Consider the following 56,977-nt stretch of genomic DNA (forward strand, 5'->3'; position numbering starts at 1 on the left):
GGTTTGGGCTCAGGAAGAACCTGAAAATATGGGTGCATGGTCTTATATCTTAAGAAATTTCAGAGATACGGGAATTCAGGTTGTAGCTCCGGTTCCAAGCGGTGCTCCGGCTCCGGGAAGTCACAAAATGTTTGAGAAAAACCAGAATGCAGTAATCAACAGAGTATTCGACAGAAATGATGCTCCGGTAAAAAGACCCGTAACCGCTTAAATTTGGTAGAATTTAGAAAAAGTCTTTTTGTCTTTTATCTATTTTCTTAAAGTCTAAAAAATAAATAATTAAAAAAATAAAAAATACGATATGTCAGTTTTAGAAATGAAAGTTCCTTCACCGGGCGAATCAATTACAGAAGTTGAAATTGCAACCTGGCTTGTTAAAGATGGCGATTATGTAGAAAAAGATCAGCCTATCGCCGAGGTAGATTCAGACAAAGCAACGCTGGAATTGCCTGCTGAACAAAGCGGTGTAATTACTTTAAAAGCTGAGGAAGGTGATGTTGTACAGGTAGGACAAGTGGTTTGCTTGATTGATATGGATGCTGTAAAGCCATCCGGAAGCGCTGCTCCTGCTGCTGAAGCTCCAAAACAGGAAGAAGCTCCAAAAGCTGCTGAACCTGCAAAACAGGAAGCTCCGGCTCCACAGCCTGCGGCCCAACCAGCAGCAGCTGCAACACAAACTTATGCAACAGGCGCTCCATCTCCTGCAGCTAAAAAAATTCTTGATGAAAAAGGAATGGATGCTGCACAGGTTTCAGGAAGCGGAAGAGATGGCAGAATCACAAAATCAGATGCTGAATTAGCTGCTGTTCCTGCATTGGGAGGAAACCCGGTAACCGCTACAGGTTCAAGATCTACTACAACCACAAAACTTTCAGTTCTTAGAAGAAAAATTGCTCAGAGATTGGTTTCTGTAAAGAATGAAACGGCGATGTTGACCACCTTCAATGAAGTTGACATGTCTGAAATCTTCAGACTGAGAAAATTATATAAAGAAGAATTTGCCCAGAGACACGGTGTAGGACTTGGTTTCATGTCTTTCTTCACAAAAGCCGTTACAAGAGCTTTACAGATGTATCCTGATGTAAATGCATCGATCGACGGAGATTTCAAAGTAAACTACGATTTCTGCGATATTTCAATTGCCGTTTCTGGTCCTAAAGGATTGATGGTTCCGGTATTGAGAAATGCTGAAAATATGTCTTTTGCAAGTGTTGAAGCCAATATTAAAGATCTTGCCACTAAAGTAAGAGATGGAAAAATCACGGTAGACGAAATGACAGGAGGTACATTTACCATTACCAACGGTGGTACATTCGGTTCTATGATGTCTACACCAATTATTAACCCTCCGCAATCTGCTATCTTGGGAATGCACAATATCATCCAGAGGCCGGTAGCGGTTGACGGACAGGTGGTGATTCGCCCAATGATGTACGTAGCGATGTCTTATGACCACAGAATTATCGACGGAAAAGAGTCTGTTGGATTCCTGGTTGCAGTAAAAGAAGCCATCGACAATCCGGTAGGAATTTTAATGAATGGAGATGAAAGAAAAGGCTTAGGCTTATAATTTCAAAAAAAGAATTATACCATAAATTTAATCTCGCTCTAAAAAGGGCGAGATTTTTGTATATTTTAAGGAAATACCAAGATGATGTTCTCGAAAATGACTTCCAATATCAAAGTTTCAGTAATACCTGAATATGATAGCAAAAACAGTTATCCATCTGAAAACAGATATGTTTTCAAGTATAATATAACGATCGAAAATGACGGTAATTTTCCGATTAAAATCCTCAAAAGAAAATGGTTGATTTTTGATGTAGGATTCGGCTATACGGAGATTATCGGAGACGGCGTTATAGGACTGACACCAGAAATTTCCAGCAATGAAAATTTCGCCTATTTTTCCAATGTAATGCTTCGTTCCGGAGTAGGAAATATGAGTGGAAAATACCTTGTCAGAAATATGGAAACCCAGGAAAATTTTGAAATTGATATTCCGAAATTTAACCTCTTGTCAGAAGTTTTAAGCAACTGATAATTCTGCAATCCGGAATTAATTCTATAATTTGGAATTTATCCTTTATGTTTTAGTTTGAAACAGAAATAAATTAAAGTTTTTTTATCTTTAATTTCATCAGTTCATGTACTTCTTCATTGCTTGTTAGAAACAGCTTTTCAAAAGCCAGTAAAGATATTTTTGCGCACACTTCTGCATCATCGCCCGCTCTGTGGTGGTTGAAGTTTAGCTGGTGGTATTCCGCCAGATGTTTCAGCCCGTACCGGGGAAGATAATTCCAGGATTTTTTGGCTAGCTGAATACTGCATAAGTAATTTAATTTAGGAGTGAACATCCCGTAATGATTCTCAGGCATCCGCGTAAAACACCGGCATCAAATCCTGCATTGTGGGCAATCATTAGAGTTCCGTACATCATTTCCTCTACTTCATACCAGATTTCGTCAAACGTAGGAGCATCTTTTACATGATCAGGTAAAATTCCGTGAACATCTACATTAAAAGGACTGAAGTAAGGAAAGCTAGGCGGTTTAATCAGCCAGGTCTTGGTTTCTACAATTTTAGAATCCTGCACAATACACACTCCCAGTTCACAAGCAGAATTTCTCTCATGGGTTGCGGTTTCAAAATCTATTGCACAAAAATCCATACTTATTATGTTGTTATTTTAAAAAACAAAGTGCTTTTATTGGTGGAAACCTTTGTAATATCGCTTATTTCACGGCTGAACTTTTCTTTTAAGGTATTTGCAGTAACATCGTCATTATCACTGATGGTAATAATAAAACCTGTAATTACATTTTTACGTTCAGGAGTGTTAATAGTTTCTTTCAGAATACTTCCGTGGATTATTTTTTCAGAAAGAAATTTATTAAGATTATCTACCGCTTTTTTATTAGCATTTTTATTTATTGTGATACGGAATCTTCCGCCATGTATACCATCCTGAAGCCTTACCAGATAAACGGAACCTTTTTTAAAATTCACTTTACCCTTTCTGTCAACTTTGTCCCGGATATCTTTAAAAGAAACCGCTTTTTCAGATACGGATTTTTCCTTTTCAGGATCCATATTATCTACGAGATCTCTGAACGAGAAGATGGTAACCTTTACAGGATCTTCGTCTTTTACCTTTTCCGTGCCTTTGTCAGATATTGTCCTGATACTGTAGCTTTTGTCAATGGCAGACCAGGCGTTTTTTTGTGAAAATCCGAGCTGGAATAAAACCAAAAATAATAATAATGAAGTTGTTTTCATTTCAAATAATGTTTTAAAATCAACCATTTTGATTGATAAAATTGATGTTTCTGATGCTTCTGGCGTCTTTTCCATGTCCCCGGAATATGGGTGTAAAAAGCAAAATGTGCTTTTCCTACCGCCCAGAAATGGGAGATTCCATATTTATAGCCAAAATATATTGCTGCAAGCCCGTCAAGACAAAGTCTCGAAAACAGCACAAAAATTAGCTGTGGAAAAGGTAAATTTTTCAACAGCATTGAAAGATTATTCCTCATATTAAGGAATGTTTTTTTTGCGCTTTGCTTATTCAGTGTTCCTCCTCCTACATGATATACTTCAGATTTACCGGTATAAAAAACCTTTTTCCCCGAATTAATCAGTCTCCAGCAAAGGTCAATTTCTTCCTGATGGGCAAAGAATCTCTCATCAAAACCATTTTGTTCCCAAAAATCTTTGGAACGGATGAATAAACAACATCCTGAAGCCCAGAAAATTTCCGTTTCATCATTGTATTGTCCGTGATCATCTTCAATATCATCAAAAATTCTTCCCCTGCAGTACGGATAACCCAGATTGTCAATCAAACCTCCCGCAGCACCCGCAAATTCAAAGTAATTTTTTCTTTCATAGGAAAGGATCTTAGGCTGTGCCGCCGCAATTACCGGATCTTTTTCAAATAGCTGCAGTACCGGCTCCGCCCAGTTTTCAGTAACTTCTACATCCGAATTTAGAAGACAGTATATTTCGTTGTCAATATGTTTTAATCCTTCATTATAACCGCCCGCAAAACCGTAATTTTTATCATTTTTGATAATCTTTACTTCCGGGAAATAATGCTGTAAAAAATCAACGGAATCATCAGTAGAAAAATTGTCAACTACATAAATATCAGATTGTGGAGAAAAACGCACTACACTTGGAAGAAATTTTTCAAGCCATGATTTTCCGTTCCAGTTTAAGATGACAACAGCTAACTTTTTTGACATTCGGTTTTTACTTTTTTTCTGAATCAAAATTTTTAATAGAATCCTGATATTTCCATTTTCTGTGTGACCAGAGATAATTGTCGGGACGTTTATTAATAGTGTTTTCCAATAATTTATGGAATTTTTTTACGACCTCATGTTCCACAAACTTTTCCCCGTCCGGATAGATCCTGTGATAGTTTACCTGATAAAATCCACGCTTCACCTTTTTCATTTCACAGTAAATGAATGCAAGATCCATTTTCGTTGCCAGTCTGTCATAGCCCGTAAAAACAGGGGTTCTCTGATTAAGGAACTCCAGCCCGTAGGTAATGTGTGCAAAATGTGGAGTCTGATCGGCCACAAACATGTAGGCAGAGCTTCCGTCATTTTTTGATCTTACAATGTTAAGAATTACTTCTTTTGCTTCAAGAGCTTCATTCCCGAATTTATTTCGGACATTCTTCATCTGGTTTTCCCAGAAGTCACTGTTGACCTTTCGGTATACGGGGTGACAATGATTCTGGGGAATTATTGTTGCCAATGCATTGATCCACTCCCAATTGAAAACATGTCCGGCAAGAAGGATGATATTTTTACCCTCTTCTTTCGCTTCGTGAAAAAGTTCCTGGTTAATATGCTGCATCCTTACCCTCGATTCTGTTTCCGAAATGCTGAAGGATTTAATGGTTTCCACGAGGTAATCTGAAAAATTACGGTAAAAGTTTTTCCTTATTTCTTCTATTTCTTGGTCAGATTTTTCTGGAAATGAATTTTTGAGATTTTTGGTTATAACATTCTTGCGGTAGCCAACTAAATAGTAATTCAGAAAGAACATGATATCCGAAAATACATATAATATTTTCAGAGGCATCTTAGAAATGAAGTACAATATCTTGATTAAAAAATTCATAAAACAGGCAAATTTACGGATAATAAAATTATGGTTGTATTTTTGCATGCAAATAGTCATATTTTTTTAATTTTACCATATGAAAAAGTTATCATTAATAGTTTTTTTGGGGATTAGCTTTTTTGCTTTCTCCCAGAATGTAAAACAGCAGGCGGACGAAAGAAAGAATGATGAAAAGGCGCTGTTGATAAAGACCGATCATTCTGAACTGGATGCTAAAAAGAAAGCTGCGGAAGAGAAGGCAAAATTACCAAAGCCTTATGATCCGAAAGCTGATGCCGGGAAAGATATTCAGAATCTTATTGCCAAAGCCAAAAAAGAGAAAAAAAATATCATGATCCAGGCAGGAGGCAACTGGTGTATCTGGTGTCTGAGATTCAATCAGTTTGTTCAGACCACACCGGAACTGAAGACAATAGTTGATAAAAACTACGAATATTATCACCTGAATTATTCTCCGGATAACAAGAATGAAAAAGTTTTTGCCGAATACGGAAACCCAGGTGAGAAATTCGGATATCCGGTTTTCATTATTCTTGATATGAACGGAAAAATGATCCATGTTCAGCAGAGTGATGTTCTGGAACAAGGGAAAGGATACAGCCTTGAAAAGGTAAAAGAGTTTTTCAATAAATGGACTCCAAAGAAATCATAAAAACCGGGAATTTCCCGGTTTTTTTCTTTTAAAGCATCTCTCAGAAATTAATAATCTTTCGGATCCACCCCAGTTTCTTTTCAGAGTAGGGTGGATATTTTATATCGGGTTCGCCCCAGGTTACTTTTTCCAGAATAGCTTTTTGGTGAGAAAAAGTCTCAAAGCCGAATTTTCCGTGGTAATTTCCTATTCCCGAGTTTCCTACACCGCCGAAAGGAAGATTTTCATTACCCAGATGCATCATGACATCATTGATACAGCCTCCTCCGAAAGAGAGTTTATTTTTAAAGATTTCTTTCTCTTCAGGATTATTGGTAAACAGATAGGCTGCAAGAGGCTTTTCAAGCTCACAAATACGGTTGATGATGATATTGTAGTTCGTAAAAGAAATAACAGGCAGAAGAGGCCCGAAAATCTCTTCCTGCATGATCTTGTCAGTCCAGCTGATGTTCGATAGGACAGTGGGTTCTATAAATAATTTTTCACGTACATAATTTCCACCGGAATAAATTTTATCGGCATCTATAAGAGCGGCAAGACGGTCAAAGTTTTTAAGATTGATAATTTTGGTGTAATGCTCGGAGTCCGCCTGGTAATTGAAGTCCTTGATATATTTTGTAAGCGTTTCAAGAAACTGTTCTTTTACCGTTTCTTCAATCAGCAAATAATCCGGAGCAACACAGGTTTGGCCGGCATTCAGAAATTTCCCCCAGACAATTCTTTTAGCTGCAACTTCAAGATTGGCATCTTTGGTAACAATGGCCGGAGATTTACCGCCAAGTTCCAGGGTTACGGGAGTCAGGTTTTTTGAGGCGGCTTCATATACTATTTTCCCTACTTTAGTACTTCCGGTAAAAAATATTTTATCGAATCTGAACTTCAGCAGCTCTGTGGTTTCTTCTACACCGCCCTCGTAAGAGTACAAATATTCAGGTGGAAAATTTTCATTGATCAGTAGGGTGATTGCCTTCATTGTATTTTCTGCAATCTCACTGGGCTTTACAATACAGCAGTTTCCTGCGGCAAGTGCTGCAACGACAGGGGAGAGCGAGAGCTGATAAGGGTAGTTCCATGCTCCGATAACCAGTACATTTCCCAGCGGTTCCGGAAAAATGATGCTTTTTCCAATTTGGTTGATAAGATTGGTGCTTACTTTTTTAGGCCTGGAAAGTAATTTCAGATTTTTCAGGTAATAATTGATATCGTTAATAATGAATGAAATTTCCGTAGTGAACGTATCAAATTCTGATTTGCCGAAATCTTTTTTAATAGCTTCATACAGGAGCTTTTCATTGCTGATGAGAAGTGCTTTAAGCTTCTCAAGGTACATTTTCCGGAATCTGATATTTTTCGTCTGATGGGTGCTGAAAAATTCTTTTTGCTTTGAAACAATTTCACTGATTTCCATAAAAATAATTTCCGGAACTAAAGCAAATTTTCTGCCTAAATGCTTTTTAACGGTTATGGAATCCCATAGCTAAGAATCTATATTTACAATAATTGTACAGGAATGGTATATAAAAAAGAAAAACCACTTCAATTTGAAGTGGTTTTGTATGGTAAAAAGTCTTATCGATTAAGCCTCTTCAGATTTAGCTTCTTCCTTTTTAGCAGGAGCAGCTTCTACCGGTGCATCAGATACGATATCGAATTCGAAATTGTATTCTACATTTCTGTGTAGTCTGATGTTAGCAGTTACTTTACCCGTTCTTTTGATAGTGTTTCCTGGGATTTTGATGTATTTCTTCTCTACAGATACTCCTGCTTTTCCAAGAGCTGCAGAAAGATCTGCATTGTTGATAGATCCGAATAATTTATCACCAGAACCTACTTTTGCAGGAATAGTAATAGAAGTTTTTTTCAATTGCTCAACTACAGCGTTTGCAGCAGCGATTAATTTAGCTTCTTCTTCTTTTCTCGCTTCCAAAGTAGCTTCAAGAGCTGCTTTGTTTTTAGGAGTTGCCAAAAGTGCGTATCCCTGAGGAATTAAGAAGTTTCTAGCATAACCTGGCTTTACGCTTACTGTGTCGAATTCAAGACCTAAATTTTCTACGTCTTTTTTTAGGATAATGTCCATTGTTGTTGTCCGTTTTTTAGTTTTAGAGAAAAGAACAAAGAAAAAAGAAAAAAGACGGGTGTCTTAGAAATTATTTCTTTTCTTTAATCTAAAAATCGTTAGAATTAATGATGTATTCAGCAACAAAAAGCCAAAAGCTAATGGCTAATTGCAATTTTTTTATTTCAATAAGTCAGCTACGTATGGTAGTAACGCAAGGTGTCTTGCTCTTTTGATTGCAGCAGAAACTTTTCTCTGGTATTTCAAAGAAGTTCCGGTGTATCTTCTTGGTAAGATTTTACCTTGTTCGTTTACGAACTGTAATAAGAAATCAGCATCTTTGTAATCAACGTGCTTAATTCCGTATTTTTTGAATCTACAATATTTCTTTTCAGATTTTGTATTGATATCAAGCGGAGTAAGGAATTTTACTTCAGATTCTCCTCCAGCTGAGGCTTGTTTAGCCATTTCGTCTATTGCCATGTCTTGTAATTTTAAAAAATAGGGTTAATAATTAAGCTTTAGCTGCTTTTACTTTTGCTCTTCTAGTTACAGCGTAGTCAACAGCGTGTTTGTCTAGTTTTGTAGTAAGGTAACGGATCACTCTCTCATCACGCTTGAATGCCAATTCTAAATCAGCAACTACAGAACCTTCACCTTTAAATTCAATTAAAGTGTAAAATCCGTTCTTTTTCAATTGGATCGGGTAAGCTAATTTTTTTAATCCCCAGTTTTCTTTAGCAACGATTTCGCAGTTCTTTTCTTTGATAAGATCTACATACTTGTTCACTGCTTCCTCCACCTGAGCTTCAGATAGAACGGGAGTTAAAATGAAAACAGTTTCGTAATTGTTCATAATGTTAAAAAATTTGTTAATTATTTCGAGGTGCAAAAGTAGGGAATATATTTGTAATATACAATAAAGTCGAAGAATTTGTTAAATATTGATATGCTTAGCCATAAGGGTTGCCTGGAAAAATATATTTCTTTGTAAAAGGAGCTTTTTCCCGCTCTCACTACTCGCTTTTCCCTTGGTTCCGCGGCGGCTTTGCCGCCGCCGGAACCAAGGGAAAGAGCTCAGACATGCCGTTCGATCGGGGCTAGGAAATGACAGCGTCAACATCACGGCAAGATTTCTTCAAATTTTAACGCTCCTTAATAGATTTCATTCCTGATGCTTTAACACCATTAAATTAAATCAGAATAACAATTAATCTTTCTCTTTCCGTATCTCTTCCAGGAAACCAACTTTGATCAGATCATACAGAGAATGCCTGCTGACAAGAATTGAGGCAATGGAAGAAACCATCCCCGCAAGCATCAGATGAAATATTAATGAATGCCTATCGGTCATTTCCAGAACAATAATGGCTGATGTAAACGGAGCTCGTGTAATACCGGTTAAAAAAGCAACCATACCTCCAAGAACTACGACGTTGGTTTCATTCGGGCTCAGATCAATAAATCCTGAAATTACGGAACCTACGGTGGCGCCTGCCGTTAAAGCCGGTGCAAAAATACCTCCCGCACCTCCGGAAGTAAAGGATAGCGCAGGTCCTAACATTCTTAAAACAGGAACATACCAGTCTTCGTGTTTTTCATCAGTGTAAAGAATACGCTCCATGATTTCTTTTCCCGATCCCAAAATTTCAGTGTTGACAAAGTATGCGAGAGAAGCAATAATTAATGCGGAAATAATAAGAAAAGCAATATTGGCCCTGTCTGTTTTCAGTTTTTTCTTTTTCCAGGCCGTAATTCTTAACATGATTACGGAAAGCTGACTGGCAAGAATTCCTGCAACTCCGGCAACAAGCATGATCGGGAACATGACCATTAATGAAACATCATTGGTCTTCGGATAACCTAAATATAAATAAGATCCGGCCAGTGTCTGGGCAGTAAGACCGGCAATAATAACAGCCGTAAATAAGGCGGTTTTAAAATAGTTGATATGAGTCTTCGAAAGTTCCTCCACAGCAAAAACAATTCCGCCGAGAGGGGTGTTGAATGCTGCGGCAAGCCCGGCTGCAGCACCTGTCATGATCATATTTTTCTTGGAAATCTTAGGCCACCATTCCGGAAGGTATTCATTTACCTTTCTGAAAACGGAACCGGCCACCTGGATCGTAGGACCTTCCCGGCCAACCGCACCGCCTCCGATAACCAAAATGACGGATGAAAGTATTTTGAAAACTATAATTTTTAGGCTTAATAAGTTTCGTATTTTTTTATGCTCTTTCGGATTGGCAAGCTCTACCGCGGCCATCACCTGTGGAATGCCGCTGCCTTTAGCATATGGAGCAAATTCTTTCACCAGCCACCACGATAATACAAAACCGATGGGAGCAATAATGAAAATCATCCACAAATGCCAGTTCAGGATATAATTCAGAAGATGTTCTCCCCAAGCGAAGATTTTAGCGTACATCACCGCTACAAAACCTGTAATTATAGAACCGATCCAAAAAGGAATCGCCTGCAGCAGATTATGCTTCAGCTGTTCGTTGTGGATATTGTCGAAGGACTTTTTTAATGATCTTCGGATCAGAATTAGAAATTTCAGCATTCTGTAGATTTGGATGGTCAGTATAAAAATACAGAAATTATATTTGGTTTAAAAATTCTGCAACAATTATGCTGTTTTCAACAGAAAGATTTTTAGGAAGCCCGAAACATAAAATATTGTTTTTAATTTCCAGCTTAAAATCTTCATCAGGAAAAGATTTTATTATTTCCTTTCTTTTGGCGTCCAAAAAAGCCATGGCTTTATATTTATCACTTCCTAAAACATAAAAATCACTGAATGAATTATCTTTAAAATTGATATTAAAGCTGCTGAATATTCCCGCGATTCTGTCTGCCCACTTCTTTTTGTTGACTGAAATATAACCAAATTCACCTTCCAGTGTTTTCATGCCCCAAATTTGTAAATATTCTGTCTGAGCAGGTAAACGACGGCCTTGTATTGATTTCTCGATTTTGTTAACAATGAAAAGATAAAAAGAATGCTCTTTATTTTTATCCGTAATAAAGTAGCATATTCTGGGTATGAAAATTGATATTTCCTTACCGGAATCAAATTCATGAAATGGTGAGTCTTTGATATCAATAACAGCAATATCATAGATCCCGAAAAGTTCATCATATACCTGAAAAATCAGGTTCTCTTCTTCTTTTGAAAAATCAAAAAGTTTTTTGACATCAAGTTTTCTGAAATCAAGTTCCATTGCAATGAATTTCTTTTAAAGATATAATTTATTCAAGATCGTAAAAAACCTCCGGAAAATTCCGAAGGTTTGTATGGTAAAAATATTTCGACAAGCTCAACATGATAATTACATCATTTAATTTAATTGATATTAAGTTTAATTGCTCATTACTAATTACTATATTTCTGTGTTCAGATCCCAGTTTTCAAGGTAATCATGAACATGTTTAAGCATCATTCCTCCCAAAGAACCGTCTACAACTCTGTGGTCGTATGAGTGAGACATGAACATTAAGTTTCTGATCGCAATTACATCTCCGTCCGGAGTTTCAAGAACGGCTGGCTTTTTAACGATCGCCCCGATTGCCAGGATAGCAACCTGAGGTTGAGGAATAATAGGAGTTCCCATTAAATTTCCGAAGCTTCCTACGTTAGAAATCGTATACGTCGCACCTTGAGTATCTTCAGGTCTTAATTTTTTGTTTCTTGCTCTGTAAGCTAAATCGTTGATTGCTTTTGCCAATCCTGAAAGTGATAGCTGATCTGCATTTTTAATGACAGGAACAATAAGGTTTCCGTCCGGTAAAGCCGTTGCCATACCGATATTGATGTTTTTCTTTTTAATGATATTTTCACCGTTAATAGAAACGTTGATCATTGGGAAATCCTGAATGGCTTTTACTACTGCTCTCACGAAAATCGGCATGAAAGTAAGCTTCTCACCTTCACGTTTTTCAAAGAGAGATTTATTTTTATTTCTCCATTTAACGACGTTGGTTACGTCTGTTTCGATGAAAGAAGTTACGTGTGGAGCAATTTGTTTTGCTTTCACCATATTTTCGGCAATGATCTTTCTCATTCTGTCCATTGGAATGATCTCATCACCTGCAGCAGCTGTAATGGTAGCAGCCGGAGCTGATGTTGCAACAGGTTGTGAAGCCGGAGCTGCCTGTTGTGCCGGAGCAGCTTGTGGAGCAGGCTGATTTCCTCTGTTTTTAACGTATGCTAAAATATCTTCTTTGGTAATTCTTCCTTCCAGACCGCTTCCTTTGATGGACTTCAGTTCGGTTTCGGAAATATTTTCCTGTTGTGCAATTGATTTTACAAGTGGAGAAAGATAAAGATCTCCCGAAAATTCTGTGGAAGCAGATACTTTTAACGGTTCTTCGATCGTTTTTAAGATTTCGGCATCCGGAGCGGAAGCAGGAGTTTCCGTAACGGTTTCTTCTGAAGCTGTGTTTCCTCCTTCTCCTTCAATCTCTAAAATAGCAATAGCTTCGCCTACTTTTGCAACCTCGTCTTTCTCTTTTAAAATCTTTACGATTTTCCCCGAAACTGGTGTCGGAACGTCTGAATCTACTTTGTCAGTTGCAATCTCCACTACGGAATCATCTTCTTTCACATTATCTCCTTCGTTGAATAACCAGGTGATAATTGTCGCTTCCATAACACCTTCTCCCATGGAAGGAAGCAATAATTTGTACTCTGCCATTTTTAATTTTTAGATTTTGACAAATATATAAAAAAAATCGATTTTTTTATGAAATATTAAATTTTAGAAAAATTCGATGTAAATATTCTCTCCCACGTTCAGTCCAAACAGGGACTTGGCGCCGTTTTTTTTGCTTCCTTTATAGATGGTTAACTCTAAAAGCTGGCTATCATTGAAAATTGCAGCAGATTGCCCATGATATTCCGTCTCTCTTTCCCAATCGGAAACCACTTCCGTGTGACTGAAAAATATTCTTGAAAGACTTAAATTTCTGAATTTTATCGTAAAATTTTCATATCCTTTACCGGAACTTTCAAAAAAATCTTTGCTGATATTTGATATTATATTTCCGAAATTATCAATATAAGTAACCTCGCCGATAATCATTTTTTCAGAGTCATTAAAAACCGGTTTTGGGAACAGCAGCTGTTTGGCAGAATCAATCTTCCTCCCGATGACTTCAGGAAGTCCACCATTAGCAAGATGTACCGCTGCGGGAACAAAAACATCGGTTGATGTAAAGTTAACAATATCATCAAATCTGTTGTTTAAAGTGATTTCATAAATTGCTTCGGGTTTAATGTCGAAAAAGACCAGGCTCAGAAGCCCGTTATCGGCAGCAATAAAATAATGTCCGTCTGCTTTATACAGGATATTTTTTCTTGATTTGTTGTGAAAACTGTCCACAGAAAGGATATGAACCGTGTTTTTCGGAAAGTGTTTGTAGGCATTTCTCACGATGTATGATGTCTGTACAAGGTTAAAAGCCTGAATATCGTGGGTAATATCAATAATGTTAACTTTCTGATTCAGAGAAAGTATACTGCCTTTTACAGCGGCAACTCTGTAATCCAAATTTCCGAAATCTGAAGTAAGGGTAATAATTGACATTGATTGTTTATAGAATGGTAGAAATGCAAATTTATTTAAAATAAAAAGAATGCCCGAATGATTATGGAAAAGAATTTGATATAAATTTCCAAAAAAAGCTTTACATTTAAAATCTAAAATTAATAAAGATACTGCATGTTTGAGTTAACATATGATTTGGAGGATATCGATGCGAAAATCTTCTATGGAGTAAATAACCAATATTTCAACTTAATAAAATCTACTTTTCCGACTCTTAAAATTACGGGCAGAGATCATTTTATCTTCGCGATGGGAAATCAGGAAGCCCTTGATATTTTTAAGCAGAAACTGGATGATATCGTAAATTATATCTCAAAAAATAATTCAATTGACCTAAAAGATGTTGAAAACATCCTCAATATAAAAGACGAAAATGAAAAGCAGCTTGTTTTCGATCAGGATATTATTGTAAAAGGGGTGAACGGAAAGATCATCAAAGCCAAAACTACCAATCTTAAAAAGCTGGTTAAAGAAACAGAGAAAAAAGATATGGTTTTTGCGATCGGACCGGCAGGGACAGGTAAAACGTACACCAGTGTAGCTTTGGCGGCAAAGGCGTTACGGGATAAGGCTGTGAAAAGAATCGTTCTTACAAGGCCTGCTGTAGAAGCGGGGGAGAGCCTGGGATTTTTGCCGGGTGACCTTAAAGAAAAACTTGATCCCTATTTGCAGCCATTGTATGATGCTCTTCGTGATATGATTCCGCATGAGAAGCTGGAAGGTTTTATTGAGAAAAAAGTAATTGAAGTAGCGCCGCTGGCTTTCATGAGAGGGCGGACACTGGATGATGCCTTCGTTATTCTGGATGAAGCTCAGAATACGACTCATTCTCAAATGAAAATGTTTTTAACCAGGATGGGTATGAATGCCAAATTTATCATCACTGGAGATCCAAGCCAGGTCGATCTTCCGCCAAAGCAGCAGTCGGGACTTAAAGAGGCAATGCGCATTCTGAAAGGTGTAAAGGAAATTGGGTTTGTGCATCTTACAGAAGAAGATGTTGTAAGGCATCCTGTTGTTAAAAAGATTATCCTGGCATATAATGAAGAGGAAAAGAAACAAAGAAACGACTAATTATTTCATATATTAGTGATAAAATCAGGATAGGCTCTATCCTGATTTTTTTTATTGTAAAATTATCAATTTTAGGTTTTGATATTTGAAAAAAAACATTATTTTTGCCATCGATTAATTAAAAACTATTAACAAAATGAAGAAAATTTTACTTCTAGCAGCAGTAGCTGTTATCGGGATGAGCGCTAAGGCTCAGGAATTCAGGTTTGGTCCTAAAGCTGGTTATTCTTTATCAATGCTTAATGCAAAAGGTGATGGTGAGTCATATAAATTTGATTCAAAATCTACTTTCTATGCAGGTATCATGGCTGAATATAAAATCAGCGATAAATTTGCTGTTCAGGGGGAGGTTTTATATTCTCCGCTTGGAGGTAAGCAGGAAGAATCTGTATCTTACAATCAAATGGGTGTAAATGTTACAGGTACTGAAAAAACCGATTGGAAATTAGGAACTGTGCAGATTCCGATTAGTGCTAAATATTATGCAACAGAAAATTTAGCTTTCGGATTAGGTCTTAATGTAGGCATTATAACTTCAGCAAAAGTTGAAGCAACAGCTTCTCTTACAGGATCTGGTCTTGGACAATCTTTTTCAGAAACTACAAGTTCAACTGAAGATGTAAAAGATGATGTAAACACTTTGAATCTGGCTCCTTTCATCGGTGCGGAATATACTCTTGAGAATGGATTATTCTTCGATGCAAGATATAACCTTGGTGTATCTAATCTTATTAAAAACCCAGAAGGAAATGAAAAGTTAACCAACAGCTTTTTCCAGATCGGTGTAGGATTTAAATTCGGAGGAAACTAAGAATTATTTACATTAAAAACGTAAAGCGGTACAAAATTTGTTCCGCTTTTTTTTTGTGGTTTTCAGATACCATATTTTTGTGTTGAAACAACCATTCAATAATTAAATACTTAAACTTATTAAAAAATGAAAAAACTATTATTACTGGGTGCTTTTGCACTTTTAGGTGGTGTTGCGCAGGCGCAGGAAGGTTTCAGACTTGGGGGGCATATCGGTGCTCCGCTAGGTGATGCGGCAGATGCGGCAAGTGTAACGATCGGTATTGACGCGGCTTACATGTGGAATATTACAAAAGGACTGGATATCGGTGCTACTACAGGATATTCTCATTTCTTCGGGAAAGATAATGTTGATGATTTCGGTTTTATTCCGATTGCAGCTTCAGGAAAATATACTTTTAATAAAGTTCCGCTTTTTGTCGGCTTGGATCTGGGAGCAGCGATTTCTACAAGAGATTACATCAACAGTGGGCTATATGTAGCTCCAAGAGTAGGCTATCAGATGAAGAATACTGAGCTTTATCTTGGGTTCCAGAATATCGGAAGCAAATATAAAGACCCGTATTGGAGGGGTAACGACAGATTCAACTTCGGTGCGATTAATTTCGGGGCCAACTTTTTTCTTAGATAAATTTTTTTAAAATCAATCATATTTAACTCCAATTGCAAAATTGGAGTTTTTTTATTCATATAATTGTGAAAAGCTCAAACCTCTTTCTTTTATACGATTTATACCCGTAAAATGCCAAAAAAAAGTAATGATATTAATCACGTTAACAAATTTTAATATCCGGTGGCACCTCTGTAAATTTGCCGCCAGAAAGTATTAAATTTTTAAAAAAATGAAAAAAGTATTATTAGCAGGTGCTATTGCACTTTTCGGTTTATCTAATGCTCAGATTGCTAAAGGAACTGCATATTTATCAGGACAGGTAGGCTATTCTTCAACTCAGAATAACAATACAGATTCTAAAGTTGAAGATTTCACCATTGTACCTACTGTTGGATATTTCGTAGCAAATAACTTAGCTGTTGGTTTAGGTGTAGGTTATGCAAACAGCTCTACAACTACAACGAATGCTTTAACGAATGTTGAAACTAAACTTTCAACTGATGCATTTGTAGTAGCTCCGTTCGTAAGAAAGTATTGGACTGTAGGTGAGAAATTATACATCTTCGGACAGTTAGAAGTTCCAATGGCGTTCGGTAAAGATAAAGCTGAATACAGTGGTGCAGCATCTCAGTTCAATACTGAATCTAAATTCACTTCAATCGGAGTAAACGTAAAACCAGGTTTAGATTATTTCTTAAACAAAAACTGGTCTATCGAAGCGACTATCGGAGAATTCGGATACAACAACTTCAAGTACAAAGATCTTGACAAAAGCACTGATAACTTTAACTTCGGATTGAATTTATCTTCAGTTACTTTCGGTGTTAAATATGTTTTTGCTAAATAATAAACAAAACATATAAATCTAAAGTCCTAAGTTTTTTGCTTAGGGCTTTTTCTCATAATTATCATACTATAACCATGAAAAAATTACTTTTAGCCGGAGCTGTTGCGTTTATCGGGCTTTCCAATGCCCAAATAAAAACAGGTACGCTTTATCTGTCTGGTCAGGCAGGATATTCTCAGGAAAAAAATAATAATACGGACGACAAACTTCAGAATTTCAGCATTATTCCAACCTTTGGAGTTTTCATTGCTCCTAATTTGGCTGTCGGTACGGGCATCGGTTATATTGGAAGCAGAGCAGAAAATACAAATATTAATAATTTAGGATTTGGTGTTGAAACCCTGCAATCTAAGGTGAAAGCAGATGCTTTTACAGCAAGACCGTTCATCAGAAAATACTGGACGCTTTCGGATAAGTTATATATTTTCGGACAGCTTGAAGTTCCTATTGAGATTGGAAAACGTACGGCAGATTTACAATTTGATTATATTAATATGTATGGATATATCTATTCTCAAAGTATAAATATGGAACAGAAATATACTTCTTTTGGTGTGAACGTGAAGCCAGGATTAGATTATTTCATCAATAAAAACTGGACTATCGAAGCTACAATTGGTGAGTTTGGCTACAAAAATATGAAGATTAAAGATCAGGAAAAAGGAACTGATGACTTTAATTTTGGCTTAAACTTATCTTCGGTTACTTTCGGGGTAAAATATGTTTTTGCTAAATAATTAATAAACTAAACATAAACTTTTAAATTTTAAAAATCATGAAAAAACTATTACTAGCAGGTGCTGTTGCACTTTTCGGATTATCAAATGCCCAAATGACTAAAGGAGACTGGGTTGTAAGCGGAAACACAGGTTTCGGATTCAACAACGTAACCACTACTGTAAAAGCAGGTGGCGAGTCTGCAGACGGACCAAAAGTAAGCACATTTTCCATCACTCCTTCTGTAGGATACTTTGTTATTGATAAATTGGCTGTAGGAATCGATTTGGGACTTACAAGCGCTACTACCAAGTATGAAGGTACAAAGGCTACTACTACAAGTTTCTCAGTAATGCCAACTGCTACTTATTATTTCGCTAACGACAGCAAATTTGTTCCTTTCCTTGGAGCTGGTATCGGATATGCTTCAGTGAAAAACAAAGGCGAAATGAATGTGTTAGGAGTTTCTGCTTCTGATGAAACCACAACCGATGGTCTTGCATGGAAAGTAAAAGGAGGGGTTACCTATATGGCTACACAGTCTTTAGGGATCAATCTTGGTGTATCTTATGATCAGTTCTCCAACAAGCAGACGATCATGAATACAGATGTTAAAACAAACGTAAAAACTTTCGGGGTAAACGTTGGTTTCTCTTATTTCATCAAGTCTAAAGCTCAGAAATCTGATAAATAAAAACTTTTACAAAGATTAACTTTGTAAGTGTTGTAAAAATAAACCCGGCTCAAATTTATTTGAGCCGGGTTTTATATTGTTTAAAAATTTAAAACCATTCTTTCTGGTTCTGAACGTAAGTTCTGTCAAATTCCTCATCGGATTTGGTAAGGTAAATAATACCTTCAATCAGACCAATAAGTCCACCAACGGTACCGCAGGTTACAAGACTGAGAATAAGTTGAATAATTCCTGTCTTGGTATATCCCAGATAGAACTTATGAATAGCCAGTCCGCCCAAAAGGATAGCAAGAATACCGGCAGCTACTTTTTTTTCTGATCTGTAAGGCTGGTTGTAATTACCTCCTTGTTTTTCGTAAACTTCCATAGAATATTTTTAAGTGATTTGATTTGATGTTTGTTTATTTACCGAACATTCCGCCCATTCCAGGCATATTCGGCATTTTGCTCATCATCTGCATCATCTGTTTTCCCTGAGGTCCCTGCATCATCTTCATCATTTTACCCATCTGGTCAAACTGCTTCATTAACTGGTTTACATCCTCAATTTTTCTTCCGGCACCTTTGGCAATCCTGTTTTTTCTCTGCGTATTGATGATGGATGGCTTTCTTCTTTCTTCAGGTGTCATAGAGTAGATGATCGCTTCAATATGCTTGAATGCGTCATCACTGATCTCCACATCTTTGATCGCTTTTCCAACACCCGGAATCATGCCCATCAAATCCTTCATATTCCCCATCTTTTTGATCTGATTGATCTGCTTTAAGAAATCATCAAAACCAAATTCATTTTTGGCAATTTTTTTATGAAGTTTTTTCGCTTCTTCTTCGTCAAATTGTTCCTGTGCTCTTTCTACAAGGGAAACAACGTCCCCCATTCCCAGGATTCTGTCTGCCATCCTTTCCGGGTAGAAAAGATCCAGAGCCTCCATTTTTTCACCGGTAGAAATGAATTTAATTGGCTTTTCAACAACAGAACGGATCGTTAAAGCAGCTCCACCACGGGTATCACCGTCTAATTTCGTTAAAACAACGCCGTCAAAATTCAAAGTATCGTTGAATGCTTTTGCCGTATTCACCGCATCCTGACCCGTCATGGAATCTACAACGAATAGAGTTTCATTTGGTTGAATAGTAGAGTGTACGGTTTTGATCTCCTTCATCATCTGCTCGTCAATTGCTAGACGGCCTGCGGTATCTACAATCACAACATCATGGCCGTTGGATTTAGCAAAATTAATAGCGTTTTGAGAGATGCTGGAAGGATCCATAGAACCTTCTTCCGTGAAGACAGGAACCCCGATCTGTCCGCCCAAAACTTTAAGCTGATCGATAGCAGCCGGACGGTACACGTCACAGGCCACCAAAAGAGGTTTCTTATTTCTTTTTGTTTTTAAATAATTAGCCAGTTTTCCGGAGAATGTTGTTTTACCGGAACCCTGAAGTCCTGCAATAAGAATCACAGAGGGTTTTCCCGAAAGGTTGATTCCTTCCTGAGAACCTCCCATAAGATCTACAAGCTCATCATGAACGATTTTCGTCATTAGCTGTCCAGGGGTAAGGGAAGTAAGGACATCCTGCCCCAGGGCTTTATCCTGAACTCTTTTCGTTAGATCTTTTGCAACTTTATAATTAACATCGGCATCCACCAATGCTCTGCGAATTTCTTTTACGGTTTCCGCTACATTGATTTCCGTGATTTTTCCACGTCCTGAAATATTATGCAGCGCCTTGTCTAATTTATCCTGTAAACTATTAAACATATGTATTGTAAATTATAGGTTTGCAAAAATAAGGATTTTTTTAGTATATCTAAAGACTTCTGTACGTAATATTATATATATGAGTTGAATTAACATATTTGAGTTTTTTCACAACTTTTTTAAATCTGTGGAATTGTATTTTTAATTATTTTTTAAGAGCGATTTGATTACATCCAAAGCAGGGTTATTTTTTATAAGAAGCTTTTCCGGCTTTCCGCACTCGCTATTTTATGTTTCGGCGCGGCGGCGAAGCCGCCGCGCCGAAACATAAAATGAGCTCAGACAATTGCTGCAATCCGGGCTAGGATAAAGTTTGAGACTATGAGAAGTGATATTATTACCCTTGAGAATTTATCCCAATATACTAGCCGAATAATATATTTTTTAATTTAATATTTCTAACTGACATATGATAAAAATCAAAATATATTGAAATACGATAGAAAAAGTCTATTTTTGTGACCAGTTAAATCAGCCTAATGAGTGTTAGGTAAAAATGAAGTAAATGAAAATCAATCCCAATCTTCTGGTTACTGTATTATTTTTTCTGACATTTCTGATCCATTTGTCATTATGGAAATTTGTTTTTCATTTGGATGAAGTAGTAATCGTAAAATTTTATCTTTTTCTGAGTATTATGTTCATGATGATGATTACGCTTATTATTTTAATTAATAGAGTAGCTCCTGAATTTTTAGGTTTATCAGTGATTGGTTTGATCTTATTAAAGTTCGCTTTAATGTATTTAATCAGGAAAAAATTAAATTTTGAAGCCATTCCGGGCTACAAATTTCATTTTATTATACCTTATTTTGTCCTGACCACGCTGCTTACATACTATGCGATTAAGCTTATTAATCATGACAAAAAACAGTAAAAATATTTATTGTAAACCAGAAAATTTATTATATTTTTGCACAACGAAAAAAACCTATCAATGTTTAAGAAATTCGCAGTTTTATTCTACAGTATTTTTGTATTAAACTTAGTGTCTGCACAGCACGGAGAACCTACTGCTGAGGCAGGTTCTGCTACTACAGAGCTTTCAGAGAAAGACAAAGTAAGTAAAGAAAACAAAGAGTTCATCGATCATCACTTGTTGGATGCGCATGACTTTACATTGATGGTAGATAAAGACGGCCATCATATTGGTTTTCCTCTTCCTGTTATTTTTTATGATAACGGATTTCATGCTTTTATGAGCAACAGCAAAGAAGGATTTATGCATGGAGAAGCTACTGAGGTTGATGGTAATTTCTACAAATTGCACCACGAAAAAATTTATAAGACCGACGCGAACGGAACATTGGCCGAAGATAAAGAAGGTCATGTTACATCAGAAAAAGTTTTAGATCTTTCAATTACAAAAAGTGTTCTGATCATTATTTTAGTTTCAATTTTCATGTTGGTATTGTTTACGGGAATGGCAAGATCTTACAAGAAATCTCAGGTTCCTACAGGTGCTGCAAGGTTTTTGGAGCCATTGGTGATTTTCGTAAGAGATGAAATTGCAATCCCGAACATCGGTCACAAATACAAAAGATTTATTGGTTATTTATTAACGGTATTCTTCTTTATTTTATTTTTAAACGTTTTAGGATTGATGCCTTTCGGAATCAATGTTACAGGTAATATTACCATGACATTCTTCCTGGCAATTCTTACTTATTTAATCACAACATTCTCCGGTAATAAAGACTATTGGAAGCATATCTTCTGGATGCCGGGAGTTCCTGTTCCAATGAAACTGATCATGTTGCCAATTGAATTGTTAGGAACAATTACTAAACCTTTCGCTTTGATGATCCGACTTTTTGCGAACATGACTGCAGGGCACATTGTAGTAATGAGTTTAATTGGGTTGATCTATGTATTCAAGAACGTTGCTGCAGGTGTTGCATTCCCGTTCCTTACATTGGTAATTTATTTATTGGAAGTATTGGTAGCATTCCTTCAGGCTTATATCTTTACAATGCTTTCTGCTTTGTTTATCGGTATGGCAGTACAGGATCATGAGCATGAACACCATGCGGCTCACTAATAATTGAAAGTTAAATATAATAAGAAACAAATTTTTTAAAATTATATATTATGGAAATCCCTAAAATTGTAGGTGCTGGTATCGTAGTACTAGGTGTAGGTATCGGTCTTGGTAAAATCGGAGCTGCTGCTCTTGAAGCTATCGCTAGACAACCTGAGCAATCTGGAAAAATCCAAACAGCTATGCTTATCGCAGCTGCACTTGTAGAAGGTGTTGCGTTTGCTGCTCTATTTGCAGTAAACTAATTAATCTAAACCACTATCTGCAACGGTTGGTTACAGATAGTGGTTATTTAAGAAAAAAAGTAATAATTATTTATACATTAATATAATGGAATTAATTCACCAGTTTTCATCAGGATTATTTATTATCCAATCTGTTATTTTTCTAGCATTGTTATTTTTGTTAGGTAAATTCGCTTGGAAACCTATTTTAAAGTCGATCAACGAAAGAGAAACTTCTATCGTTGATGCTCTAAATCAAGCTACTTTAGCAAGAAAAGAAATGGAAACTTTAAAAGAGGATAACGAAAGAATCATTCGTGAGGCGAAAATAGAAAGAGACGCTATCCTTAAAGAAGCAAGAGAAATTAAAGATAGAATCGTAGGTGAGGCCAAAGATGCTGCTAAAGCGGAAGGAGATAAAATGATCGAAGCTGCTAAACAGACCATCAATGCTGAGAAAAATGCTGCTATGGCAGACATTAAGACACAGATCGGTACTTTATCAGTAAATATCGCAGAGTCTATTCTTAAGCAAAAGCTTGATAACAGCGAAGCTCAAAACGAATTAGTTCAAAATTATCTAAACAAATCAAACCTTAACTAAGAATGCTTACATCTAAAGTAGCTAAAAGATACGCACAAGGTTTACTTGATTTCACCAACGAATCAGGGCAAACGGCTACTGTATTTTCTGAAATGAAAGATGTAGTGAAGATCATGACTGAATCTCAGGATTTAAAAAAGTTCTTCCTTACCCCATACATCGATTCTAAAAAGAAAGTAGAAGTAGCAGGCGAAATTTTTAAAGGTTTATCTTCTTCTTCCAGAAATCTTATTACATTAGTGATCAGACACGGAAGAGAGAACCAGCTGAAAAATATTGCTCAGGAGTTTATCAACAAAGTTGAAGACATCAACGGAGTACAAAGAGTAACGCTTACTGCGGCAACTCAGCTTTCTAAAGAGAATATAGACCAGATTTTAGGATCTACCAACCTGGTAAGTGCTAATTCCAACTTTGACCTGATCGTAAATGTAAAACCTGAAATTTTAGGAGGATACATTTTAAGAGTGGGAGATCAGCAGGTAGATGCATCTGTAAGATCGAAACTTAACCAAGTGAAAAAAGATTTTAGTTTAAATTAAAAGAAAAACAACCATACAATGGCAGAAATAAATCCGGCAGAAGTATCTGCGATCTTAAAACAGCAATTGGCCAACTTCGATACTCAATCAAATGTTGAGGAAGTAGGTACAGTTTTAACCATCGGTGATGGTATTGCTCGTGTATACGGGTTAGAAAACGTACAATACGGAGAGTTGGTGAAATTTTCTAGTGATGTAGAAGGTATTGTACTTAACCTTGAAGAAGACAACGTAGGTGTTGCACTACTAGGTGAAAGTAAATTGGTAAAAGAAGGAGACACTGTAAGAAGAACAAACAGAATCTCTTCTATTAAAGTAGGAGAAGGTATGTTAGGAAGAGTAGTAGATACTCTTGGTAACCCTATCGATGGTAAAGGTCCTATCACCGGGGATTTATACGAAATGCCATTGGAAAGAAAAGCTCCCGGAGTTATCTTCAGACAGCCGGTAACTGAGCCTTTACAGTCAGGTATTGTTGCGATCGACTCAATGATCCCTGTAGGAAGAGGACAAAGAGAGCTTATCATCGGTGACAGACAGACCGGTAAAACGACTGTTGCGATCGATACGATCATCAACCAAAAAGAATTTTTTGAAGCAGGGAAGCCTGTATATTGTATATATGTTGCGATCGGACAAAAAGCTTCTACCGTAGCACAAATTGTAAAAACACTTTCTGATAAAGGGGCTTTGGCATATACGGTAATCGTTGCTGCTAATGCTTCAGATCCGGTTCCAATGCAGGTATACTCTGCAATGGCGGGAGCTGCGATCGGAGAGTTCTTCAGAGACACTGGTAGACCTGCTTTGATCGTTTATGATGATTTATCTAAACAAGCGGTTGCTTACCGTGAGCTTTCTCTTCTATTGAGAAGACCTCCGGGCCGTGAAGCTTATCCTGGAGACGTTTTCTATCTTCACTCAAGACTATTGGAAAGAGCTGCAAAAGTAATCGCTGATGACAATATTGCAAGCCAGATGAACGATTTGCCTGAATCTCTAAGACCAATCGTAAAAGGTGGCGGCTCATTAACGGCACTTCCAATTATCGAAACTCAGGCGGGTGACGTTTCTGCGTACATTCCAACAAACGTAATCTCTATTACGGACGGGCAGATCTTCCTTGAGTCTGATCTATTCAACTCAGGGGTACGTCCTGCAATCAACGTGGGGATCTCTGTATCAAGAGTAGGAGGTAACGCTCAGATCAAATCAATGAAAAAAGTATCTGGTACGTTAAAATTAGACCAGGCTCAATATAAAGAATTAGAAGCGTTTGCTAAGTTCGGTTCCGACCTTGATGCTGCTACATTGGCAGTAATCTCTAAAGGAGAAAGAAACGTGGAAATCCTTAAGCAGCCGGTAAACTCTCCGCTCCCTGTAGACAGCCAGGTTGCTATGATCTACGCAGGAACAGAGAACTTATTAAGAAACGTTCCTATCAGAAAAGTTAAAGAATTCCAAATCGAGTATATCGCATTCCTGAGATCTAAGCATCCTGAAACAATGGCTGCTATCAAAGCTGGAAAAATCGATGACTCAATCACGAGTGTTCTTAAGCAGGCGGCTAACGATTTAGCTTCTAAGTATAACTAAAAAATTCAATGTTTAAGGTTTAAAAATAACGTTTAAACCTTAAACTTAGACCTTAAACCTTGAACCAAAATAATGGCAAACTTAAAAGAAATACGAGGCAGAATTACGTCAATTTCATCTACGATGCAGATTACCCGTGCTATGAAAATGGTTTCCGCAGCGAAACTGAAAAAGGCACAGGACGCTATCGTAATGTTGAGACCATATTCTGAAAAACTGCAGGAGCTTATCCAGAATGTAAATTCCAGCTCAGATCCTGATCAGATTTCTGTGTATGCTCAGAAAAGAGAGGTGAAAAGAGTGCTTTTCATCGCTGTTACTTCAAACAGAGGTCTTGCCGGAGCTTTTAACTCATCGATTGTTAAAGAGCTTAATGCACAGTTTCAGAACAATTCTCAATATGAAATTGAAGTTCTTCCTGTAGGTAAAAAAGCTTTTGATGCTGTAAGAAGAAACCGTACGGTGTATTCTAATGCAAGTTCTGTGTATGACAACCTTAACTTCGATACAGTAGCTCATGTTACGGAAGCAGTAATGACCAGCTTTAAGGAAGGTAAATTTGACGAAGTTTATTTAATTTATAATAAATTTGTCAATGCTGCTACCCAAGAGGTTACTACAGAACAGCTTCTTCCGATCTCAATGCCGGAAAATAACGAATCTCAGGTTGATACAGATTATATCTTTGAACCAAACAGAACGGAGATCTTAGACAACCTTATTCCAAAATCTATCAAGACTCAGGTTTTCAAGGCTATCCTTGATTCAGTAGCTTCTGAACACGGTGCGAGAATGACGGCAATGCACAAAGCTACGGATAATGCCCAGGCTTTGAAAAATGATCTGGTAATTTTCTATAACAAAGCAAGACAGGCTGCAATTACCAATGAAATTTTGGAAATTGTTTCCGGAGCAGAAGCGTTGAAAAACTCATAAAAGATATTTCATACAATATTTTATTAAAGCATCGTATACCACGATGCTTTTTTTGTTATTTTTATTTTGTATATATTTGTATCATAAATTATATACAACTTCTAAATGGATTCGGACATAGTCAGGCTTTTGCTGGCCTTATTACTTGTTTTACTAAATGGCTTCTTCGTAGCCGCAGAATTTTCAATTGTTAAAGTTCGTTACTCTCAAATTCAGTTAAAAGCCGCAGAGGGAAACTCTATGGCAAAACAGGCGGAGCACATCATCAAGCACCTTGACGAATATCTTTCCGCAACACAGCTCGGTATTACTTTGGCTTCCCTTGCCCTCGGTTGGGTGGGAGAAAGCGCATTGCACCATATTGTTGAAAATATTTTCAGCTCACTCAATATTGATCTCACCGAAACAACGGTTACCTCAATTTCCGTAATCACCAGTTTCGTTCTTATTACCATTATGCATATTGTTTTTGGAGAGCTTATTCCAAAATCCATTGCGATCCGTAAGTCAGAGTCTACGACGATGGCAACGGCTATTCCGTTACGGGTATTTTATACTGTTTTCAAACCATTTATCTGGTTGATGAATTTAATGTCCAACACCTTTTTAAGATTGGTGAAAATTCACCCTGCTTCAGAGCATGAAATACACTCCACCGAAGAGCTTCAGCTTTTGGTAAAACAAAGTGCAGACAGCGGGGAAATTGAAGAGGAAAACTATGAAATCATCAAGAATGCTTTTGATTTTACAGATCACTCTGCCAAGCAGATCATGGTTCCGCGTCAGAATATTACATCCATTGATTTCGAAGAAGATGTTAATGAAATCATCAATAAAATCATGGAGAGCGGATATTCCAGGATTCCGGTGTATGTAGATTCTATTGACAACGTAATTGGTATTCTCTATACGAAAGAAATTATTAGAGAGTTTGTTAAGAGAAAAGGGGAGCTCAACCATGAAGATCTTAAAGAGCTGATGCGTGATGCATTTTTTGTAGTAGGAAGTAAAAAGATTTCAGACCTTCTGAAAATATTCCAGCAGAAAAAACAACACCTTGCCATTGTAATAGATGAATTCGGAGGTACCGAAGGAATCATCACTCTGGAAGATATTCTGGAAGAACTGGTAGGTGAAATTCAGGATGAAGAAGATGATGAAGAGAAAATCGTTGATAAAATCGGGGAGAATACCTATTGGGTACAGGCCACCCAGCCTTTGGACGAAATCAATGAATTTATCCCTAAAAAACTACCTCTTTCGGAAGAAAGCGAGTACAATACCCTTGCAGGATTTATTCTTCATGCCTTGGAAGATATTCCGGAAGAAAACCAGGAATTCGAACTTGAAAATTATCATTTTAAAATTTTAAAAATGAATAATAAAAGTGTGGAATTGGTAGAGCTGGTATATGAAGAACCTAATAACATACATGATCTGGCAGAAAAAATAGGCGAGGTCTGATATAATTTTAAATAAATTGTAATGATTTTTTATAACAGTATCAAAGATTACGAAGATCCGAAACGAAAGTATGAAGAAGATGTTCTTGTGCTGGATGATACGGATGAAGTATATAAACTGGTTTTACATAATGATGATGTACATACCTTTGATTATGTAATTGACAGTTTGATTGAAATTTGCAAACATACACTGGAGCAAGCCGAACAATGCACGATACTTGTTCATTTTAAAGGAAAATGTACGGTAAAGACAGGTTCTATGGATGTACTCAAACCTATGCATGAAAAACTGCTGTCCAGGGAACTGACCAGTGAAATCGTATAAACAGCTCCGGCCTTGGCCGGAGCTGTTTTTTTTACATATACCTGTGGTTTTATCAAATCCGTAAAAATTTACTAAAAAATTGTATCTTGCGTCAATAATTTTAAAAAAGTGTAAATGAAATTACAAATCAACTCTTTAGTTGTTGGCTGCTTACTTTCCTGTACGGCTTTATCCGGTCAGCAATCATCATTAGAAAGCCCGGCGAGAAACTGGATCACTCAGAATTCGAGAAGTATAGGACTTCAGGATTTCAGTACCTTGAAATTAAGCTATGTGAGAAAAGGAAATTCAGGAGAAACGCTTCGTTTTCAGCAAATGATAAGCAACGTGCCTGTATTTCAGTCAGAAATTGTAATGCATTTCAATAAGAACGGTCAGATCAGCTATACTGCTACTGAAAGTTTTAAGAAAAATGTTCAGCAGATCAATACCGATCCTGCTGTTTCATCGGTTGATGCTTTAAAAAAGGCACATATTGCTTCACATTCAAAAGGAGATATTACCTTTGAAGAAGCTAAGCTTTACGTGTACGTTACAGAACAGGGTGAAACAAAGCTGGTATATCGTGTTGTGACGAATTCTTACGAGAATCCCGGCAGCTGGGAAACTATTGTTGACGCAAAAACAGGGGAAATCATCAGCGTGAAAGATATATCTTTCCGCCATAAAGAAAAAGAAACTCCTGAGAAAAATAAAAAACATACACAGGTTAAAAAAAATGTACTCGTAACGGGTTCCGCATATATTTTTAACCCTGATCCGCTTTCCAAAATGCAGGTTGCCTACGGCGGACAGTATGTGGATGGAAATGACGCCACTAATGCGAGCCTGGATGCGGCAAGAACTTTGGTTACCATTCCCGAACTGGAGCTGACAGCAGGCGTATATAAGCTAAAGGGAACCTATGCTGAAATAAAAGAACTGGAAGCACCTAATAAAGGGCTTTTCACGCAGACGAGCAATCAGTTTCTGTTTAACAGAAATCAGGACGGATTTGAGGCCGCTAACGCATACTGGCATATTGATAACAATCTTCGTTATATTAATTTAACTCTGGGAATCCCTTGTATTCCAAGTATGAATAATGGCGTTCTTGCATTTGATCCTCACGGAGAAAACGGAGCAGATAATTCTCATTATGATCCCAACAGCCAGATTCTTGTTTTCGGGGAAGGTGGCGTAGACGATGCCGAAGATGCAGATGTGGTACTACACGAGCTGGGACACGGTATTCACGACTGGCTTACCAACGGAAGCCTTTCACAAGTTAACGGGCTGAGCGAAGGTTGCGGAGATTACTGGGCACAGTCATATAGCAGAAGTTTAAATCAGTGGCAGCCAACTGACGCAGCGTACCAATGGATGTTCAGTTGGGATGGCCACAATTCTTTCTGGAATGGAAGAATAACAGATTATACAGCAATTTATCCAGGAGGATTAACCGGCTCCATTCATACGGACGGACAAATCTGGGCTTCTGCACTCATGAGAATTTATGATGCTATCGGAAAACAAAAGACCGATCGCGCATTTCTTGAAGGATTAAGTTTAACCACCTTCAATACCAATCAGCAGAATGCAGCAATTGCCGTAAGACAGGCTGCTATTGATATGTTGGGGACATTTGGGTTTACCTGTAACGATATCAACCAGATTACAACAGAATTTACCGCTGCAGGCTACACTTTACCGGCTTATTCTTGCCTGCTGAGTGTAGATGATCTTTCTAAAAAAGAAATCATTGCCATTTATCCGAATCCGGTTTCAGAGATCTTGCATATTTCCATGAAAATCAGCAAAGAAGAAAAAGTTGAAATTTTCAATATGGAAGGAAGAAAAGTATTAGAAACAACCATTGCCAACGGAAGAAATACAATCAATGTCTCTCAATTGGCAGTCGGAGATTATATTCTGAGGATAAAAGGCCTGGAATTATCAACAAAATTCATCAAAAAATAAAAATTTAAATCCGGTGTTTTAGCATCGGATTTTTGTTTTAAATAATTTCAGGCGGCATTATTTTATTTGCATTCAACTAAAATAGTATATTTGTAAAAACTATAAAGAAACAAAACAGAATGCTTGTAATAGGAATTGCAGGAGGCACCGGATCCGGCAAAACTACGGTTGTTGACAAAATTATCCAGCAGCTTGATATCGAAGGAATGAACATCCTATCCCAGGATAATTATTATCATGATAATCATAATCTTACTTTAGTAGAAAGAGAAGCTTTAAATTACGATCACCCGAAGTCCATTGACTTTGATTTATTGATAAAACATGTAAAAGCGTTAAAAAATAACGAGCCTATAGAACAGCCGATTTACAGTTTCGTAACACACTCCAGAACCGGAGACCATGTTACTGTAGAACCTAAAAATGTATTAGTGGTAGAAGGAATTCTTGTTCTTACCAATAAAGAACTGTTGAAAGAATTTGATCTGAAAGTATTTGTGCATGCAGATTCGGACGAAAGACTGATCAGAAGGATAAAAAGAGATACACAGGAAAGGGGAAGAGACCTGAATGAAGTACTGCACCGCTACCAGACTACGCTGAAACCGATGCATCAGGAATTCATTGAGCCTTCAAAAAATGAAGCGGATCTTATTATTCCCAATATGAGGCAAAATTCAGTAGCCATTGATTTTTTAACCACCGTGATCAAAAATTCTTTGAGAAAACATTAAATACAATGAAAGGAACCAAACTTATCAAAGACATTCAGCCGAAATCGGAAACATTTAAATTCATTCAGAAATATATTCTGAATAAATACACCATTACGATCTGCCTGTTTTTGGTATGGATGATTTTTTTCGATAAAACTTCGTTTTTGGTAATCAATGAGCTTAACGGTGAGATCAACAAATACGAAGAACAGCTTCAGTATTATAAAACCGAGTATGAAAAAAATGACGCGTTTTATAAAAAGCTGATGAATAATAAATCTGAAAAAGAAAAGTACGCCAGAGAAAACTACTTTATGAAAAAACCTAATGAAGAGATCTTTATTCTCGTGGTAGACAGTACCAATATTGCTAAAAAATAACTTAAAATCAATAAGTGAATTGTCAATTCGCTTTGCTGGCAATTTTTAAAAAATCACTTGCGAGCAAAATTCACTGTTGATCATTCACAATAATCCAATTCATTATCCATGTCAAACACAGCTTGGGAAAATTTAGTCAAAAAGCAACTCAAAACCGAAGATATCAATGCTATTCTCACTAAGGAAAACTTAGAGGGAATCACCGTAAAGCCTTTTTACGATGAAGTTCAGCAACAATTGGTCAATCTTCCGAAAGTAGAAGAAAATACCCATCTTGTGGCCAGGTATCACGAAAGCCTTGAAGAAGATGTTTATGCATTTCTCCTGGATCATAATGTGGAAAACCTCGTGCAGAAGACCATTTTTATTGACGATATTGATCTTGCGGGACATATCAGCCCGAAAGAAGAAGATCAATATTTTTCTTTAATTGATGTTTTTGATGAAAAAGAAACATCGATTAATGATCAATTGGTTAAAGAATTACTGGCAAAACAGTTCCGAAGAAACATCTGTATTGATATTTCCCTTCATCAGAATGCAGGGGCGGCCATCTATCAGCAACTGGGAATTGCGTTGGCAAAAACCAAGGAACTCATCGAAATGTATGGTCAGGAAATTTTACATAAGCTCATATTCAGAATTGCGATTGGAGCAAATTATTTCTTCGAAATGGCTAAGATAAGAGCCTTTAAGCTTGTTTTTAATCAGCTTTCAAAAGAATATAATGCTGATGAAATTCCATATATTTTCGCTGAAACCTCATTAAGAAATAAAGCGGTTTCTGATAACGAAAACAACCTGATCCGTTCCACTCTTGAACTCGCTTCCGGGATGATTGGCGGTGCAGACGCAGTTTTCAGCAACAATTATTTGGTAGACAGATCAACTGAAAATTCAGAGGAAATTTCCTTCAAGCAGCAAATTGTACTTGCTTATGAAAGTATCATCAATGTTTTTGAAGATGCTTCCAATGGAAGTTACTTTGTTGAAGATATTACCCGCCAAATCGCAGAAAAAGCATGGGCTTATTTTGTTGAGATTGAAGAAGCAGGCGGTTATCTGGAACTCATGAAAAAAGGAATTATCCAGAAGCAGATTTATCAGCAGGCCATGGAAGAGCAGAAATGGGTGGAAGAAGGAAAAATTAAGCTCATTGGGGTAAATTTATATCCAAAATCAGAGGTTAAAAAGTCCGCTGAAGACCTTTATGACAAGAATGAAATTAAGCCTGTTCGCTGGGCTCAAATGTTTGAATAATGAAAGAAAAACTTATTGATTTATTTGAATATACTTTTCATTTCAACAAAGAAATAATTAAAGTCATTGCTGAAAATCTCGGAAAAGTTGACGAAAAGACAATCAGTTTAATTAATCATACCCTGAATGCTCAGCAGATCTGGAACTCAAGAATTTCAGGACAGGAAGCATTTGAAGTATGGCAGATTAATCCTTTTGAAACACTGGAAGAAATAAATCAACGGAACTTTGATAAAAGTATTGAAATCATCAATAATTTTGATCCCGATCAAAAGATTAATTATCAGAATTCCAGAGGTGCAGATTTTGAAAATACCGTTTTTGAAATGCTTTTTCAGGCCATCAACCATTCTACCTATCACCGCGGACAAATTAACTCTTTATTAAAGCAAAACGGAATAGATCCAATCTTAACGGATTATATTTTTTATAAAAGATGAATTAGTGCAGGTTAACTGTTAAATCTTAGTTTTTTTGACGACCACAGATTTTCTCAGATTTGCACAGATTATATAGCATAAAACACATTTGATAATGAAAGAAAACGAAATTAGTTTTTATATCAGAAAATGTATTTTTTCTGTGTATAATGAATTGGGGCCGGGTTTGCTGGAAAAAGTTTATGAGAATGTTTTAGTTCAGGAACTTCAAACAACGGTTTAACCGTAGAATCACAGGTTCCCATGAAAATAAAATATAAGGATACATTTCTAGATTCGGGTTTTATTGCTGATATTATTGTTGAAAATAAAGTAATAATTGAAGTAAAAGCCATAACGGAAATTAAAAATATTCATCATCAGCAATTATTAACTTATTTAAAGTTAACTGACTTAAAATTAGGTATTTTAGTGAATTTTTATACAGATTATATTGCAAAAAGCATATTCAGGAAAATAAATGGAAATTTAGACACTAAAATATATTACAAATCTGTGCAAATCTGAGAAATCTGTGGTTAAAATATTAGATCAGAACATACAGGACTATATCAATGCAAATCTCAATACGGATTTACATGCTTTGCTTTTGAAAAAATCACCATTTCCGGAAGTTTCTATGCATGAGATTGTACAGCAGATCAAAGGAAAGCAGGTAGCACGGAAGAAATTCCCTTTTCTGTTAAAAGAAGGTATTGTTTTCCCGCCGCAGCTCAATCTGGAGCAGTCTTCTTCAGAAAAAACAGCTCTGTATAAGTCTAAACTCCTCGAGGGAGAGAAATTTATTGATCTTACTGCCGGATTTGCAATCGATGCCTATTATTTATCCGAAAATTTTCAAGAAATCACATTAGTGGAGCAAAATCCGGATCTTCTGGAAATCGTAAAAAATAACTGGAATGTTTTAGGGAAAAAAGCAAAATTCATCAATCAGAAACTCGAAAACTTTCTTCAGGAAAATAAAGATTTTTTTGATGTAATTTATCTTGATCCGGCCCGCAGGGACAATAACAAGAATAAAGTTTTCCTGCTTGAAGATTTATCTCCGGATATTCTTTCCATTCAGGATACATTGGTATCGTCAGCTCATAAAGTTGTCATAAAACTTTCCCCTTTAATAGATCTGAAATATCTGGTATCCGTTTTACCCGGTGTATTCAGAATTGATATTATTGCCGTTAAAAATGATGTCAAAGAAATTGTTGTTTTTTTAGCCAAAGGACAATCCGCTGCGGTTACCTTTAACTGCATCAATCTGGAAAGTGATGAGCCTGTTTTCGACTTCAGATATGGAGAAGAAGAAAATGCCGGCGTACAGTACGGTGAGCCGGAAAAGTATATTTACATTCCTAATAATACCCTCTTGAAAGCTGGGGTTTTTAATCTTATATCACAGAAAACAGGATTGAAAAAACTTCATCCCAATACACATATTTATACTTCGGATTCACGAATCAGCAATTTTCCCGGCAGAATATTTGAAATGGAAATTATTGATGCCAAAAAGATCAAAAAGAAAAGCCAGTATAATATTATAGCAAAAAATTATCCTCTGAAACCCGAAGAGTTAAAGAAAAAATACAGCATAAAAGACGGAGGTGAAAACTATCTTATTTTTACACAATCCAAAAAAGGGAAAATAATTTTAAAATCAGTATAAAAATGTTGCTGTAAAATGCAAGATTTCTTAATTTTGGGCAATTAAAAATTAGAGCACAATCGCTCATTGCTTAAAATATAAAAGCATGCGGTTGTTGATCCTTAAAAAAAATAAATTTTCCATATGAAAAAATTAGTTATATGTTTAGCCCTTGCTACTGTTGCGGTAAGCTGTAAAAAAATCCAGGCAGGAGGTAACAAAAAAGTTATCAAACTTGAGGAAGGCGTGGAAAGATACTCTGATGACGAACAGACAAGTGGTGAGCAGGATAATCTTTCTGAATATAGAGGAGATGCACACGACGGTCATGAAACTCCTGTAAAAACAGATACTGCCGGTGCTCCGAAGCATAAAGAAGAAGATAATAAGCATTCTGACGCAACTCCGATTCCGGAAGGTTCTCAGACGCCAAAGGCTGAACACTAATTTACTAGGCAAAATATAAAATGTCCCGCATTTCTGTGGGACATTTTTTTTACCCGGATTTTAGCAATTGTTTGAATTTGCTTAAATTATAATTGTTCATCACTGAAGTTGATTAACAATTTCCATGAAGCTTTTCTCAGAACCAATTCGGAACTGAGGAAAATTATATGTTTTTGTTTGTTCCGGCGGGGCAAATTTTTTACTTTTAACGAAATAATATTTTACAATGCAAGAGACATTAAATTACATCAGCGAAAACAAACAGCGTTTCGTGGATGAATTATTTGAGTTACTGAGAATTCCTTCTATTTCTGCAGATCCTGCGTATAAAGATGACGTTTTGAAATGTGCGGATGTTGTAGCAGAATACCTGAAAAATGCCGGTGCCGACAATGTGGAAGTTTGCCAGACAAAAGGATATCCTATCGTTTTCGGAGAAAAGATGTTAGATAAAAATCTGCCAACCGTTCTGGTGTATGGGCACTACGATGTACAGCCGGCCGATCCTTTGGAACTTTGGACAAAACCTCCGTTTGAACCTTATATTGAAAAGACCGAACTTCATCCTGAGGGGGCAATATTTGCCAGAGGTTCCGCAGATGATAAAGGGCAGTTCTTTATGCACCTTAAAGCATTTGAAGCTATGATGAAAACCAACACGCTTCCGTGCAATGTTAAATTTATTCTGGAAGGCGAAGAGGAGGTAGGTTCTGTAAGTCTCGGAGATTTTGTAAACGAAAATAAAGAAAAACTTTCCTGCGATTGTATTTTGATTTCCGATACCCATATTTACAGCAATGAGCAGCCAACGGTTACTACGGGTCTAAGAGGGCTAAGCTATGTGGAAGTGGAGATAGAAGGACCAAACAGAGACCTTCATTCAGGATTATACGGAGGTGCGGTACCAAACCCAATCCATGTGCTTTCAAGAATGATTGCCAAGCTTATTGATGAAGACGGCCATATTACGATTGACGGTTTTTATGATAATGTTGAAACAGTTTCGGATGCCGACAGAGCAGATATGAACAAACTGAAAGACAACCCGGAAGAATTCAAAAAATCCATCGGACTTAATGGAGTTGAGGGCGAAAAAGGGTATACTACCCTGGAGAGGACGTCTATTCGCCCTACGTTAGATTGTAACGGAATTTGGGGAGGTTATACAGGTGAAGGAGCAAAAACGGTAATTCCTTCAAAAGCATCGGCTAAAATTTCAATGCGTCTGGTTCCTTATCAGACTCCTGAAGAAATTACGGAAAAATTCACCAAATATTTTGAAAAAATAGCTCCCGAAAATGTAAAAGTAAAGGTTACACCACACCACGGAGGGATGCCGTATGTTTTACCAACGGATACAAAAGAATTTCTGGCGGCAAAACAGGCTATGGAATCTGCCTTCGGAAAAGAAGTTCTTCCCTATAGAGGAGGAGGAAGTATTCCTATTACCGCCATGTTTGAGCAGGTTTTGGGAGCAAAATCTGTATTAATGGGATTCGGGCTTGATTCCGATGCCATCCATTCACCGAATGAACATTACGGATTATTCAATTTTTATAAGGGAATCGAAAGTATACCGCAATTCTTTGAGAATTACGCAAAATGACAATATTAATCCTTAAGAGTATTTTTCTTAGGGATTTTTTATTTTTTTTAAATAATATTTGTTTGTAATAGCCTGAAATTATTAAATTTATGATTAATTAAACAACAAGTATTATGAAAAAAAAATTATTATCTTTCTTATTTATGGCAAGTTCCTATGTATTTGGCCAGTTATCCTGTGCTTCACCTACAGTAATTACCGGAAACGGGACTCTGACTTGTCCGGCGTTAACAGGCACGTACGTGGGAACTTGTGCTGGCAGTGTACCAGCAATTACTCCTAGAGCAATATGGTATTCTTATACTCCTACCGTAAATGGTGAGATTACCATATCATCAAATCTCTCCCAAAATGATGGAATAACAAAGAGTAATGATACAAGTCTCTCTATAATTACGGGTACTTGTAGTGCTTTATCATGTTATAATGGAAATGACGACATTTCTAATACAAATTTTCTGTCATCGATTATCTTTCCTGTTTCTGCAGGTACAACGTATTATATTGTTTGGGATAATGCATATTCTTCTTTAGGTTTTGATTTTACATTTAATTTTACTGCGCCAACATGTATTAAACCAAATGACTTCTCAATAAATTCGGCATCAAATATCACAACTAATTCTGCAACGGTTAGCTGGAGTGCAGCAATTGGTAGTCCATCTTCTTACGATGTACAGCATGGTCCGTCTGGTTTTTCATTAGGAACAGGAACTATCAAAAACACAACAACAATTAATACATCTCTATCAGGATTACCTTCAGGAGGTAATCATAGCTATTATGTAAGGAGTAATTGTGGAGCTACTCAAAGTAGTTGGACCGGACCTTTTTCAATCTTTTTAGCAAAAACGGCTCCAATCTCTAATAGTTTTGAAGCTCCTGATTATGCTAATGGATTTAGTAGTTCCACGTGGTCTATCGGAAGTGCAACTGGAGGAGCTCAAAATGGAACATTATATTATTTTTCAAATTCAAGTACGACTACAGTCACTAATGCCCAATTATATTCTCGTGCACTTAGTTTATCGACGGGAGAAAATGTCTCATTTAATTTCTGGACTCGTTTAGGGAATTCTGCTGGTTCAGCAAACACATTAAAGGTTTACTACAATACGACACCATCTTTAACTGGAGCTACTTTAATTGGTTCGACAATTACAGTTACAGGTGCTACATATGTTCAGCAATTTAGAAATTTTATTGCACCGACAGCAGGCATTTATTATTTAATCTTTAGTAATGAAACACCAATTGTAACTACTTCAACATCATTGAGGTTAGACAATGTAAGTTTAACATCTGTTTTGGGAACCAAAGAAACTACTCATAATGATGTTTTCTTATCAATTTCTCCAAACCCAACATCTGATATTTTAAAGATCAAAACAGACTCAAAAATCAAAGCAGTTTCTGTAGTTGATATTACTGGAAGAAAAGTTGATGTAAGGTTAAATGGAAATACTGTTGATGTGAAACATCTTTCAGCGGGAACATACATTCTTTCTGTAGAAACAGTTAATGGCATTGTTGCAGAAAAATTCATCAAAAAATAAAAAATCCTGACAAATATTAGTCATATTAAAACGCTCCGTTCGGGGCGTTTTTCTTATTTTTAAGAACTAAATCAAAAAGTATGATACAAAATAAAGTAGCCTATATAACAGGCGGAACCAAAGGCATAGGTTTCGGAATTGCAAAAGTTCTTCTCGAAAATGGTGTTTCAGTAGCATTTTCCGGGAGGAAAAGAGATGATGTCGAAAAAGCCGAACAGGAACTAAAACAATTCTCTGAAAATGTCTTAGGAATTGTTTCTGATGTAAGAAACCTGGAAAGCGAAGAGGAAGCGGTAAAATACACGATAGAAAAGTTCGGACAGCTGGATTTTGTCATTGCCAATGCCGGACTTGGTGTTTTCAAACCTGTAGATCAGCTGTCTGCAGAAGAATGGAACGATATGATCGAAACTAACCTTACCGGTGTTTTTTATACATTAAAAGCATCCGTTGAAGAGCTGAAAAAAACAGAGGGGTATTACATAACCATTTCAAGTCTTGCCGGAGCCAATTTCTTTGAAAAAGGAGCAGGTTACAATGCTTCAAAATTTGGAGTCGTAGGATTTACACAGGCTGCTATGATCGATCTCAGAAAGTACAATATCAAAGCTACAGTGATCATGCCGGGATCGGTGGCAACGCATTTCAACGGAAATGTTCCGTCTGAAAAAGACGCATGGAAGATTCAGCCGGAAGATATGGGAAGCCTTGTTCTTGATATTTTAAAGATGAATCCAAGGGTTTTACCAAGTAAGATCGAATTTAGGGCAACAAAACCAGCGAATTAAATACATCTAATGCGCTGAATAATAAATTAATAAGTATTATGCATGCATAATATATTTTTTAATTATATTAGCAATTGAAACTTTAAAGCTTCAGGGCAATAAAAAATTAAAACAACATATGAAAATATTAGTTTGCATAAGTAGTGTTCCTGATACTACTTCTAAAATTAACTTTACGGCGGATAAGTCTGCATTCGACAAAAACGGAATTCAGTGGGTAATCAATCCGCTTGATGAATTTGCATTAACAAAAGCAATTAAATTACAGGAATCTCAGGGTGCAACAGTAACGGTAATAAACGTTGGTGATGCCACTACCGAGCCGGTTATAAGAAAGGCACTGGCGATCGGTGCAAATGATGCGGTAAGAGTAAATCTTGATCCTAAAGACAGTTTCTCTACAGCTAAAGAAATCGCTGCAGTAGCACAAAACGGAGGATATGATCTTATTCTTTGCGGAAAAGAATCTATCGATTATAATGGAGGTTCAGTTCCGGGAATGCTTGCTCAATTGTTGAATCAACCTTTCGTAAATGCTTCCGTAGGACTTGATGTGAATGGAAGCGAAGCTACGGCTGTACGCGAAATAGAAGGAGGTAAAGAAACTATTTCTGTGAAATTACCTGCTGTAATCGCCGGTCAGAAAGGACTGGTAGATGAAAAAGATCTGATTATTCCGAACATGAGAGGAATTATGTCTGCAAGAACAAAACCTTTACAGGTGGTAGAACCATCTTCGTCAGAAGTAAAAGTTCAGGGAGTTTCTTACGACAGCGTACCGCCAAGAGCAGTTGTAAAGATGGTATCTCCTGATAACCTTGATGAGCTGGTAAGATTACTTCACGAAGAAGCGAAAGTTATCTAATAAGAATCAAGTAAAAGTAAGATTCAAATTACAATTGATGTAAAGTGTATTGTTATTCAGTGTATTACAGTTAATTGAAAATCTTGAATCTTGAACATTAAACCTTAAACAAATTTAAAATGGCAGTATTCGTATACGCAGAAAATATAAACGGAGTTTACAAAAAAGCAGCCTTTGAAGCAGTTTCTTATGCCAAAGCTGTTGCAGATCAGGCAGGAGATACCGTGACCGCGATTTCCGTAAACCCAACAGATTCTTCAGATTTGTTATACAAGTATGGAGCATCAAATGTAATCAATATCAAAGACGAAGGTCTTAAAAATTTCTCGGCAAAAGCCTATGCTCAGGCAGTAAGTGAAGTAGCAAACGGAAATATCATCGTTTTTCCTCACACTACTGATGCTTCTTCCATAGCTCCGATGCTGGCTGTAATGAACGGGAATTCTTTAATTACCAACGTATTATCTGCTCCGGAAAGTCTTTCACCATTCCAGGTAAAAAGAAGAGCTTTCTCAGGAAAAGGATTTATGCATGCGAAAGCTGAATCGGCGGGTGTTATCATTACCGTTTCACAAAACGCTTTCGGAGTTAAAGAAAACCCGGTTTCAGGAACAGAAGAAGTGAAAAATCTCTCTGTTGCCAATGAAGACACGAAAGTAATCTCCCATGAGCAGAGCTCAGGAAAACTGGATCTTAAAGAAGCTGAAGTGGTAGTTTCTGCAGGAAGAGGAATGAAAGGTCCTGAAAACTGGGGAATGATCGAAGATCTTGCAAACGTTTTAGGAGCTGCAACAGCGTGTTCCAAGCCGGTTTCTGATATAGGTTGGAGACCTCATACAGAACACGTAGGACAGACTGGTAAAGCAATTTCTCCTAATTTATATATTGCCGTAGGTATTTCAGGAGCCATTCAGCACCTTGCCGGAGTAAACTCTTCCAAAACTATTGTTGTCATCAACAGCGACGCGGAAGCTCCATTCTACAAATCGGCTGATTACGGTGTAGTAGGAGATGCCTTCCAGATTATTCCTGCATTAACAGAGAAAATTAAAGCTCTTAAAGGATAAGAGAAGTCAATTGTGAATAGTCAATTGCTGCGCTTGTTAATATTTTAATTATTATTTAAAATCCATATTGCAAGCAGAAGCAACAGACTTTAAAATAAAGTTCACAATTTACCGATCATTAATTCACCTATAAAAGCCCGTTTTGGGCTTTTATTTTTGTCTAAAAAGTAAAAAAAACTTTCAAAAATTAATCTATATTTGTACTTATGGATTATAAACAGCTAATTATTCGCGGAATATCGTACAGCCAGACCCAATCAGGAGCGTACGCATTGTTATTGGAACATGAAGAAACACATATAAAATTACCTGTTGTTATAGGAAATTTCGAGGCACAATCCATTTCTCTTGGTCTGGAGAAAGATATACATCCGCCTCGCCCTCTTACACATGATTTATTTACAAAATTTATCGTTTCTGCCAATTATGAACTCGTTTCCGTTATCATCTATCAGATTGTTGACGGGGTGTTCTTTTCAAATATTAATTTTAAAAATAAAACCACAGAAGAAGAGCTTATTCTTGATGCAAGAACTTCTGATGCAGTGGCCATGGCTGTGAGATTTGATGCTCCCATTTTCACTACACAGCAGGTTCTTAATGAAGCAGGTATTCTTCTGGAACTGGAAGATGTATCCAAAGAGGAAGAAACATTTTCTGAAACAGTAAATACGGAAGACAGCCTCAGATCAGTTTCCATGGAAGAACTTCAGAAATTATTGGAAGAAGCCGTAAAAGAAGAAGATTATGATACTGCCTTGGAAATCCAGGAAGAAATCAAAAGGAGGAAAAAGAAAATCGATTAAGAGATATTATATAAAAAATGAATTTAAAACTACGACTTACCATCCTTAGTTTTCTTCAGTTCTTCGTTTGGGGAGCCTGGCTGATTACAATGGCTAATTTTTGGTTCGGTACAAAACATTGGGACGGGGCACAGTTTGGGGCTGTTTTCGGAACCATGGGGATTGCTTCCATTTTTATGCCGACCATTACGGGAATTATTGCCGACCGGTGGATAAACGCAGAGAGAATATTTTCTGTCTTGCAGATCCTTTACGGTGTGGTTCTTTTCTATTTACCACATACGGAAAATCCAACCTCTTTCTATTATGTAATGCTTGTTGCCATGTGTTTTTATATGCCTACTATTGCACTGGCAAATTCTATTTCTTATACTGTTTTAAAGAACAGCAATCTGGATGTAGTAAAAGATTTCCCACCCATCCGTGTCTGGGGAACAATTGGTTTTATCGTAGCAATGTGGGTAACCAATCTTACGGGAAATAAAGCAACCGAAGGACAGTTTTACATTGGGGGAGCCGCCGCTATTCTGTTAGGGATCTATGCATTAACCTTACCAAAATGCCCGCCTCAGAAACTTATCGATAAGGATGCTCCTGTTACTGAACAATTAGGATTAAATGCCTTTAAGCTGTTCGGAAACTATAAAATGGCATTATTCTTCGGATTTTCAATGCTTTTGGGAGCTGCATTGCAGTTGACCAACGCGTATGGAGATGTTTTCCTGAGTGAGTTTTCACATTTTCCGAAATATGCTGATTCCTTCGTAGTTCAGCGGTCTACAATTGTGATGTCTATATCACAGGTTTCCGAGACCTTATTTATTTTGGCAATTCCTTTCTTTTTAAAACGCTACGGAATCAAAAAAGTAATGCTGATTTCCATGATCGCATGGGTCCTGAGATTCGGATTCTTTGCTTACGGAAGTCCTGAAGGATATGGTGTTACGCTAATTATTTTATCCTGTATCGTCTATGGAATGGCTTTCGACTTTTTCAATATTTCCGGATCCCTGTTTGTGGAAACAACAACAAACAAAAAAATCCGTTCTTCAGCTCAGGGGCTATTTATGATGATGACCAATGGTTTCGGTGCGTATTTTGGGAGCAATATCGCGGGTTGGGCTATTGATAAATTCTTTACCCATAAATTTACAAATGCTTCAGAATTAGCAGCCCATTTGGATACCACAACCAATAATGCAACGTTTCTTGATATTCTTAAAAACACATTCAATTCAGCCGTAAACGCAGACGGAACATTATCTACTGCGGTAATGTTGAGAGACTGGCCGAATATATGGATTGCTTTTGCAGCATATGCATTAATTCTGGCGGTTCTGTTTGCTGTTTTGTTTAAGCATAAACATAAGCCTGAAGAATTAGCAGATATTAAACATTAATTTTCGTATTAATAATGAATATGTTAGATTGCACTTTTAAAGAAAGTGCAATTTTTTTATTTTTAAAGGCAACTATTTAGCAAACATTCCGTCTTATAGATAGAAACAGATACATGAAGCATTTAGAAGAGCATTTCAAAAGGGCACAAAAACATGATCGCAAAGGGCAGCAGGCACTTTACGAAATGTTTTCGGCAAAAATGCTGGCCATTGCAAATTCTTATGTTAACAATATTCATGATGCAGAAGATATTGTAATGAATTCTTTTTTCGTCTGTTTTTCGAAGATTGAAGAATGCAGAGAATGGAAAAGTTTTCCTTTTTGGCTTAGAAAAATAGTGGTTAATAACTCCATCAATTTTATCAGGAAAAGCAAAAATATCCTTTACTCAGATGTTGAGATGAACGAAATTGAATATCATGAACCTGAATGGAATGACGAAGATGAGGATATAAATCTTGATGAAATTTTTTCTAAAATGCCCGACGGATACAGAATCGTTTTTAATCTTTACGTTTTTGAAGAAAGGAAACACCATGAAATCGCAGAAATTCTTAACATTTCCGAAGGCACCAGCAAAAGCCAGCTAAGCAAATCCAAAAAATGGATCACTGATTTTTTAAAACAGAAAAGGGATGAAAAACAATATGCTAAATAAATTAAAATCCGATTACGAAGAGCTTGAAATAAGGCCATCTTCCGAACTTTGGAGCAGATTAGACGAAAAGCTCAGTAAGACGCCTGAAAAAGTCAAGGAAAAGCCTTTTCAATGGTGGAAATATGCTGCCATACTATTGCTTTTTGTTTCTGTGGGTGCCGGGTTCTATTTCAATACCAACAAAAGTGCTTTTAATTATAAAGAAACCGACTACATTGTGAAAAAGGGGTTAGAAAAGACCGTCAGCCCAATCAATCCAGAATTTCAAAATCAAGGCAGTTACAAGGAGCCACAGGTTATTCCTGTAAAATCTACTGATGTTCACGTCGCGCTTAAGGATGAGAAAAAAGAGACCAATTCAACTTTAAATACTAAGAAAAAAGCAAAAGTACCGGAAACTGTAATTTCTGAAGTCGAAATACAACAGTTTGCGCTTAACAAACCTGAAAAAATAGAAATTGCTCCTGCAAAAATAGACAGCCATACACCGGTGATCGTGCAAAATAAAACGACAAAACCTGTTTATATTAATTCAAACGAACTGCTGCTAGGAAGAGAGTTTGATAAAACCAGGGAAAGTTCTCAGAAAAATGATATAAAATTCGGGATTTTTAATTTTGAAAAACCTAAGCCCAAAGTGGAAAATGTAACCGTTCTCGGAGTAACTGTTTACGTAGACCCCAAATAAAAAATTATAATCTTTTACAAAATAAATGACTGGCCATACAATGGCCAGCGCTAAAACAGTGTCTTAAAAAATTACTTATATGAAAACAAAAATTGCTTTAATGACGGCCTTTATGGCATTTTCATATGCATTTTCACAGGAAAATCCACCGGTGAATACAGCGCTTAAAAGTTATTCAGGGAAAATCGACAGCATTGTGGTTTCGGAGAAAATAAAAATGAATAAAGAACTGGATGATGTTGATAAAGATTTTAAAAAAAATAAAATCGGGGCAGATGAAAAACAGAAGCTCAGAGCTGATATTGCTTCAAAATATGAACAGTCTATCAATGAAAAGATAGATGCCCACAAAACAGAATTTGAGGAGGCTACCCGGGAGATGGTAAAAGATGCTGTATTGAAACCCATTGATTCGCTTAGAAAAGATAAAAATCAAATAGTGATGGGGCTTGGAGGGATAAAAATACGAATGTCCGAAGATAAAGTAACGCCTGCCGATTATCTGAAATCATGGGAGTATTCCGTGGCGATTGTCGGGACAGGTTATACAACAAAAGACAAGCCTTTCGGTTTTTTGAATAATACATCAGAATTCAAAAATACAATTTTCAACTCTGCGGTATACATGGTACGCTATGAAAATCAGTTCGGAGGTTTGAGAAGTCCTGTCTTTTATCGGGTTGGGCTTGGATACCGCTGGGATCAATCGAAGGCCAAATACGGAAAAACTTTTACTCAGGAAAATAATATTTTAGACATTAAAGATTTTACAAAAGGAGACCTTAAAGACACGCATATCAATAACCATTATCTTTTTATTCCTATTGATTTTAGATTTGTACTTAATCCTAAGTACGTAGAGTATAACGGGACAAAATATTTAGACAATAAAACCGGCCAGTTCAGTATTGTTGCCGGAGTCTATGGTGGAGTAAGGGTTGCCAGCAATATCTACAACCGCTATTCTAATGACTACAGCAAAAGAATTGTAGAAAGAGAAACGATCAATCACGGGGTTAATGATCTGATTTTCGGAGCGAAATTAGGAATAGGGTATGCGGGATTCAATATTTATGTTCAGAAAGATTTTACACCTGCATTTAACAATAATACAACCCTTACCCACAAATACGGACTTCAGATTGGTATAGAAGTAATGAATATTAATTTCTGATTATCCAATGATTTTGGTTTTATATTACATAATAGTTAAATTTTTATTAATTGTATTATCATTCATGAATGATTGGTGAATAAAATTTAGTTTTCAGACACACTTCTTGTAAGTGTGTTTTTTTTTGTATTTTGGCACTTTAAGATTTATGAAAAATATTCAGTTATTAGGATTGATATTGGTCGTGGCAGGAAGTTTTCTGCCGCTTGTTCACGTTCCCGTGATCAGTAACTGGAACTACTGGAAGCTAGACCATTTTCTGGCCATTGCTTGCTGGGCTCTTGCCTCAGGATCACTTTTCGGTATCGTTAATAACAGTACCAGGACCGCAAGAATTTTTGCTGTTCTGCTGGTTATATTATTTTTATTTACCCTGTTTGCAGTGAAATTTCAGGCTTCGCAGTATTTCAGTTTTATGCCGTTTAAATCATGGCAGAACAAACTTGCCGGTATCGTGAAACTGAAATGGGGCTGGATCATTGAGTTTGTAGGAGCTTTCATCATCATTTTTTCATCCAGAAAAAAAATATGATTGATTCTTATAATAGTAATGATACATACAAACACAGGCATAAATTTTAAAAGTTTAAAATTGTAAAGTATATTTAGAATAAAAATAGAATTATAAAAATGAAAGAAGTATTCATTGTTTCTGCAGTAAGAACCCCGATGGGAAGCTTTCTCGGAAGTTTATCAACGGTTCCTGCTACAAAGCTGGGAGCTGTTGCCGTAAAAGGCGCATTAGACAAAATCAGTCTTGACCCGAAACAGGTTCAGGAAATCTATATGGGAAATGTGTTGCAGGCTGGAGAAGGGCAGGCTCCTGCACGTCAGGTTGCTATCGGAGCAGGACTTTCAAACGAAACACCTTCAACTACTGTAAATAAAGTTTGTGCTTCAGGGATGAAAGCCGTAACCATGGCTGCACAGGCGATAAAAGCAGGTGATGCTGATGTGATCGTTGCCGGAGGTATGGAAAACATGTCTTCGGTTCCACACTATTACAACGCAAGAAACGCAACCAAATTAGGTGACGTAAAAATGCAGGACGGAATGGTTTTGGACGGACTTACAGACGTTTACAATAAAGTTCACATGGGAGTTTGTGCAGAAAAATGTGCAACAGATTACAGCATTTCAAGAGAAGAACAGGATAATTTCGCTATAGAGTCTTATAAAAGAGCTGCAAAAGCATGGAATGAAGGAAGATTCACTGATGAGGTTGTTCCGGTAGAAATTCCTCAGAGAAAAGGAGAGCCTATAGTTTTTGCTGAAGACGAAGAATATAAGACCGTAAATTTCGACAGAATTCCTACGCTTCCTACCGTATTCAAAAAAGAAGAAGGAACCGTAACGGCTGCCAATGCTTCTACTTTAAATGACGGAGCTTCCGCTTTGATCCTTGTTTCTAAAGAGAAAATGGAAGAATTAGGACTTAAGCCATTAGCAAAGATCATTTCTTATGCAGATGCGGCTCAGGCTCCTGAAGATTTTACTACAGCGCCTTCAAAAGCTTTACCGATTGCTCTTAAAAAGGCAGGCTTAGAATTAACAGATATCGATTTCTTTGAATTTAACGAGGCTTTCTCTGTAGTAGGTCTTGCCAACAATAAAATTCTGGGATTAGATGCTTCTAAAGTGAATGTAAACGGTGGAGCAGTAGCTATTGGTCACCCGCTTGGAAGTTCAGGTTCAAGAATTATTGTTACCCTGATCAATGTCTTAAAACAGAATAACGGTAAATACGGTGCTGCTGCCATTTGTAACGGTGGAGGCGGTGCTTCCGCAATCGTTATTGAAAACATATAATACTTTATGAAATTTAAATTTTCTATAGCTGTTTTTTTAGTTGGATTTTTAATAACTCTACTCGGTGCGTGGCTAAAAATTACTCATATGTCAGTTGGGCCTCTCAATGGAAATGTAAGTCTGACAATTGGTACAATTATTCAGATTGTAGGGGTTATATTACTAATAATTCAAATAGTAATAAGTAAAAAAAGTTAAAAGACTCTTTAAATCAATAAATTTAAGAACCAAAAGCATTCGTGTTTTTGGTTTTTTATTTTAAATACTAACTTAATTTTAATAAATTAATAAAATTTACCTCAAACAAAATAAATACATTAGAATATTCGATCCTTTTCCTATTTTTGTGCTACTAATATTATTTGAAATGTCTGAAATTGAGAACCACGAAACTCAAAACATAAAGAATAATCCGAAGATTATGAAAGCCTGGGCAGTCTATGACTGGGCCAATTCAGTGTACTCCTTGGTTATTACTTCCACAATTTTCCCGATTTACTATTCTATTCTTACCACTGCGTATGAAAAGAAAGAGTATGTTGAAGAAACAAAATCATGGATCGATGTTCCGGTGAGGCATATGATCACCATTTTCGGAAAAGAATATCAGCCGGATGCCGTATACGGATATTCACTCACGATTTCTTTCTGCATCGTGGTATTGTTGTCTCCTTTTCTGTCATCATTGGCAGATACCATCGGTAATAAAAAGTCTTTCCTGCAGTTTTTCTGTTATCTCGGAGCGACATCCTGTATGGGACTGGCGATGTTCACAGGAATGCATAATGTATTTCTAGGTCTTCTTTTCAGTATAACCGCAAGTGTCGGGTTTTGGGGAAGTCTTGTATTTTACAACTCGTTCCTGCCGGATATCGCGACTCGGGACAGGCAGGACGCACTATCTGCAAAAGGATATGTTTACGGTTATATCGGTTCAGTAGTATTGGTTATTATTTGTCTTCTGTTGATACAGGTTGTCGCAAAAGGAGACCCGGAAAAGCAGTTGCTATTCACAAGAGTAAGCTTCCTGCTTACAGGAGCCTGGTGGTTTGGATTTTCACAATATACTTTTAAGCATTTGCCACAGTTTGGAGATGTAAAAGAGAAGCTTCCAAAAGACCTGGTATTATTAAATTATAAAAATATCTTTAAAAAACATGAAGAGCAGGGTGGTTTTTTTGAAGTTTTGAAAGATAACCTGTGCTTCTATAAAGATATTGGGAAAGAAAGTTTTAATGAACTCTTCAAAGTAGGAAGAGAGCTTTTCAGACACAGGAACCTGAAATTTTTCCTGTCCAGCTTCTTTTTTTACAGCGTAGGGATGCAGACTATTTTCCTGATGGCAACTTTATTTGGGAAAAGTGAAATCAACCTTCCGCAGGATAAGCTCATAGGGACGCTTCTCATTATACAGATCGAAGCCATTATTGGAGCTGTAATCTTCTCAAGACTATCAAGAAAAATAGGAAATAAAAACGTCATCTCAATTGCCGTTGTATTGTGGATTGTAGCCTGTATCTGGGCATATTTCCTTAATAAAGAAAATCCTACGGTTGAATATCAGTTTTACGGTGTTGCAGCCGTTGTAGGTCTTGTAATGGGCGGTCTACAGGCAATGTCAAGATCTACCTATTCCAAACTCCTGCCGGAAAACTCTATGGAGAATACTACTTTTTTCAGCTTCTATGACGTATTGGAGAAAATTGCAATTATTGTAGGAACCTTCGTTTTCGCATTATTTATTGACAAGTATGATTCTTTACGAGCGATCTTTGCTAAAATTGATGTCATGCTTCCATCTGCTTCAGGGATGAGGTTTGCAGCCTTTTCGATGGCCATTTTCTTCTTTGTAGGATTGATTCTCATTAGATTTTTGAGACTCAATACCCCGAAAAATGAATAAAAAAAATAAATACAGGGAAGAGACGCTTACAACAGCGTCTTTTTTTTTATCCGAGAATATCTGTTAAATTAAGCTTATTATTATATAATACATATCATATTAACAGTAATAATGCCTTTTTTTTTGTTTATTTGCAAATTGTTAAATCTATTAAAAATAATGATAAAAAAGCTACTAACGATCTGCATATTACAATGTGCAGTATTTGGTTTTTCTCAGAGCCTTCGTCCCGTCGCTGCGAAAGTTTCAGAATACCATGCTCAAAAGAAAACTTTTGAAAAATATACTCTGTTTACAATCAACGATAATTCAGAAAAACTCGCTGAGTACAAAAGGGCAGCAACAGATATTTCTGTCCTGGCAGTTGATCATAAACAACTAAAAAAGCTCGTTCACGACAAGCCGGAATACCTGGAAGTTTCTTTTCCTTTCGACGGAAAACAAATCACAATGGAACTTTACAAAAATGAAATTTTCACAAGAGATTTTAAAGTGACGACCAGCAAAGGAGAAATAGTTGATTATACTCCGGGAGTTTATTATCAGGGAATTGTAAAAGGTGATAATCAGTCGGTGGTGGCATTCAGCTTTTTTGATACTGATATTGTAGGGGTAGCCTCTACACCCGAATTGGGAAATATTGTTGTAGGAAAAGCAAAAAACTCTGCTGATTTTGTCAGCTACTCAGATTCCAAGCTTACCGGTCTGAATCCCTTTATCTGTGGCGTAGATGAGCTTTCAGAAAATCAGAATCAGAAAATATCTTTTGATCCGAATGCACAAAAAAATGCGGGAAAGGTAATGACGCAGAACTGCGTGAGAATCTATTACGAAGTGTGCTACACACCTTACCTAAACAACGGTTCAGATACTACAACTACGGCGAACTGGCTAACAGCAATTCATAACAATATTGCCACACTGTATAACAATGATGATATAAAAATTGCTTTAAATGAGATTTATATCTGGACTACTGCAGATCCTTATACAGGAAATCCAAATGCTAACCTCGCAAGCTTCAGAGCAAACAGGCAGACTTTCAACGGTGATCTTGCACACCTTGTCAACCAGCCTTCTACAACAAGTGTAGCCTATGTAAATTCACTGTGCACAACAAGCAGGCACGCTTATTCAGGAGCTTCCCAGACTTATAGCAATGTTCCTGTTTACTCATGGACGATTGAAGCAATGACTCACGAAATGGGACATAGTTTAGGCTCTCCTCACACCCACGCCTGCGCATGGAACGGAAATTCTACAGCAATAGACGGATGCGGAGTTCAGGCAGGATTTCCGGAAGGAACATGTCCTACAGGACCTATTCCTGCACCAAACGTGAAGGGAACAATTATGAGCTACTGTCATCTGGTTCCGGGCGTAGGAATTAATTTTGCAAACGGTTTCGGACCACAACCTGGCGCCTTGATCAGAAATACAGTGGATTCAAAACCATGTCTAGGTATGAACTGTACAGCCGCTTGTGGAACTACAATTTCAGGACTTTCCGTCTCTAATATTACCCAGACTTCTGCCAGTGCCACTTTTAATGACGCGACATCGCTTTCCTGGAAGTACAAGCTGACAAAGTTTGACGGAACTCCTGCGGCGAGCGGAAATATTACCACTCAATCTGTAAGTTTCTCAAATCTTCAGCCGGCGACCTATTATCTGCTATCCGTAGGGACAGACTGCTCGGCATCATATCAGAGAACACAGTTGTTTATAACTGATGCTAATTGGTGTGATGGAGCTGTTTTCACAGATACAGGAGGAACTGCAGGAAATTACGGCGACAGCCAGACCATCATAAAAACATTTTATCCGGCATCAGGAGCTCTGTCTATGACTTTCACGGAATTCGGGCTCGAGCAGGATTATGATTTCATGTATGTTTATAACGGACCATCTACAAGTTCACCAATGTTTTCTAACGGAAATGGTTTAACAGGAGCAACTTTGCCGGGAACATTTACTTCCACGCATCCTTCCGGTGCCATCACCGTAAGATTTGTTTCAGATGAATTAGAAAATGATATCGGCTGGAAGGCCAATTTTTCATGCTCGGTACTGGCTGTTGAAGATGCTAATATCAAAGATAATGCTGTAAGCATTTATCCTAATCCGGCTAAAAGCACGATAACGATCTCTTCTAAAGAAGCTTTAAAATCATTTAAAATTTTTGATGCATCTGGACGGCTCATAAGATCAGAATCATCATTAAAGGGAAGCAGGTTGGACGTTAATATCTCCTCCATGCAGACGGGAAATTATGTGATAACCGTGGAAACAGAAAAGCAGAAAGTTACCAAGAAATTAATAAAACAATAATTTTAAATATTTTATAATATAAGCCTGATTATTTCAGGTTTTTTTATTAACTTTAAGATAAGAAATCGAATTTTTTAATATTTTAAAAATCAATATTGATAACGAATGTTAAAAAAACATCAGAATTCGGCTCAGGTTTTGCTTATATTCAGGAGAATAATTTTACATTTGCAAAAAATTTATTAAACTAAATGACAAACCCATTATTTTACGCAAAAATTCTTTTGTTCGGAGAATACGGAATCATTGAAGATTCCCAAGGTTTGACATTACCTTATAGCTTCTATAAAGGTACCCTCAAGTTCTCATCATTAGATTCCGAATTTGAAAAAGAATCTAATGAACATCTACACAAATACGCTGAATATCTTGAAGATCTGAAGCTTCCCGAAAATTTTGAACTCAATGTTTCAAAGTTTAAAGAAGAAATTTCTTCCGGGTTATTCTTCGACAGCAATATTCCTCAGGGATATGGAATCGGAAGCTCAGGCGCACTGGTTGCCGCTATTTTTGAGCGATATTCTGTTTCTAAACATGAACCCGAAAATATTTCCAAAGATGAGCTAAAAAGTCTTAGACATGTTTTTGGCTTGATGGAAAGCTATTTCCACGGGAAAAGTTCCGGAATTGATCCGCTCATCTGTTATATGAATCTTCCGATTTTAATCGAAAGTAAAGAAAGTGTTGATAAAGTGGCAATTCCTGCAAGCGAAGCCGGAAAAGGTGCCATCTTCCTTATTGATTCGGGGATGACCGGAGAAACCGGACCGATGGTTCAGATTTTCTTTGAAAAAATGAAAACCGAAGGTTTCAGAAAGACGCTGAAAGAAGAATTTATACGATACAACAACGCATGTATTGATGCTTTTCTGAAAAAAGATATGAATCCTTTCTTCAGAAATCTTAAAAAACTTTCTTATTGGGCTTACGAACATTTCAGACCAATGATTCCGGAAAGCTTATTTAATGTATGGAAAAAAGGTCTTGATTCTAATGCTTACTATCTAAAACTCTGCGGAAGCGGTGGTGGAGGCTATATTTTGGGCTTTACCAAAGATTACGAAAAAGCGGAAAAAATGCTTGACGGCTTCAATAAAGAAGTCATATACAGATTCTAAACAACCGGAAATGGATTCTGAAAAAGAAAATTTCCAGGAGAAAAATCATACTAAAAAATCTCTTATTTACAGATTTTCACAATTTGTGGGCTTTCTTTTGGGAGCTCGCTTTTTTGTTGCGGCACTCCTTACATTAGCACTGTATGTTTCAACATTCTTCCTCTTTAATCAGGATGAGAGCTTCAGGAAATTTGTCTTTGATTTTAAAGTTCACGGTATTATTTTCTGTACCGTGATTACCATTCTGGCAGGAGGTATCATCAATCAGTTTTATGATTTTGAAAAAGATCATATTGTAAAACCTTTCAGGACAAGGATTCAGAGTTTCATCAAGCAAAAATATTTTCTTTACGCTTATCTTATTCTGAGCGCGGTTTCTTTAGGTGTTGCCTGGATGATTTCCCATAATGTATTTATCTTTTTTATTGTTTACCAGTTTTTTATGTGGTTCTACAGCCACAAGCTGAGCCGCATTTTAATTCTCAATAACCTTACTTTTGTCAGCCTTACGTTATATCCTTTTTTCGGAATGATGGTGTATTATGAAACATTTTCAAAAAAAGTTCTCCTGATGGCTGTGTTTCTTTTCCTTATCTTATTATGCATTGATATTGTGAAAGATACTCTTACAAAAAGCGTGGATAAAGCCTTCGGCTATACAACGATCCCAAATTATTTTAGTAATAAAACGGCAGATGCAATCATTGTTTCATTGCTGATGGTTACGATGGCTGTTTCCATGAAGTTGATTCTGCGAACGGGAATTGCGGGATTTATGGCGTATTATTTTGCGGCAGGTCTTTTCATTTTTATTCTTTGTATTTATCTCATTATCAGTCATTCCAGAAGAAATCATTTTTTTATCATTAATATTCTCAGATTTTGGGTTTTTGCAGGAATTATCGCCATGCTGCTGAGCGGACTGGAGGGCAAATTGTAGTAAAATTTCTTTAAAAAACCTGCGGTTATTCTTACCTTTGCAGAACCTTAAATTATATAAGTAATGCCCATTTTTAACGATACTAAAATCGCATTTGCAGATAAATCTGATGCACAGTTAAGAAAAGCGTATTGGATGTTCAAGATGATTGAGCAGCCTTCACTCACAAAAGTAGGAACTTCTCTTCTTAATTTCACCGTTCACAATAATTTTCCTTTCGTCACCGGAATCGTAAAAAGAACCTTGTTTGAGCAGTTTTGCGGCGGCGAAACCCGGGAAGAAAGTATGAAAGTAGTAAAACAGCTTTTCAAAAGAGGCGTAGGAAGTATTTTCGATTATTCTATTGAGGGGAAAGAAGATGAAGAAACCTTTGATGCAGTCTGTACAGAGATTAAAGATATCGTAAGATTTTCTGTGGGAAATCCTGCCATTCCTTTTATTGTATTCAAGCCTACTGCATTCGGAAGAATTGATTTGTATGAAGCGGTTGGAAAGAATGCCGAGCTTACCTCCAGCCAGAAAGAAGAATGGGAAAGAGTGGTGAGAAGATTTGATGAAGTATGTAAATTATGTCACGAAAATGACAAAAAAGTAATGGTAGATGCTGAGGAAACATGGATGCAGGATGCAGCCGACCAGCTTTGTGAAGACATGATGGAGAAATATAATCAGGAAAAACCTATCGTCTGGAACACCATTCAGATGTACCGTACCGGAAGGCTTGAGTATATGGAAGAGCATGTACAAAGAGCAAGAGCGAAAGGATATTTTATCGGCTACAAGATCGTTCGCGGTGCTTATATGGAAAAAGAAAGAGCCAGAGCTGCAGAGAAAGGATATCCGGATCCGATTCAGCCGACTAAAGAAGCGTCGGATAAAAATTATAATGCCGGAATTGATTTTGTGATGAATCACCTTGATAAAGTTTCCGCATTTTTCGGTACCCATAATGAAATCTCCTCTGAGCTTGTAATGGACAAGATGAAGGCGAAAGACCTTGAAAATGGCAATAATCACGTCTATTTCGGACAGTTATACGGGATGAGTGATAACATTACATTCTATCTTTCTGATAAAGGTTATAATGTTGCCAAATATCTTCCTTACGGCCCGGTAAAAGATGTCGTTCCTTACCTTACAAGGAGAGCACAGGAAAATACTTCCGTAGCCGGACAGACCGGAAGAGAACTTGGACTTATTAAAAAAGAACTTGAAAGAAGAAATAACAAATAAATTTCTCTTTTGTAAAATAGAAAGCCTTACATCATTTTGTAAGGCTTTTTTTATATAAAATTTGCAGCTAAGGTTCAAAACTCTCAAATTTTCCGTTTTCGTAAAAAATAACAATGCGTTTTATTGCAACGCCTTTATTTTCAGATGATCGAATAGCGTTTGCAGGAATATAATTTTCTAATCGCTGAGAATCGGATATTTTCTCTTCAGCTTTACTTTGATGCGCTATAAACGATTCTGTAGGAATTTGTTTCGGAGCCTCTATTTCACTTTCTTCCGCACCAAAATCTTCATCATCATTCATCATCGTAAAAAGATCGGGAAGAGAGGTCGGCTTAGATTTTTCCTCCTCAGTAATATCAGGTACTTTAGTTTCTGTTTTATCAATTTCCTGTAAATCCGATTTCAGCATCTGGCCTTCACCGGTTACAAGCCAGTCCCAAAGAATTTCAGGAAACCGGGATTTTATTTTGATAATAAATTCCAGGGAAGGTTTGTTTCTTCCGGAAGTCACATGCGAAATAGAAGAACGCTGTACATCGATTTCATCAGCAAACTCAGAAGGCGTCAAGCCTGAATATTCGATGACCTTGGAAATTCTTTCATTTAAACTCATAAATAAGCATTTCAAACACTTTACAAATGTAAAAATAAAATTTACAATTGACAAATACAAATGTAAACGAAAATAAGATTTATCAGTATACAACTGTAAATTAATATATTGCTGGTTTTCAGTATATTATATTTATACTAATTAGATGCAAGAATTATTATTTAACAAATTTTCCACATATGCTCCTTCAGAACGTTTTACTTAAAGTAATACATTAAGTAAACTCTTTAACAATAAAACTCCGGTTTTGTGATGATAGATATCTTAGTATTTATCGTTAATACCAATGTTTTTATCCTGTTGATCGACAAGAATAGAGTAGAAGCACGTAAATATCTGATTAAACGTAATAAGTATATTTTTATAGCTCTATTTAGATGTAGAAAGCAGTTGTCAAATACCATTATTAAAGAGATTTTGCATATCTGTATCAAAATAAGATACGATAAATTTTCTCTATTGCCTATTTAATTTACATTTTTAAAATGTCATTAAATCTCAAGAAAAAATTAATTTAAAATTTCTAAATTATCAACAATTAACATTTGTATATTGCTGTATTTTTATTTTTTTCCACAGCTTAACTTGTTTAAGAGAATTACGCCCAAATGTAGATAACTATACATTTCATCACTTAAAGTAAGTATGAAATTAAAGTTTAATTAAACTTTATAAATATCTGACTTTAAGTATATTATTATTTACTCATTAAATTATCAGTAATCCACAATTTTATCCACAGACAAACTGTCAATTTACACCGTTTAATCATGTTACATATGTTAATTTTATTTTCTAATAAAAAATGGTTAAATTTGACTCTTGTAAATTATTACACAATGAACTTTGAACAGATTTATCAGCAAAATCCTGATTTCCCAAATCGCTATATTTCCCCTGAAAATTTATTTTCGTACCTACGCAAGAATCTCGGAGATTATATTCGGGAGATCGGAACATCTTATTTAGGCAAACCTGTTTATCAGTTGACAATAGGAAAAGGAAACATTAATGTTCTTGCCTGGTCGCAGATGCACGGAAATGAATCGAATGCCACCCATGCCATGCTAGACCTGTTTTTTTCTTTAGAGAAGGCTTCTGATTTAAGAGATGAACTGTTTGATAATATACAACTCGACTTTATATTCATGCTCAATCCGGACGGATCTGAAAGGTGGACCAGGCTGAATGCCTCAGATATTGATCTGAACAGAGATTTCCATAATGAAGCCAGTAAAGAAATCAAATTGCTGAAAGCAGCTGTTTCAAATAAAAAATATGATTACGCACTGAATCTTCACGAGCAGAGAACAATTTTTACTACAGACGGTATTCACCCGGCTACTCTTTCGTTTCTTGCTCCCTCTGAAAATGTTGAACGTACCGTTACCGAAAACAGAAAGAAATGTATGGCTGTTATAGCCGGTATTTATACTCATTTGAAGGAAATGATCCCAAACCAGATCGGAAGATATTCGGATGAATTTTACCCTGCTTCTACAGGTGATAATTTTATCAAAGCCGGAATGCCAACGATTCTTTTTGAAGGCGGTCATTTTGCAGATGATTACTCCAGAACAGGAACCCGGAAATATTATACCATTGCTCTTTATTATGCGTTAAAAACAATGATCGAGCTAAATTCTGATACAGAAGGTTGGGAAGCTTATCTTGAAATTCCGGAAAATAAAGAAACACATTATGATATCATCTACCGCAATGTAAAGCTCAATACGGACCATGAATGTGTGCTGGATATTGCTGTTCAGTACCGGGAGGTAAAAGAAGAAGGAAGAGAGGAAATTTCTTTTGTTCCGTTTGTGATGGAAGTAGGTGATGTAAAACAGCGCAAAGGATGGAAGG

At 36.7% G+C, this 56,977-nt stretch carries 60 protein-coding genes and 1 pseudogene (2 of these 61 cut by a window edge); 45 read left to right on the forward strand and 16 right to left on the reverse strand.

All coding sequences use genetic code 11. From position 1 onward, the window contains the following. The 3 genes from ACYT6F_RS13600 to apaG all read left to right on the forward strand — a co-directional run. Positions 1–211: the 3' portion of a 2-oxoglutarate dehydrogenase E1 component gene (locus ACYT6F_RS13600; protein WP_472598199.1), read on the forward strand. 2,606 nt of this gene lie to the left of the window's left edge; 211 of the gene's 2,817 nt are visible here — the last part of the coding sequence; its start codon lies beyond the left edge, outside the window; its stop codon occupies positions 209–211. A 90-nt stretch (positions 212–301) separates the two neighbouring features. Continuing rightward, positions 302–1,570, forward strand: a complete 1,269-nt coding sequence (gene odhB, locus ACYT6F_RS13605) for a 2-oxoglutarate dehydrogenase complex dihydrolipoyllysine-residue succinyltransferase (RefSeq protein WP_472598200.1) — start codon at positions 302–304, stop codon at positions 1,568–1,570. A gap of 81 nt (positions 1,571–1,651) precedes the next feature. Further along, entirely contained in the window at positions 1,652–2,041 is a 390-nt protein-coding gene (gene apaG, locus ACYT6F_RS13610) for a Co2+/Mg2+ efflux protein ApaG (RefSeq protein WP_169230739.1), read from the forward strand. 73 nt (positions 2,042–2,114) lie between these two features. Here apaG and ACYT6F_RS13615 read toward each other — a convergent pair whose 3' ends face one another. From ACYT6F_RS13615 to ACYT6F_RS13635, 5 genes are read right to left on the reverse strand one after another with little or no spacing between them, the layout of a single operon-like run. Continuing rightward, positions 2,115–2,357, reverse strand: coding sequence for an exonuclease domain-containing protein (locus ACYT6F_RS13615; RefSeq protein ID WP_472598201.1), 243 nt, complete (start codon positions 2,355–2,357; stop codon positions 2,115–2,117). Beyond that, on the reverse strand, positions 2,339–2,671 hold the full coding sequence (locus ACYT6F_RS13620) for an exonuclease domain-containing protein (protein WP_472598202.1): 333 nt from the start codon (positions 2,669–2,671) through the stop codon (positions 2,339–2,341). The genes ACYT6F_RS13615 and ACYT6F_RS13620 overlap by 19 nt, the downstream gene beginning before the upstream one ends. Positions 2,672–2,676: 5 nt before the next feature. Next, positions 2,677–3,279, reverse strand: a complete 603-nt coding sequence (locus tag ACYT6F_RS13625) for a hypothetical protein (protein WP_472598203.1) — start codon at positions 3,277–3,279, stop codon at positions 2,677–2,679. After that, positions 3,276–4,247: a glycosyltransferase family 2 protein gene (locus ACYT6F_RS13630; protein WP_472598204.1), complete on the reverse strand. Its 972-nt coding sequence runs from the start codon at positions 4,245–4,247 to the stop codon at positions 3,276–3,278. The genes ACYT6F_RS13625 and ACYT6F_RS13630 overlap by 4 nt, the downstream gene beginning before the upstream one ends. Before the next feature lie 7 nt (positions 4,248–4,254). Then, positions 4,255–5,139 carry a lysophospholipid acyltransferase family protein gene (locus ACYT6F_RS13635; RefSeq protein ID WP_472598205.1) on the reverse strand — a complete coding sequence of 295 codons (885 nt, stop codon included), beginning with the start codon at positions 5,137–5,139 and terminating at the stop codon, positions 4,255–4,257. Between the two features lie 79 nt (positions 5,140–5,218). Here ACYT6F_RS13635 and ACYT6F_RS13640 point away from each other — a divergent pair, with 79 nt between their 5' ends. Continuing rightward, a complete protein-coding gene (locus tag ACYT6F_RS13640) occupies positions 5,219–5,794 on the forward strand; it encodes a thioredoxin family protein (RefSeq protein WP_472598206.1) in 576 nt (191 codons plus the stop codon). A gap of 40 nt (positions 5,795–5,834) precedes the next feature. On the opposite strand, the gene ACYT6F_RS13645 is transcribed toward ACYT6F_RS13640, so the two are convergent. The 8 genes from ACYT6F_RS13645 to ACYT6F_RS13680 all read right to left on the reverse strand — a co-directional run bounded on the left by ACYT6F_RS13645 (position 5,835) and on the right by ACYT6F_RS13680 (position 13,441). Next, on the reverse strand, positions 5,835–7,259 hold the full coding sequence (locus tag ACYT6F_RS13645; protein ID WP_472601123.1) for an aldehyde dehydrogenase: 1,425 nt from the start codon (positions 7,257–7,259) through the stop codon (positions 5,835–5,837). 111 nt (positions 7,260–7,370) lie between these two features. Next, positions 7,371–7,871, reverse strand: a complete 501-nt coding sequence (rplI, locus tag ACYT6F_RS13650; RefSeq protein WP_169230733.1) for a 50S ribosomal protein L9 — start codon at positions 7,869–7,871, stop codon at positions 7,371–7,373. A 159-nt stretch (positions 7,872–8,030) separates the two neighbouring features. Further along, on the reverse strand, positions 8,031–8,333 hold the full coding sequence (rpsR, locus tag ACYT6F_RS13655) for a 30S ribosomal protein S18 (RefSeq protein ID WP_002979091.1): 303 nt from the start codon (positions 8,331–8,333) through the stop codon (positions 8,031–8,033). 31 nt (positions 8,334–8,364) lie between these two features. After that, positions 8,365–8,706, reverse strand: a complete 342-nt coding sequence (gene rpsF / locus ACYT6F_RS13660; RefSeq protein WP_066434819.1) for a 30S ribosomal protein S6 — start codon at positions 8,704–8,706, stop codon at positions 8,365–8,367. A gap of 354 nt (positions 8,707–9,060) precedes the next feature. Next, positions 9,061–10,416, reverse strand: a complete 1,356-nt coding sequence (locus ACYT6F_RS13665; protein ID WP_472598207.1) for a chloride channel protein — start codon at positions 10,414–10,416, stop codon at positions 9,061–9,063. Between the two features lie 37 nt (positions 10,417–10,453). Then, the gene (locus ACYT6F_RS13670; protein ID WP_472598208.1) at positions 10,454–11,077 is read right to left on the reverse strand and encodes a hypothetical protein; all 624 of its coding nucleotides are present in this window, start codon (positions 11,075–11,077) and stop codon (positions 10,454–10,456) included. Between the two features lie 159 nt (positions 11,078–11,236). Then, positions 11,237–12,550, reverse strand: a complete 1,314-nt coding sequence (locus tag ACYT6F_RS13675) for a dihydrolipoamide acetyltransferase family protein (RefSeq protein WP_472598209.1) — start codon at positions 12,548–12,550, stop codon at positions 11,237–11,239. 63 nt (positions 12,551–12,613) lie between these two features. Next, positions 12,614–13,441 carry an SAM hydrolase/SAM-dependent halogenase family protein gene (locus ACYT6F_RS13680; protein WP_472598210.1) on the reverse strand — a complete coding sequence of 276 codons (828 nt, stop codon included), beginning with the start codon at positions 13,439–13,441 and terminating at the stop codon, positions 12,614–12,616. 135 nt (positions 13,442–13,576) lie between these two features. Here ACYT6F_RS13680 and ACYT6F_RS13685 point away from each other — a divergent pair, with 135 nt between their 5' ends. The 6 genes from ACYT6F_RS13685 (at position 13,577) to ACYT6F_RS13710 (ending at position 18,217) form a co-directional block, all read left to right on the forward strand. Continuing rightward, positions 13,577–14,536: a PhoH family protein gene (locus ACYT6F_RS13685; protein ID WP_472598211.1), complete on the forward strand. Its 960-nt coding sequence runs from the start codon at positions 13,577–13,579 to the stop codon at positions 14,534–14,536. Positions 14,537–14,672: 136 nt separating this feature from the next. After that, positions 14,673–15,347, forward strand: a complete 675-nt coding sequence (locus tag ACYT6F_RS13690) for a porin family protein (RefSeq protein WP_472598212.1) — start codon at positions 14,673–14,675, stop codon at positions 15,345–15,347. A 126-nt stretch (positions 15,348–15,473) separates the two neighbouring features. After that, positions 15,474–15,977: a hypothetical protein gene (locus ACYT6F_RS13695; protein ID WP_472598213.1), complete on the forward strand. Its 504-nt coding sequence runs from the start codon at positions 15,474–15,476 to the stop codon at positions 15,975–15,977. Between the two features lie 211 nt (positions 15,978–16,188). After that, positions 16,189–16,806, forward strand: coding sequence for an outer membrane beta-barrel protein (locus ACYT6F_RS13700; RefSeq protein ID WP_472598214.1), 618 nt, complete (start codon positions 16,189–16,191; stop codon positions 16,804–16,806). Positions 16,807–16,880: 74 nt separating this feature from the next. Then, entirely contained in the window at positions 16,881–17,543 is a 663-nt protein-coding gene (locus tag ACYT6F_RS13705; RefSeq protein WP_472598215.1) for an outer membrane protein, read from the forward strand. Positions 17,544–17,581: 38 nt separating this feature from the next. Beyond that, positions 17,582–18,217: an OmpW family outer membrane protein gene (locus ACYT6F_RS13710; protein ID WP_472598216.1), complete on the forward strand. Its 636-nt coding sequence runs from the start codon at positions 17,582–17,584 to the stop codon at positions 18,215–18,217. 88 nt (positions 18,218–18,305) lie between these two features. On the opposite strand, the gene ACYT6F_RS13715 is transcribed toward ACYT6F_RS13710, so the two are convergent. After that, entirely contained in the window at positions 18,306–18,584 is a 279-nt protein-coding gene (locus tag ACYT6F_RS13715) for a TM2 domain-containing protein (protein ID WP_283421182.1), read from the reverse strand. A gap of 34 nt (positions 18,585–18,618) precedes the next feature. Next, entirely contained in the window at positions 18,619–19,980 is a 1,362-nt protein-coding gene (ffh, locus tag ACYT6F_RS13720) for a signal recognition particle protein (protein WP_169230723.1), read from the reverse strand. Between the two features lie 505 nt (positions 19,981–20,485). On the opposite strand from ffh, the gene ACYT6F_RS13725 reads away from it, so the two are divergent. From ACYT6F_RS13725 to ACYT6F_RS13890, 34 genes and pseudogenes are all read left to right on the forward strand, one after another. Then, positions 20,486–20,857, forward strand: a complete 372-nt coding sequence (locus ACYT6F_RS13725) for a hypothetical protein (protein ID WP_472598217.1) — start codon at positions 20,486–20,488, stop codon at positions 20,855–20,857. Between the two features lie 60 nt (positions 20,858–20,917). Continuing rightward, positions 20,918–22,021: a F0F1 ATP synthase subunit A gene (atpB, locus tag ACYT6F_RS13730; RefSeq protein ID WP_169230721.1), complete on the forward strand. Its 1,104-nt coding sequence runs from the start codon at positions 20,918–20,920 to the stop codon at positions 22,019–22,021. A 50-nt stretch (positions 22,022–22,071) separates the two neighbouring features. Continuing rightward, positions 22,072–22,266, forward strand: a complete 195-nt coding sequence (gene atpE, locus ACYT6F_RS13735; RefSeq protein ID WP_002979108.1) for an ATP synthase F0 subunit C — start codon at positions 22,072–22,074, stop codon at positions 22,264–22,266. Between the two features lie 85 nt (positions 22,267–22,351). Continuing rightward, positions 22,352–22,849: a F0F1 ATP synthase subunit B gene (locus ACYT6F_RS13740; RefSeq protein WP_472598218.1), complete on the forward strand. Its 498-nt coding sequence runs from the start codon at positions 22,352–22,354 to the stop codon at positions 22,847–22,849. A 2-nt stretch (positions 22,850–22,851) separates the two neighbouring features. Beyond that, positions 22,852–23,391 carry an ATP synthase F1 subunit delta gene (gene atpH, locus ACYT6F_RS13745; RefSeq protein WP_472598219.1) on the forward strand — a complete coding sequence of 180 codons (540 nt, stop codon included), beginning with the start codon at positions 22,852–22,854 and terminating at the stop codon, positions 23,389–23,391. An 18-nt stretch (positions 23,392–23,409) separates the two neighbouring features. Beyond that, on the forward strand, positions 23,410–24,987 hold the full coding sequence (atpA, locus tag ACYT6F_RS13750; protein WP_472598220.1) for a F0F1 ATP synthase subunit alpha: 1,578 nt from the start codon (positions 23,410–23,412) through the stop codon (positions 24,985–24,987). Between the two features lie 72 nt (positions 24,988–25,059). Continuing rightward, positions 25,060–25,923: an ATP synthase F1 subunit gamma gene (gene atpG, locus ACYT6F_RS13755; RefSeq protein WP_472598221.1), complete on the forward strand. Its 864-nt coding sequence runs from the start codon at positions 25,060–25,062 to the stop codon at positions 25,921–25,923. Positions 25,924–26,028: 105 nt separating this feature from the next. Further along, positions 26,029–27,387, forward strand: coding sequence for a hemolysin family protein (locus ACYT6F_RS13760; protein WP_169230715.1), 1,359 nt, complete (start codon positions 26,029–26,031; stop codon positions 27,385–27,387). Positions 27,388–27,408: 21 nt separating this feature from the next. Then, positions 27,409–27,714 carry an ATP-dependent Clp protease adaptor ClpS gene (locus tag ACYT6F_RS13765; protein WP_472598222.1) on the forward strand — a complete coding sequence of 102 codons (306 nt, stop codon included), beginning with the start codon at positions 27,409–27,411 and terminating at the stop codon, positions 27,712–27,714. A 114-nt stretch (positions 27,715–27,828) separates the two neighbouring features. After that, positions 27,829–29,673 carry a T9SS type A sorting domain-containing protein gene (locus tag ACYT6F_RS13770; RefSeq protein ID WP_472598223.1) on the forward strand — a complete coding sequence of 615 codons (1,845 nt, stop codon included), beginning with the start codon at positions 27,829–27,831 and terminating at the stop codon, positions 29,671–29,673. A 119-nt stretch (positions 29,674–29,792) separates the two neighbouring features. After that, positions 29,793–30,407, forward strand: a complete 615-nt coding sequence (gene udk, locus ACYT6F_RS13775; protein ID WP_072882382.1) for a uridine kinase — start codon at positions 29,793–29,795, stop codon at positions 30,405–30,407. Between the two features lie 5 nt (positions 30,408–30,412). Beyond that, a complete protein-coding gene (locus ACYT6F_RS13780; protein ID WP_472598224.1) occupies positions 30,413–30,769 on the forward strand; it encodes an FtsB family cell division protein in 357 nt (118 codons plus the stop codon). Between the two features lie 108 nt (positions 30,770–30,877). Beyond that, positions 30,878–32,029: a methylmalonyl-CoA mutase family protein gene (locus ACYT6F_RS13785; RefSeq protein WP_472598225.1), complete on the forward strand. Its 1,152-nt coding sequence runs from the start codon at positions 30,878–30,880 to the stop codon at positions 32,027–32,029. Next, positions 32,029–32,469: a DinB family protein gene (locus ACYT6F_RS13790; RefSeq protein WP_472598226.1), complete on the forward strand. Its 441-nt coding sequence runs from the start codon at positions 32,029–32,031 to the stop codon at positions 32,467–32,469. Before ACYT6F_RS13785 ends, ACYT6F_RS13790 begins: the two co-directional genes overlap by 1 nt. A 94-nt stretch (positions 32,470–32,563) precedes the next feature. Next, positions 32,564–32,976: pseudogene (locus ACYT6F_RS13795) on the forward strand (GxxExxY protein). A gap of 7 nt (positions 32,977–32,983) precedes the next feature. Then, positions 32,984–34,129, forward strand: coding sequence for a THUMP-like domain-containing protein (locus ACYT6F_RS13800; RefSeq protein ID WP_472598227.1), 1,146 nt, complete (start codon positions 32,984–32,986; stop codon positions 34,127–34,129). Between the two features lie 123 nt (positions 34,130–34,252). Further along, complete coding sequence (locus ACYT6F_RS13805; protein ID WP_066434894.1) at positions 34,253–34,555, forward strand: hypothetical protein; 303 nt, start codon at positions 34,253–34,255, stop codon at positions 34,553–34,555. A 226-nt stretch (positions 34,556–34,781) separates the two neighbouring features. Next, positions 34,782–36,161 (forward strand): dipeptidase, encoded by a 1,380-nt coding sequence (locus ACYT6F_RS13810; RefSeq protein ID WP_472598228.1) that lies wholly within the window; start codon positions 34,782–34,784, stop codon positions 36,159–36,161. A 113-nt stretch (positions 36,162–36,274) separates the two neighbouring features. After that, positions 36,275–37,717 carry a T9SS type A sorting domain-containing protein gene (locus ACYT6F_RS13815; protein WP_472598229.1) on the forward strand — a complete coding sequence of 481 codons (1,443 nt, stop codon included), beginning with the start codon at positions 36,275–36,277 and terminating at the stop codon, positions 37,715–37,717. Between the two features lie 80 nt (positions 37,718–37,797). Continuing rightward, complete coding sequence (locus ACYT6F_RS13820) at positions 37,798–38,505, forward strand: SDR family oxidoreductase (RefSeq protein ID WP_472598230.1); 708 nt, start codon at positions 37,798–37,800, stop codon at positions 38,503–38,505. A 118-nt stretch (positions 38,506–38,623) separates the two neighbouring features. Then, entirely contained in the window at positions 38,624–39,370 is a 747-nt protein-coding gene (locus ACYT6F_RS13825) for an electron transfer flavoprotein subunit beta/FixA family protein (protein ID WP_472598231.1), read from the forward strand. 119 nt (positions 39,371–39,489) lie between these two features. Then, a complete protein-coding gene (locus ACYT6F_RS13830) occupies positions 39,490–40,437 on the forward strand; it encodes an electron transfer flavoprotein subunit alpha/FixB family protein (protein ID WP_472598232.1) in 948 nt (315 codons plus the stop codon). 206 nt (positions 40,438–40,643) lie between these two features. Then, positions 40,644–41,243 (forward strand): bifunctional nuclease family protein, encoded by a 600-nt coding sequence (locus ACYT6F_RS13835; protein ID WP_472598233.1) that lies wholly within the window; start codon positions 40,644–40,646, stop codon positions 41,241–41,243. A gap of 17 nt (positions 41,244–41,260) precedes the next feature. Further along, positions 41,261–42,643 carry a nucleoside permease gene (locus ACYT6F_RS13840; RefSeq protein WP_472598234.1) on the forward strand — a complete coding sequence of 461 codons (1,383 nt, stop codon included), beginning with the start codon at positions 41,261–41,263 and terminating at the stop codon, positions 42,641–42,643. A 113-nt stretch (positions 42,644–42,756) separates the two neighbouring features. Continuing rightward, positions 42,757–43,302, forward strand: a complete 546-nt coding sequence (locus ACYT6F_RS13845; protein WP_472598235.1) for an RNA polymerase sigma factor — start codon at positions 42,757–42,759, stop codon at positions 43,300–43,302. After that, entirely contained in the window at positions 43,280–43,990 is a 711-nt protein-coding gene (locus tag ACYT6F_RS13850) for a hypothetical protein (RefSeq protein WP_472598236.1), read from the forward strand. The genes ACYT6F_RS13845 and ACYT6F_RS13850 overlap by 23 nt, the downstream gene beginning before the upstream one ends. A gap of 79 nt (positions 43,991–44,069) precedes the next feature. After that, positions 44,070–45,164: a hypothetical protein gene (locus ACYT6F_RS13855; RefSeq protein WP_472598237.1), complete on the forward strand. Its 1,095-nt coding sequence runs from the start codon at positions 44,070–44,072 to the stop codon at positions 45,162–45,164. Positions 45,165–45,312: 148 nt separating this feature from the next. Further along, entirely contained in the window at positions 45,313–45,696 is a 384-nt protein-coding gene (locus tag ACYT6F_RS13860; protein WP_472598238.1) for a hypothetical protein, read from the forward strand. A gap of 98 nt (positions 45,697–45,794) precedes the next feature. Further along, entirely contained in the window at positions 45,795–46,973 is a 1,179-nt protein-coding gene (locus tag ACYT6F_RS13865) for an acetyl-CoA C-acyltransferase (RefSeq protein WP_472598239.1), read from the forward strand. Positions 46,974–47,340: 367 nt separating this feature from the next. Continuing rightward, the gene (locus ACYT6F_RS13870) at positions 47,341–48,876 is read left to right on the forward strand and encodes an MFS transporter (RefSeq protein WP_472598240.1); all 1,536 of its coding nucleotides are present in this window, start codon (positions 47,341–47,343) and stop codon (positions 48,874–48,876) included. A 159-nt stretch (positions 48,877–49,035) separates the two neighbouring features. Beyond that, complete coding sequence (locus tag ACYT6F_RS13875) at positions 49,036–51,207, forward strand: M12 family metallo-peptidase (RefSeq protein ID WP_472598241.1); 2,172 nt, start codon at positions 49,036–49,038, stop codon at positions 51,205–51,207. Between the two features lie 191 nt (positions 51,208–51,398). Then, on the forward strand, positions 51,399–52,325 hold the full coding sequence (locus ACYT6F_RS13880) for a mevalonate kinase family protein (protein ID WP_472598242.1): 927 nt from the start codon (positions 51,399–51,401) through the stop codon (positions 52,323–52,325). A 10-nt stretch (positions 52,326–52,335) separates the two neighbouring features. After that, positions 52,336–53,265, forward strand: coding sequence for a UbiA family prenyltransferase (locus tag ACYT6F_RS13885; protein WP_472598243.1), 930 nt, complete (start codon positions 52,336–52,338; stop codon positions 53,263–53,265). Positions 53,266–53,328: 63 nt separating this feature from the next. Then, on the forward strand, positions 53,329–54,498 hold the full coding sequence (locus ACYT6F_RS13890; RefSeq protein ID WP_472598244.1) for a proline dehydrogenase family protein: 1,170 nt from the start codon (positions 53,329–53,331) through the stop codon (positions 54,496–54,498). Positions 54,499–54,565: 67 nt separating this feature from the next. On the opposite strand, the gene ACYT6F_RS13895 is transcribed toward ACYT6F_RS13890, so the two are convergent. Then, positions 54,566–55,114: a helix-turn-helix transcriptional regulator gene (locus tag ACYT6F_RS13895; RefSeq protein ID WP_472598245.1), complete on the reverse strand. Its 549-nt coding sequence runs from the start codon at positions 55,112–55,114 to the stop codon at positions 54,566–54,568. Positions 55,115–55,953: 839 nt separating this feature from the next. On the opposite strand from ACYT6F_RS13895, the gene ACYT6F_RS13900 reads away from it, so the two are divergent. After that, positions 55,954–56,977 carry the 5' portion of a M14 family zinc carboxypeptidase gene (locus tag ACYT6F_RS13900; protein WP_472598246.1) on the forward strand. 86 nt of this gene lie beyond the right edge of the window, so only the first 1,024 of its 1,110 coding nucleotides appear in the window; it begins with the start codon at positions 55,954–55,956; its stop codon lies beyond the right edge, outside the window.

Source organism: Chryseobacterium sp. NG-CE01 (assembly GCF_055695505.1).

Excerpts from the sequence above, each read along its gene's own strand:
- ACYT6F_RS13710 (WP_472598216.1), top strand. The coding sequence starts at position 17,582 with ATGAAAAAACTATTACTAGCAGGTGCTGTTGCACTTTTCGGATTATCA.
- atpB (WP_169230721.1), top strand. The coding sequence starts at position 20,918 with ATGTTTAAGAAATTCGCAGTTTTATTCTACAGTATTTTTGTATTAAAC.
- ACYT6F_RS13690 (WP_472598212.1), top strand. The coding sequence starts at position 14,673 with ATGAAGAAAATTTTACTTCTAGCAGCAGTAGCTGTTATCGGGATGAGC.
- ACYT6F_RS13680 (WP_472598210.1), bottom strand. The coding sequence starts at position 13,441 with ATGTCAATTATTACCCTTACTTCAGATTTCGGAAATTTGGATTACAGA.
- ACYT6F_RS13665 (WP_472598207.1), bottom strand. The coding sequence starts at position 10,416 with ATGCTGAAATTTCTAATTCTGATCCGAAGATCATTAAAAAAGTCCTTC.
- rpsF (WP_066434819.1), bottom strand. The coding sequence starts at position 8,706 with ATGAACAATTACGAAACTGTTTTCATTTTAACTCCCGTTCTATCTGAA.
- ACYT6F_RS13675 (WP_472598209.1), bottom strand. The coding sequence starts at position 12,550 with ATGGCAGAGTACAAATTATTGCTTCCTTCCATGGGAGAAGGTGTTATG.
- ACYT6F_RS13830 (WP_472598232.1), top strand. The coding sequence starts at position 39,490 with ATGGCAGTATTCGTATACGCAGAAAATATAAACGGAGTTTACAAAAAA.
- ACYT6F_RS13790 (WP_472598226.1), top strand. The coding sequence starts at position 32,029 with ATGAAAGAAAAACTTATTGATTTATTTGAATATACTTTTCATTTCAAC.
- ACYT6F_RS13615 (WP_472598201.1), bottom strand. The coding sequence starts at position 2,357 with ATGTTCACTCCTAAATTAAATTACTTATGCAGTATTCAGCTAGCCAAA.
- ACYT6F_RS13620 (WP_472598202.1), bottom strand. The coding sequence starts at position 2,671 with ATGGATTTTTGTGCAATAGATTTTGAAACCGCAACCCATGAGAGAAAT.
- atpA (WP_472598220.1), top strand. The coding sequence starts at position 23,410 with ATGGCAGAAATAAATCCGGCAGAAGTATCTGCGATCTTAAAACAGCAA.
- ACYT6F_RS13760 (WP_169230715.1), top strand. The coding sequence starts at position 26,029 with ATGGATTCGGACATAGTCAGGCTTTTGCTGGCCTTATTACTTGTTTTA.
- rplI (WP_169230733.1), bottom strand. The coding sequence starts at position 7,871 with ATGGACATTATCCTAAAAAAAGACGTAGAAAATTTAGGTCTTGAATTC.
- ACYT6F_RS13880 (WP_472598242.1), top strand. The coding sequence starts at position 51,399 with ATGACAAACCCATTATTTTACGCAAAAATTCTTTTGTTCGGAGAATAC.
- ACYT6F_RS13835 (WP_472598233.1), top strand. The coding sequence starts at position 40,644 with ATGGATTATAAACAGCTAATTATTCGCGGAATATCGTACAGCCAGACC.
- ACYT6F_RS13885 (WP_472598243.1), top strand. The coding sequence starts at position 52,336 with ATGGATTCTGAAAAAGAAAATTTCCAGGAGAAAAATCATACTAAAAAA.
- ffh (WP_169230723.1), bottom strand. The coding sequence starts at position 19,980 with ATGTTTAATAGTTTACAGGATAAATTAGACAAGGCGCTGCATAATATT.
- ACYT6F_RS13780 (WP_472598224.1), top strand. The coding sequence starts at position 30,413 with ATGAAAGGAACCAAACTTATCAAAGACATTCAGCCGAAATCGGAAACA.
- ACYT6F_RS13635 (WP_472598205.1), bottom strand. The coding sequence starts at position 5,139 with ATGAATTTTTTAATCAAGATATTGTACTTCATTTCTAAGATGCCTCTG.
- rpsR (WP_002979091.1), bottom strand. The coding sequence starts at position 8,333 with ATGGCAATAGACGAAATGGCTAAACAAGCCTCAGCTGGAGGAGAATCT.
- ACYT6F_RS13785 (WP_472598225.1), top strand. The coding sequence starts at position 30,878 with ATGTCAAACACAGCTTGGGAAAATTTAGTCAAAAAGCAACTCAAAACC.
- udk (WP_072882382.1), top strand. The coding sequence starts at position 29,793 with ATGCTTGTAATAGGAATTGCAGGAGGCACCGGATCCGGCAAAACTACG.
- ACYT6F_RS13895 (WP_472598245.1), bottom strand. The coding sequence starts at position 55,114 with ATGAGTTTAAATGAAAGAATTTCCAAGGTCATCGAATATTCAGGCTTG.
- ACYT6F_RS13805 (WP_066434894.1), top strand. The coding sequence starts at position 34,253 with ATGAAAAAATTAGTTATATGTTTAGCCCTTGCTACTGTTGCGGTAAGC.
- ACYT6F_RS13825 (WP_472598231.1), top strand. The coding sequence starts at position 38,624 with ATGAAAATATTAGTTTGCATAAGTAGTGTTCCTGATACTACTTCTAAA.
- ACYT6F_RS13840 (WP_472598234.1), top strand. The coding sequence starts at position 41,261 with ATGAATTTAAAACTACGACTTACCATCCTTAGTTTTCTTCAGTTCTTC.
- ACYT6F_RS13870 (WP_472598240.1), top strand. The coding sequence starts at position 47,341 with ATGTCTGAAATTGAGAACCACGAAACTCAAAACATAAAGAATAATCCG.
- ACYT6F_RS13695 (WP_472598213.1), top strand. The coding sequence starts at position 15,474 with ATGAAAAAACTATTATTACTGGGTGCTTTTGCACTTTTAGGTGGTGTT.
- atpG (WP_472598221.1), top strand. The coding sequence starts at position 25,060 with ATGGCAAACTTAAAAGAAATACGAGGCAGAATTACGTCAATTTCATCT.
- atpH (WP_472598219.1), top strand. The coding sequence starts at position 22,852 with ATGCTTACATCTAAAGTAGCTAAAAGATACGCACAAGGTTTACTTGAT.
- ACYT6F_RS13845 (WP_472598235.1), top strand. The coding sequence starts at position 42,757 with ATGAAGCATTTAGAAGAGCATTTCAAAAGGGCACAAAAACATGATCGC.
- ACYT6F_RS13890 (WP_472598244.1), top strand. The coding sequence starts at position 53,329 with ATGCCCATTTTTAACGATACTAAAATCGCATTTGCAGATAAATCTGAT.
- ACYT6F_RS13850 (WP_472598236.1), top strand. The coding sequence starts at position 43,280 with ATGAAAAACAATATGCTAAATAAATTAAAATCCGATTACGAAGAGCTT.
- ACYT6F_RS13740 (WP_472598218.1), top strand. The coding sequence starts at position 22,352 with ATGGAATTAATTCACCAGTTTTCATCAGGATTATTTATTATCCAATCT.
- apaG (WP_169230739.1), top strand. The coding sequence starts at position 1,652 with ATGATGTTCTCGAAAATGACTTCCAATATCAAAGTTTCAGTAATACCT.
- ACYT6F_RS13630 (WP_472598204.1), bottom strand. The coding sequence starts at position 4,247 with ATGTCAAAAAAGTTAGCTGTTGTCATCTTAAACTGGAACGGAAAATCA.
- ACYT6F_RS13815 (WP_472598229.1), top strand. The coding sequence starts at position 36,275 with ATGAAAAAAAAATTATTATCTTTCTTATTTATGGCAAGTTCCTATGTA.
- ACYT6F_RS13725 (WP_472598217.1), top strand. The coding sequence starts at position 20,486 with ATGAAAATCAATCCCAATCTTCTGGTTACTGTATTATTTTTTCTGACA.
- ACYT6F_RS13670 (WP_472598208.1), bottom strand. The coding sequence starts at position 11,077 with ATGGAACTTGATTTCAGAAAACTTGATGTCAAAAAACTTTTTGATTTT.
- ACYT6F_RS13860 (WP_472598238.1), top strand. The coding sequence starts at position 45,313 with ATGAAAAATATTCAGTTATTAGGATTGATATTGGTCGTGGCAGGAAGT.
- ACYT6F_RS13770 (WP_472598223.1), top strand. The coding sequence starts at position 27,829 with ATGAAATTACAAATCAACTCTTTAGTTGTTGGCTGCTTACTTTCCTGT.
- ACYT6F_RS13865 (WP_472598239.1), top strand. The coding sequence starts at position 45,795 with ATGAAAGAAGTATTCATTGTTTCTGCAGTAAGAACCCCGATGGGAAGC.
- ACYT6F_RS13875 (WP_472598241.1), top strand. The coding sequence starts at position 49,036 with ATGATAAAAAAGCTACTAACGATCTGCATATTACAATGTGCAGTATTT.
- ACYT6F_RS13705 (WP_472598215.1), top strand. The coding sequence starts at position 16,881 with ATGAAAAAATTACTTTTAGCCGGAGCTGTTGCGTTTATCGGGCTTTCC.
- ACYT6F_RS13685 (WP_472598211.1), top strand. The coding sequence starts at position 13,577 with ATGTTTGAGTTAACATATGATTTGGAGGATATCGATGCGAAAATCTTC.
- ACYT6F_RS13640 (WP_472598206.1), top strand. The coding sequence starts at position 5,219 with ATGAAAAAGTTATCATTAATAGTTTTTTTGGGGATTAGCTTTTTTGCT.
- ACYT6F_RS13625 (WP_472598203.1), bottom strand. The coding sequence starts at position 3,279 with ATGAAAACAACTTCATTATTATTATTTTTGGTTTTATTCCAGCTCGGA.
- ACYT6F_RS13820 (WP_472598230.1), top strand. The coding sequence starts at position 37,798 with ATGATACAAAATAAAGTAGCCTATATAACAGGCGGAACCAAAGGCATA.
- ACYT6F_RS13765 (WP_472598222.1), top strand. The coding sequence starts at position 27,409 with ATGATTTTTTATAACAGTATCAAAGATTACGAAGATCCGAAACGAAAG.
- atpE (WP_002979108.1), top strand. The coding sequence starts at position 22,072 with ATGGAAATCCCTAAAATTGTAGGTGCTGGTATCGTAGTACTAGGTGTA.
- odhB (WP_472598200.1), top strand. The coding sequence starts at position 302 with ATGTCAGTTTTAGAAATGAAAGTTCCTTCACCGGGCGAATCAATTACA.
- ACYT6F_RS13855 (WP_472598237.1), top strand. The coding sequence starts at position 44,070 with ATGAAAACAAAAATTGCTTTAATGACGGCCTTTATGGCATTTTCATAT.
- ACYT6F_RS13810 (WP_472598228.1), top strand. The coding sequence starts at position 34,782 with ATGCAAGAGACATTAAATTACATCAGCGAAAACAAACAGCGTTTCGTG.
- ACYT6F_RS13700 (WP_472598214.1), top strand. The coding sequence starts at position 16,189 with ATGAAAAAAGTATTATTAGCAGGTGCTATTGCACTTTTCGGTTTATCT.
- ACYT6F_RS13715 (WP_283421182.1), bottom strand. The coding sequence starts at position 18,584 with ATGGAAGTTTACGAAAAACAAGGAGGTAATTACAACCAGCCTTACAGA.